Below are 57,671 nucleotides of genomic sequence, written 5' to 3' on the forward strand. Positions count from 1 at the left end.
GTGCGGTGCCGGCCGCCCCGCCCGGCATCATCGTCAGCCACACGAACGGCACCGTCCCGTGCACCATGCCCACCTCGGCCAGCGACGTCCGCCACGCCGCCGCGACACCCGCGGCCCGCCGGCGGTACGCCAGCGCCCAGGCCACCAGCGCGGCCACCGGCAGCGTGACCAGCGTCATGAGCACCACGCCGTTGAACGTGTCGAAGCAGCCGTGCCACTGCCCGGCCATGCACCTCGGGGCGGACATCATGAGCGGCCGCCGTACGGCGAACAGGGCGCCCGCCGTGCCGAGGAGCGCCAGGCCGAGGAGGGATGAGTTTCGGTTCACGGCTCCATGGAAGACGGCGGGCGGTTGCCGCGGCGTATGCGGTTTTCGACACGCCCGCGATACACGGAGTCTGCTAACGGGGGGACGGGGGCCTGCCGGCAGGGGTCAGCGGGGGAGCAGGGTCCGGGCGTGGTTCATGAGGCCCGTCAGGCCCACCTCGAAGGCGCGGTCCGCCCTGCCGTCCCCCACCGCCGCCAGGGCCTGTGCCAGGTGCGGGGTCGGCGTCCGGTCGGTCAGCTCCCACATCGCCTCCGGGGCCGCCAGGTCCAGCGCCGAGCCGAGCACCAGGTTCTCCAGGGCGATCAGCAGGGGCATCACGTCCGCCGGGGCGAAGCCCGCCGTCAGCAGCACCGTGACCGCGCGCTCGTACTGCTCCAGGACCCGGGGCGCCCGCACCGGCGAGGTCATCAGGAGCGGGATCGCCCGCGGATGGGCGGCGAACGCGGCCCGGTAGGAGCGGGCCCAGGACTCCACGGCGGTGTCCCAGGGGGCCAGGTCCAGGGTCGCGGGGTCGATCGCCGCCGCGACCCGTTCGCGCAGCAGCTCGACGATGCCGTCCCGGCCGTCCACATGGTGGTACAGCGAACCGGCCTGGGTGCCGAGCCGCTTCGCGATCTGCGGGACGCTGAAGTCGCCCTGCTCGTCCACGAGTTGCAGCGCGGTCGTGGTGATCCGCTCGCGGTCGAGGAGCGGGGTGCGCGGCCGTCCCATGCGTGTGTTCTCCCCCAGAGGTGTGAAACGGGTCTTCCCGGATGTCCAGGAGGAGGCTACATTGCCAAAACCGAAAGGCTTTAGATTTACGGGTCCGGGGCAGTCCCTGCCCTGGTAGCGCCGGTCATCCCGCACGCCCGGAACCCTCCCCGTCCGTCGCGCTCGAAGGGCTCCCCCTCCATGTCCGTCACCGCTCGCGAGGAGAGCACGCCACCCGCCGTGGCGACCCTCCGCTCCGGCTCGCTCGGCACCGCCGACATCGCCTTCTTCGTCATCTCCGCCGCCGCCCCGCTCACCGTGATGGCCGGCGTCGCCCCCCTCGCCGTGCTGCTCGGCGGCATCGGCGCCCCGGCCGGCTACCTCATCGCCGGCATCACCCTCGCCGTCTTCGCCGTCGGCTTCACCACCATGAGCCGGCACGTCAGGAGCGGCGGCGCCTTCTACGCCTACATCACCCGCGGCCTCGGCCGCCCCGTCGGCATCGGCGCCGCCCTGCTCGCCCTCGTCGGCTACAACGGCATGGAGATCGGCGTCTACGGCCTGCTCGGCAGCGCGGGCCGGGACACCGCCAAGGCCCTCTTCGACGTCGACGTCCCCTGGCTGCCGATCGCCCTCGCCGGTCTCCTCCTCATCGGCTACGGCGGCTACCGCTCCATCGAGTTCGGCGCCAAACTGCTCGGCGTGCTGCTGGTCGCCGAGACCGGCATCCTCGTGCTGCTCGCCGGCGGAGTGCTGGTGAAGGGCGGCGCGCACGGCCTGTCCGCCGCTTCCTTCGCCCCGCAGCACGTGTTCGTCTCCGGTACGGCGGTCGTCCTGGCCTTCGCCTTCGCCGCCTTCACCGGCTTCGAGTCCACCGTCATCTACCGCCGCGAGGCCCGCGACCCGAACCGCACGGTCCCGCGCGCCACCTACGTGGCCGTCGCGTTCCTCGGCCTCTTCTACGCCTTCATGGTGTGGATCATCATCCAGGCCTTCGGGAACCAGGACGTCATCGCGGCCGCCGCCAAGGACCCCGGCGGGCTCTTCTTCACCGCCATCACCACCTACGTGGGCGGCTGGGCGGCCGACCTGATGCACGTCTTCATCGTGACCAGCATCATCGCCTCCCTCCTCGCCTTCCACAACGCGATCAACCGCTACGCGCTCGCCCTCGCCGAAGAAGGCGTCCTGCCCAGGTCGCTGGGCAGGATCCACCCGCGGCACCGCTCCCCGTACCTGGCCGGTGCCGCCCAGACCGTCCTCGGCTTCCTGGTCGTGCTCGCCTTCTGGGCGGCCGGCGCCGACCCCTACAACCAGCTGCTGCTGTGGGTCAACACCCCCGGAATGATCGGCCTGTTCGCGCTCCAGCTGCTCGCCGCGATCGCGGTGCCCTGCTACTTCCGCAAGGTGCGGCACGAGGAGGGCACCCTGCGCACGGTGGTCGCCCCGACCGCCGCCGCGGTCCTCCTCGCCACCGCCATAGGGCTCGTCATCACCCACATCGACCTGTTCACCGGCGCGTCGGACACGGTCAACACCCTGCTGATCGTCATCGCCCCGGCCGTCTTCGTCGCGGGCCTGGGCCTCGCGTGGTGGCTGCGCCGCGAACGACCGGCGGTGTACGCGGACTTCGCGTCCGAGCCGACCGAATAGCCGAGCAGCCGGATAGCCGGATAGTCGAATAGCCCCACCGAACAAGGGAGTTCACGCACCATGACCGCCACCGTCGCCCCCGACCTGATCCTGACCGGCGCGGAGGTCCGCACGCTCGACCCCGCCCGGCCGTACGCCACCGCCGTCGCCGTGCGCGACGGGGTGATCGCCGCCGTGGGCGAGGAGCAGGACGTACGCGACTGGCGGGGGCCGGGCACCGAGGTCGTGGCACTGGACGGCGCGCACCTGGTGCCGGGCCTGGTGGACGCCCACAGCCACCCGGTGTGGGGCCTGGACATGGCGACCGGGACCGACCTGTCGGGCGTCCGCGACCTGGCGGCCCTGCGGGCGGTCCTGGCCGGCGCCGAACGGACCGACGGCTGGGTGATCGGGTTCGGCCTCGACCACAACGCGTTCGAGGGCAGGCCGGTCGACCGCGCACTGGTGGAGGACGTCCTCGGCGGCGCGCCCGCCTTCCTCCGCCTCTACGACGGCCACTCCGCCCTGGCCGGTGGCGCGGCGCTGGCCGCGGCGGGGGTCACCGGCCCCCGGCCCTTCGCCCAGCGGTCGGAGGTCGTCTGCGATTCCTCGGGCCGTCCCACCGGGCACCTCGTCGAGCACGCGGCGATGCAGCTGGTCGAGCGGGTGATGCCCCGCCCGTCGTACGCGGCCCGCCGGGCCCGCCTCGTCGAGCTGCTCGCCGCGATGGCGGCCACCGGGCTGACCGGGGCGCACGTCATGGACGCCGGGGACGCCGAGCTGGTCGGGGCGGTGGCCGAGGAGACCGTACTGCCGCTGCGGCTGCGCTTCGCGCCCTGGTGCATGCCGGGGGTCGACGGGGCCGGTCTTGCGGAACTGGTCGCGGCCCAGGGGCGGGGCGGCCGGCACTGGACGGTCGACGGGGTGAAGTTCTTCATGGACGGAACGGTGGAAGGGGGCACCGCCTGGCTGGAGCACGCGGACTGCCACGGGCAGGGGACGGCGGCGTTCTGGCCCGACCCGGACGCCTACGCCGCCGCCGTACGGCACCTGCACGCGGCCGGGGTGCGCACGGCCACGCACGCGATCGGGGACGCGGCGGTGCGGCACGTCCTGGACGTGGTGGCGGGGCTGGGGCCCGGTGCGGCCGGCCGGCACCGCGTCGAGCACATCGAGACGGCGCCGGACGAGCTGCTCCCGCGGTTCGCGGAGCTGGGGGTGGCCGCGTCGATGCAGCCGCCGCACACGGGGTACACCCGGGCCGACGGCACGGACGAGTGGTCGCGCCGACTGGGCGCCGACCGCGCCGGACACGCCTGGCGCCTGCGCGACCTCCGCGACGCGGGCGCGACGGTCGCCCTCGGCTCGGACTGGCCGATCGCCCACTACGACGTACGCTGCGTCCTCGCAACGGCCCGCGCCCCGCGCGGCGCCGCGTCGGGCCCGGGCCTCACCGGCCTGGAGGCCCTGGAAGGCTGCACGAGCCACGCGGCGCGGGCGGCGGGCGAGGCGTCCGTAGCAGGCCGCATCACGGTGGGCCACCGCGCCGACCTGACGGCCTTCGGCCTTGACCCGGTGACGGCCCCGACGGACGAACTCGCCGAGGCACCCGTACGACTGACGGTGACCGGCGGACACGTGGTACACCGGGGAAAGTGAGCCACCGGCGCGCTGAGGCGGATCCGGCACCGCCGACTCCCACCATCGTGGCCGACCACCGCGGCGGGGGAAGGGGGCCGGCGGATGGTCTGGACCGACAGAAGATCTCGGCCGACAGATGTTGTGAGCCGCGGTCGTTCTCGAACCGGCGGTTCGGACCAGCAGTCCGCGGGCCGAGACGGGTCCGGCACCGCCGAATTCCGCCGTCGTGGCTGAGCGCCGTGTCGGCGGGAAAAGGAGGGCGATCATCTGCCGCCCCCCTTAACTTTTCCGCCGCGACGGCGCTCAGCCACCGCGGCGGTGGCCGGCGGTGCCGAACCGGCCGTCGTTCCGGACCGAAGCCCGCCCCAGCCACTCGCGGGCCCACGCCCCGGCCGCTCGCGGACCTCCGCTCCAGCCGGCCGCAGGCCTTCGCCTCAGCTGGCCCGCAGGGCTCTGCCTCAGCCGCTCGCGGACCCCCGCATCAGCCAGCCCGCAGGCCCCCGCCTCAGGGCTCCGCCTCAGCCAGCCCGCCCGGCCTCGGCCGCCCGCAGGGCTTCGCCTCGGCCAGCCCGCAAGCCCCGGTCTCAGCCGCCCGCAGGGCTTCGTAGCAGGCTTACCCCCGTCGGCTGCCGGGGAAGGGCGTACGGGAGGGTGCCGTACCACAGGCGGGCCACTGTGAAGCCGAAGGTGAGGCAGAGGGCGCCGCCGACCGCGTCGAGCCAGAAGTGGTTGGCGGTGGCGACGATGACGAGGAGGGTGGCGGTCGGGTAGAGGAGGCCGAGGAGGCGTACCCAGGGGATCGACGCGAGGGCGAAGATCGTCAGGCCGCACCACAGGGACCAGCCGATGTGCATGGACGGCATCGCGGCGTACTGGTTGGACATGTGCTTGAGATCGCCGGAGGCCATCGAACCCCAGGTGTGGTGGACCATCACCGTGTCGACGAAACGGCCGCCGTTCATCAGGCGGGGCGGGGCGAGCGGGAACAGGTAGTAGCCGAGGAGGGCCACCCCGGTGGTGGCGAAGAGGGCCAGGCGGGCCGCCGCGTAGCGGCCGGGATGGCTGCGGTAGAGCCACACCAGGACGCCCAGCGTCACCACGAAGTGCAGCGTCGCGTAGTAGTAGTTCATGCCGACGATCAGCCAATTCACCGAGTTCACGGCGTGGTTGACCGACTCCTCGACGGCGATCCCCAGCCCGCGCTCGGCCTGCCAGATCCAGTCGGCGTTGCGCAGCGCCTGCGCCCTCTGCTCCGGGACCGCGTTGCGGATCAGCGAGTAGGTCCAGTAACTCACCGCGATCAGCAGGATCTCGAACCAGAGCCGGGGCCGCCGCGGCGTGCGCAGCCGCCGCAGGAATCCCTGTTCTCCCTCACCCGTGACGGTCCGCGGAAGGGTCTGTTGTGCGCGACCTTCCGGCTCTGTCACGGTCGAGTCACTCATAGGCACAGAGTCTGCCAGAAAAGGCGTCTTCGACAGATCATCCCAAGGTTGGGTTCACGGCGCATGTTCTACGGCACGGCGACTACTACCCAGGTACCGCACCGCCGGCACCCGGGTACTCGGGCGCCGTCAGGGGCGGTTGGCGCGGTCGCCCGGTGCCGACGCCGTAGAACCGCGTACCACCAGTTCGGGCATGAAAACGAACTCGCTGTGCGGAGCCGGGGTACCGCCGATCTCCTCCAGCAGGGTGCGCACCGCGGCCTGGCCCATCGCCGGGACCGGCTTGCGGATGGTGGTGAGCGGCGGGTCGGTGAACGCGATGAGCGGGGAGTCGTCGAAGCCGACCACGGAGACGTCCCGGGGGACGTCGAGGCCGCGCTGCCGTACGGCCCGTATCGCGCCGAGCGCCATCATGTCGCTGGCGCAGACGATCGCCGTGCAACCGCGGTCGATGAGCGCGGTGGTGGCCGCCTGGCCGCCCTCCAGGGTGTAGAGGGAGTGCTGGACGAGCTCGGACTCGATCACGTCCGCAGGCAGGCCCAACTGGTCCTGCATCGCCCGCACGAACCCCTCGATCTTGCGCTGCACGGGGACGAACCGCTTCGGGCCGAGGGCGAGCCCGATCCGGGTGTGGCCCAGGGAGGCGAGGTGGGTGACGGCCAGCGTCATCGCGGCCCGGTCGTCGGGGGAGATGAACGGCGCCTGCACCTTGGGGGAGAAGCCGTCCACCAGGACGTACGGCACGCCCTGCGCGCGCAGCCGCTCGTAGCGCTGCATGTCGGCCGTCGTGTCCGCGTGCAGGCCGGAGACGTAGATGATGCCGGCGACCCCGCGGTCCACCAGCATCTCGGTCAGCTCGTCCTCCGTGGACCCGCCCGGGGTCTGGGTGGCGAGCACCGGGGTGTAGCCCTGCCGGGTCAGCGCCTGCCCGATGACCTGCGCGAGCGCCGGGAATATCGGGTTCTCCAGCTCCGGCGTGATCAGGCCCACCAGGCCCTCGCTGCGCTGCCGCAGCCGTACCGGACGCTCGTAGCCGAGGACGTCCAGGGCGGCGAGCACGGACTGACGGGTGGTGGCGGCGACGCCCGGCTTCCCGTTCAGGACCCGGCTCACCGTCGCCTCGCTCACCCCCGCCTGCGCTGCGATGTCGGCAAGCCGTGTGGTCACGGCACTGGACTGTACCGGCCGTATGTCCCCTTGCACACCGATCGGGCGCCTGATGCGGCCTGGGGGGCGGCCCGCTGTGGGCTGCTGCGTCATCGCACTCCCTACTGAAACATGACGGCAAGAGCTTGCAGAGTCTTGCACAAGCGGCCCCCGTAGCGCTCCACCGCCGTAAACAAGCGTCTCACGGCGGTCGCCGACAGGTCACGCCCGGATAACTTCGGAGATCTCTTGCACTTTTTTGCTGCAAGGTCTTTCGCAAGGATTGCATCGCTGTTACGTTCCCTGACGCCCGGCCGCCGCAGCAACGGCGCAGTCGGCACGACAGCGGGACGGCGGACGGGACCGCCCCCGCATCACTCGGGCTTAACCCTCAAGGAGAACTCATGCGGCGTGGCATAGCGGCCTCCGCGCTGGTGGCGTCCCTCGCCCTCACGGCGACGGCGTGCGGCGGGAGCGACAGCGACAGCAAGTCGGACGGGCCGGTCACCATCACCTGGTGGGACACCTCCAACGCCACCAACGAGTCGCCGACGTACAAGGCCCTGGTCAAGGAGTTCGAGGCCGCGAACAAGGGCATCAAGGTCAACTACGTCGACGTCCAGTTCGACCAGGCGCAGAACAAGTTCGACACGGCCGCCCAGTCCGGCAAGGGCGCCCCCGACGTGCTGCGCTCCGAGGTCGGCTGGACCCCCGCCTTCGCCAAGGCCGGCTACTTCGTGCCGCTGGACGGCACCGCCGCCCTCGCCGACAAGGACAAGTTCCAGTCCAGCCTGATCACCCAGGCCCAGTACGAGGGCAAGACCTACGGCGTCCCGCTGGTCACCGACACCCTCGCCCTCGTGTACAACAAGGCGCTGTTCAAGAAGGCCGGCATCACCGCGGCGCCCACCAGCTGGGACGAGGTCAAGGCCGACGCCGCCAAGATCCAGGACAAGGCCAGGACCACCGGCTACTGGGGCCCCGAGGCCGCGTACTACACCCAGCCCTTCCTCTACGGCGAGGGCACCGACATGGTCGACGCCGCCGCCAAGAAGATCACCATCACCTCGGCCGCGGCGAAGAAGGGCTACCAGACCTGGCTGGACCTCTACTCCGGCAAGGGCCTGCACAAGGCGGACGTCACCGCCGACGCCTACGCCCACCGCCAGGACGCCTTCGTCAACGGCAAGGTCGCCATGACCATCGAGGGCCCCTGGGAGATCACCAACTTCTACAAGGGCTCCGCGTTCAGCGACAAGTCCAACCTCGGCATCGCCACCGTCCCGGCCGGCTCCACCGGCAAGGCGGGCGCCCCGACCGGCGGCCACAACCTGTCCGTCTACGCCGGCTCGGACAAGGCCCACCAGGAAGCCGCCGAGAAGTTCGTCGCCTTCATGACCTCCGCGAAGTCCCAGACGGAGATCGCGCTGAAGAACTCCACCCTGCCGACCCGCTCCGACGCCTACACCACCGAGGTCAAGGCCGACCCGGGCATCGCCGGCTACCAGGCCGTCCTCTCCTCCGCCCAGCCGCGCCCGGCGCTCGCCGAGTACTCCTCCCTGTGGGGTCCGGTCGGCACCGAGCTGACCAAGATCGCCGGCGGCAAGGAGTCCCTGGACAAGGGCCTGAGCACCGCCGAACTCGGGATCGAGAAGCTCGTCCCCGACTTCAGCAAGTAGGCGCCGGCCGGCCGCCGGAGCGCGCCCCGTTCAGGGGGGAGCGCTCCGGCGGCCACCGGCCTGTGCCCAGCCCGATCCCGGAAGAACCAGAAGGTGTCGAACCATGACAGTCGCCATCGACCGCGCGACCGGCAAACGCCACGGTGACCGCGCGCCCCGCCCAGGGCTGGGCCAGCGGCTGAAGAACAGCTACCAGAAGTACTGGTACGCCTACGCGATGATCGCCCCCGTGGCCGTCGTCCTCGGGGCCCTCGTCGTCTACCCGTTGGTGTACGGCTTCTACCTCACGTTGACGGACGCCAACAGCCTCAACACCGCCCGCACCATCGGCGTCAACCACATCGACGCCACCTACAAGTTCATCGGCCTGGACAACTACAAGGACATCCTGTTCGGCCCGACGTCCTACGACCGCTTCTGGTCCCACTTCGTCTGGACGATCGTCTGGACCGCGCTCTGCGTGACCCTGCACTACACGATCGGCCTCGGCCTCGCCCTGCTGCTCAACGAGAAGTTCCGCGGCCGCACCTTCTACCGCATGGTCCTGGTCCTGCCCTGGGCGGTGCCGACCTTCGTCACCGTCTTCGGCTGGCGGTTCATGCTCGCCGACGGCGGCATCATCAACAGCGCCCTGCACTTCCTCCATCTGCCGCAACCGGCATGGCTGGAGGACACGTTCTGGCAGCGGGCCGCCGCGATCCTCGTCAACACCTGGTGCGGTGTGCCGTTCATGATGCTCTCGCTGCTCGGCGGCCTCCAGGCCATCGACGGCACGCTCTACGAGGCCGCCGAGATGGACGGCGCGAGCGCCTGGCAGCGCTTCCGGTACGTCACCCTGCCGGGGCTCAGGTCCGTCAGCTCCACCGTCGTCCTGCTCGGCATCATCTGGACGTTCAACCAGTTCGCCGTCATCTTCCTGCTCTTCGGCGACACCGCCCCCGACGCGCAGATCCTGGTCACCTGGGCCTACTACCTCGGCTTCGGACAGCAGCCGCGTGACTTCGCCCAGTCCGCCGCCTACGGCATGCTGCTGCTGGCCATCCTGATCGTCTTCACCTCCTTCTACCGCCGCTGGCTCAACCGCAACGACCAGCAGCTCGCGATCTGAGGCAGGAGTTCCCATGAGTACGACCACTGTCCAGACCTCCGCCCAGGTCGCCGAGGAGGCCCCCGTGACCGGCAGCCCGCGCCGCACCCGCGGCCGGAACGAGCGCGGCCCGCTCGCCACCACCGTCACCCACGGCATCCTGGGCGTCGCGAGCATCGTCGCGTTCTTCCCGGTCGGCTGGCTGATCTTCCTGTCCCTCGGCCCGGACAAGGACGACTACCTCCACCCCGGCGGCATCTGGCACAAGATGACGCTGAGCAACTACTCCTTCGTCCTCCAGCACACCGGGTTCTGGGACTGGTTCAAGACGACGATGATCGTCGTCGGCGGTACGACGATCATCGGGCTGATCCTCGCCTCCACCACCGGCTACGCGGTCTCCCGCATGCGCTTCCCTGGCTACCGGAAGTTCATGTGGCTGCTGCTGGTCACCCAGATGTTCCCGATCGCCGTGCTGATCGTGCCGATGTACCAGATCATGTCGCGGCTCGGCCTCATCGACAGCTACCTCGGCCTGATCCTCGTCTACTGCACCACCGTCGTGCCGTACACGGCCTGGCTGCTCAAGGGCTACTTCGACACGATCCCCTTCGAGATCGACGAGGCCGGCCGGGTCGACGGACTCTCCCCGTTCGGCACCTTCGGCCGGCTGATCCTGCCGCTCGCGAAGCCGGGCCTCGCGGTCGCCGCGTTCTACAACTTCCTCACCGCCTTCGGCGAGGTCGCGTTCGCGTCGACGTTCATGCTCAGCGACGACAAGTACACGTTCGCGGTGGGGCTGCAGAGCTTCATCAGCGAGCACGACGCGCAGCGGAACCTGATGACCGCGACGGCGGTGCTGATCGCGATACCGGTGGCCGTGTTCTTCTACCTGGTGCAGAAGAACCTGGTGACCGGGCTCACCGCCGGCGGCACGAAGGGCTGACGCCGGTTGCCGGAAAAGCCGCTTCGGCCGTCGTGTGTCTGCGGCGCCGTTGTGGCTGGTCGCGCAGTTCCCCGCGCCCCTTTCGGGGCGCTGCAGCTCCCGTGCGCCCGAACGCGCGGGTTGGCGGCCGTGGTCTCCATCCGACCCCGCTGTGACCACGGCCGCCTCTACACCCCACCCTCTGACCCGATGACCCAGTTACGACGCATCAAGGACGCCATGAGCCAGCAGCATTCCGCCGCCGACCCGGCCCCGATCACCGCCACCCTCGCCCGTCGCCGCGACTGGTGGCGCGACGCGGTGATCTACCAGGTCTATCCGCGCAGCTTCGCCGACAGCAACGGCGACGGGATGGGGGATCTGGAGGGCGTGCGCGCCAGACTTCCGTACCTGCGTGACCTCGGGGTCGACGCCGTGTGGCTCAGCCCGTTCTACGCCTCGCCGCAGGCGGACGCCGGCTACGACGTCGCCGACTACCGGGCCGTGGACCCCATGTTCGGCAACCTGCTGGACGCGGACGCGCTCATCCGGGACGCGCACGCGCTGGGTCTGCGGATCATCGTCGACCTGGTGCCCAACCACTCCTCGGACCAGCACGAGTGGTTCAAGCGGGCGCTGGCGGAGGGGCCGGGATCGCCGTCGCGCGACCGGTACCACTTCCGCCCGGGCAAGGGCGAGAACGGCGAACTGCCGCCCAACGACTGGGAGTCCATCTTCGGCGGGCCCGCCTGGACCCGGGTGGCCGACGGCGAGTGGTACCTCCACCTCTTCGCCCCGGAGCAGCCCGACTTCAACTGGGACCACCCCGCCGTCGGCGACGAGTTCCGCTCCATCCTGCGGTTCTGGCTGGACATGGGCGTGGACGGCTTCCGTATCGACGTCGCCCACGGCCTGGTGAAGGCGGAGGGTCTGCCGGACCTCGGCGGCGCCGAGCAACTCAAGCTGCTGGGCAACGATGTCATGCCGTTCTTCGACCAGGACGGCGTCCACGACGTCTACCGGCAGTGGCGGCACGTCCTCGACGAGTACGCCGGTGAGCGCATCTTCGTCGCCGAGGCGTGGACCCCGACCGTCGAACGCACCGCCAACTACGTCCGCCCGGACGAGCTCCACCAGGCCTTCAACTTCCAGTACCTGAGCACGGAGTGGGACGCGAAGGAGCTCCGTACGGTCATCGACCGCACCCTGGAGGCGATGCGCTCGGTCGGCGCCCCCGCCACCTGGGTCCTCTCCAACCACGACGTCACCCGGCACGCCACCCGCTTCGCCAACCCGCCGGGGCTGGGGACGCAGATCCGCACGGCCGGCGACCGCGAACTGGGGCTGCGCCGGGCACGGGCGGCCACCCTCCTCATGCTCGCGCTGCCCGGCTCGGCCTACATCTACCAGGGCGAGGAGCTGGGCCTCCCGGACGTCGTGGACCTGCCCGACGAGGTCCGCCAGGACCCCGCGTACTTCCGCGGCGCGGGCCAGGACGGCTTCCGGGACGGCTGCCGGGTGCCGATCCCGTGGACGCGGGAGGGCTCGTCCTACGGCTTCGGCGACGGGGGCAGCTGGCTGCCGCAGCCCGCCAGTTGGGGCGAGCTGAGCGTGGAGGCGCAGACGGGGGTGGCCGGTTCGACGCTGGAGCTGTACCGCGCCGCGCTGGCCGCCCGCCGCGCCCGGCCCGACCTCGGTGCGGGCGACGGTGTGGAGTGGCTGCGCGCGCCCGAGGGCGTCCTCGCCTTCCGGCGCGGGGAGTTCGTGTGCGTCGCCAACACCGGTGGGGAGTCGGTGACGACACCCGCCTACGGCCGGGTGCTGCTGGCCAGCGGTGAACTGACCGAGGCGGACGGCGAGGCGAAGCTGCCGGCCGACACCACCGTGTGGTGGACGACCGCCTGACGGGTCGTCACTCGGTAACTTCTTGCAGCAACTTCACAGGGCCCGCTACCCAACTGGGTGGCGGGCCTTTAGCATCTGCGCAACCGCAAGGTTTCAGCAAGGTTTCTGCAAGAGCCTTCAATGGTGAAGGAACCCCACATGGCACGTAAGACCCTCTCCGCCGCACTGGCGCTGGCCGCCTGTAGCGTTGTCATGACCCCGTCCGTCGCGTCGGCCTCCCCGCCCGGCACGAAGGACGTCACCGCCGTCCTCTTCGAGTGGAACTACGGCTCGGTCGCCAAGGAGTGCACCAACACCCTGGGCCCCGCGGGCTACGGATACGTCCAGGTCTCCCCGCCTGCCGAGCACATACAGGGCTCGCAGTGGTGGACGTCGTACCAGCCGGTGTCGTACAAGATCGCCGGACGGCTCGGCGACCGCACCTCCTTCCAGAACATGGTCAGCACCTGCCACGCGGCCGGGGTGAAGGTCGTCGTCGACACCGTCATCAACCACATGTCGGCGGGCAGCGGTACCGGCACCGGCGGCTCGTCGTACACGAAGTACGACTACCCGGGCCTGTACTCCTCCTACGACTTCGACGACTGCACCTCCCTCGTCTCCAACTACGCCGACCGCTGGAACGTCCAGCACTGCGAACTCGTCGGCCTCGCCGACCTGGACACCGGCGAGGAGTACGTCCGCAAGACCATCGCCGGCTACCTGAACGACCTGCTCGGCCTCGGCGTCGACGGCTTCCGCATCGACGCGGCCAAGCACATCCCGGCCGAGGACCTCGCCAACATCAAGACCCGGCTGACCAACCCGTCCGTCTACTGGAAGCAGGAGGTCATCTACGGCGCAGGCGAGGCCGTCCAGCCCACCGAGTACACCGGCAACGGAGACGTCCAGGAGTTCCGCTACGCCTACGACCTCAAGCGTGTCTTCAACGACGAGAACCTCGCCTACCTCAAGAACTACGGCGAGGGCTGGGGCTACATGAGCAGCTCGGTGGCCGGGGTCTTCGTCGACAACCACGACACCGAGCGCAACGGCAGCACGCTCAACTACAAGGACGGCGCCAACTACACCCTGGCCAACGTCTTCATGCTCGCCTACCCGTACGGTGCCCCCGACATCAACTCCGGCTACGAGTGGTCGGACGCCGACGCGGGCCCGCCCAACAGCGGTGTCGTCAACGCCTGCTGGCAGGACGGCTGGAAGTGCCAGCACGCCTGGCCGGAGATCATCCGCATGGTCGCCTTCCGCAACGCCGTGCGCGGCGAGTCGGTGACGAACTGGTGGGACGACGGCGCCGACGCGATCGCCTTCGGGCGGGGCGCGAAGGGATACGTCGCCATCAACCACGAGAGCGGCACGCTGACCCGGACCTACCAGACCTCGCTGCCGGCGGGCACGTACTGCAACGTGCAGAACAACACGAGCGTGACCGTGAACGGCTCCGGCCAGTTCACCGCCACCCTCGCCGGCAACACGGCCTTGGCCGTCTACGCCGGGAAGTCGACCTGCTGATCCATCCGCTGCGTCCCGATGACGGCCAGCAGGCGCAGCGCCTCCTCCGACGGTGAGCCCGGAGCGGCGGTGTAGATCACGACCTGCTGGTCCCGGTCCGTGATGTCGAGGGCGTCGCAGTTCACGGTGACCGGGCCCACCACCGGGTGCTGGAAGGTCTTGCACAGGGTGGGCTCGGCGGACACGTCGTGCGACTCCCACAGCCGGCGGAACTCCCCGCTCCCGGCGAGGAGCTCGGCCACCAGCCCGGTCACCTCCGGCGAGTCGGGGTAGCGGGCGGCGGTGGCCCGCAGCCGCCGCGCCGAGAGCCGGGCGAAGGCGTCGACGTCCGACACCCCGTACAGCCTGCTGCCTTCCGGGCGCGGCGCAAGAAAGGCACGGCGCACCAGGTTGCGGTCGCGCGGGGGCAGCGCGGAGAAGTCCTCCATGAGGGCGGCGGCCAGATCGTTCCAGGCCAGTACCTCGAAGGTCGCGGACGTCACGAAGGCCGCCGCCTGCGGCAGCCGGCGCAGCAGGTCCAGAAGGCTCTGCCGCACCTCACGCGAGGGCCCGGGCCGCGGTCCCGGCGGCGCCCCGGCGAGGTGATGGAGATGCCCGCGCTCGGCGTCCGACAGCCGCAGCGCCCGCGCCAGACCGCCCAGCACCTCCCGTGACGGACGGGGCCCCCGGGCCTGTTCGAGACGCGTGTAGTACTCGGTCGAGATGAACGCCAGCTGCGCCACCTCCTCGCGCCGCAGCCCGGGCGTACGGCGCCGCGGGCCGCGCGGGAGCCCCACCTCGGCGGGGGAGATCCGCTCACGCCGGCTGCGCAGGAACGCCGCGAGTTCTTGCCTGTCCATGCCCATCAGTGTGCGCCGGGCGCCGGACCCCATCCAGGTACCGCCGATGCCTGGATGAGCCGCCGGACCGGGACCAGGCTCGAAGCCATGACGAACACAGTGACGACCGGCCAGGGCCTTCTCACCGACAAGGTCGCCTTCATCAGCGGCGCCGGGCGCGGCATCGGCGCCGCCGCCGCCCGGCTCTTCGCCCGCGAGGGCGCCCGGGTCCTGCTGGCGGCCCGCACGGAGGAACAGCTCAAGACGGTCACCGAGGAGATCCTCGCGGCGGGCGGCACCGCCGACTACACGGTCTGCGACCTGGCCGACGCGGCGAGCGTCCGCGCCGCCGTCGACCGCACCGTGGAGGTCTACGGCCGCCTCGACATCGCCTTCAACAACGGCGCGATCGCCCAGCACCCCGGTCCCATGGACGAACTCCCCGAGCCGGACTTCGACCACGTCACCAGCGTGAACCTCAAGGGTGTCTGGCTGGCCATGACCGCGGAGATCAAGGCCATCCGCGCCACCGCCTCCGGCGGCGCCATCGTCAACAACTCCTCCGTCGGCAGCCTGCGGGCCAACCCCGTCCTGCCCGTCTACGGCGCCCTGAAGCGGGCCGTCAACAGCCTCACCCAGTCCGCCGCCGTCACCTACGGCCCCGAGGGCATCCGAGTCAACGCCGTCGCCCCCGGCGGCACGCTCACCGAGATGGTCCGCGACTGGGACGCGGCCACCCCCGGGGTCATCGACCGCATGAAGTCCATGACCCCGCTCGGCCGCACGGCCGCCCCCGAAGAGATCGCCGAAGCCGCCGCCTGGCTCCTCAGCGACCGGGCGTCCTTCGTGTCGGGCGCGATTCTGCAGGTGGACGGGGGAGCGGGCGCGTGAGAGGCCGCCACCGGGGTCCCGGTGGCGGCCCGCCCGGCCGTGAGGTCACGGCGTGACGTCGATGTGCCTGGCCAGCGCCGTGACGGAGAGGTCACCGTGGTCGACCCACTGACGGAAGGCCAGCGTCTTGTGCTGGGTCGAGGCGGGCGGGGTGATCTCCAGGTAGGAGGCGTGCACCGCGCCCGAGGTGCCGGTGTTGGCATGGGTCCAGGCGACGACGGCCTCGGCGCTCTGGCCGTCCTTGAGGACCAGGGTCTTCTTGCCCGGGTCCTTGGCGTACCAGGTGTTGCCCCAGTGCGTGTGGGTCGTGATCGCCTTGTGCGCGGAGTTCTCCAGCCCCAGGCCGGGGTAGCCGCGCAGCGCGCAGGTCTTCCCGCTCAGGTTGCGCAGCGTGATGACGACGCCCTGGTGGTTCATGCCGCCGGCCAGCTGCGTGCCGAAGGTGGCCTTGAGCGCGGCGGCGGAGCAGGTGGGCGTGGTCTTGGCGGCGCTCGGGCTCGCGGCCTCGGCGGTTCCGGCCCAGGCGAGGCCCAGGGCGGCGACGGCCGCAGCGGCGAGCACCGTACGGCCGAGCCTGCGGCCGGTGCTTTGCCGGGTGGTGGTGGACAGGTCGGTGGTCTTCCGGTGTGCGTTCACGGTGACAGTGCTCCACTCGCGCTCTGAGGCGCGGGCCGCGACGTGCGGCCCGCGCCGTCTTCGTGTGCCGTACACAAGGTCAGATGCGCGGAACTCCGGAATTGTTCGCGAGAGACGACAGGAAATTTCGGTACCTGTCCGCGACCGTCCGACTACTTCCAGGTGTCACTCGTCGTGTAGCCGGACGAGGTGCCCGTCGTGTAGGAGCGGTTCGTGCCCGACTCCCAGGTCACGTTCCCGGAGCCGTCCTTCTTGATGTACTTGTACGTGAAGGCCGTGCTCTTCGGGACGATCACCAGCTTGCTCCACGTCGGGTACGACTCCGACGACAGCGGGATCGCGTCGCTCGTGTTCCAGGAGCCGAGGGAGGCGACGGAGCCGACGACGTAGACGTTGGTGCCCCAGGTGGTCGTGGCGTACTCGTTGAAGGTGACGTCGGTGGCGTCGGCGTTCGCCACGTTCCAGGAGTTGTTCAGGGAGACCGCCGACGTGGTGGTCGTGGCCGACCTGTTGGCGTTGGATTCCCAGGTCGCATTGCCCGAACTGTCCTTCTTGATGTATTTGAACGTGAAGGACGTGTTGATCGGTACGTTCACCGCGCCCGACCAGATCGGGTACCCGGAGGACGAGAGCTGGATCGCCTTGGAGGTGTCCCAGCCGCCCAGGGCGTCGATGGAGCCGACGACGTAGACGTTGGTGCCGGTCGTGGTGGACGCGTACTCGTTGAAGGTCGCGGTCACCGTGGAGGTGGAGCCACCGCCGCCGCCGGTGTCGTCGCAGCCGACCGTGCAGGTGTAGGAGGAGTCGTAGAAGGCGACCGCGCCCTTCGCGGGGATGGTGATCGACGCGCTGCCGCCGGAGACCGTCACCTTCGTCGTGCCGCCGTCGACGACGTCGGAGTACGTCCCGTCCGCCATGCCGGTGGTGAAGGTGTAAGTGGCTGACGAGGAGCCGTTGTTGAGGGCGAAGAAGCCCGCGCCGCTGCGGCCGAAGCCGATGACGTTGGACGACATGGTCTGCCAGTTGGAGACGGCCGCGCTGCCGGCCGCGTTGTGCCAGGCCACCATGCCGACGACCCCGGTGTCACGGTCGAGGCAGTACCAGGAGCCGCTGGCGCAGTCCGTGTCCGTGACGAAGCCGGACGAGTTCGGCGGGGCCTGGTCGCTCTGCGTCCATTCCCAGCTGGCGTAGACCGTCGGCGTCGACCACTTGTAGGCCAGCTCGAAGAGGTTCGCCAGCTTGTAGGTGTCGCCGTCCTTGTACGACATGTGCAGGCCGTTGCGCTCGGTGTCGTGGTTGGTCACGAAGGACACCGAGTTGGCGGCCGGCAGGATGCCGCTGCTCTCGATCGACGACAGGTCGCTGACGTTGGCCTGGAAGGCCGACTTCAGCTTGCTCGCGTAGGTGAAGTCCAGGACGTCGCCGGAGCCGTAGTAGTCGCTGGGCTGCGGGGTCGAGCCCGGGTACACCTCGTCGAAGACGTACGGCGCGGCCCCGGACGTCGTGGTGTTCAGCTTGGCGACGATGGCCGCCATGTCGGTGGCCGGGATGTGCTTGGCCGAGTCGACGCGGAAGCCGTCGACGCCGAGCGCGATCTGCTTGTTGAGGAAGGCGGCGAGGCCCGAACGGACGTTGTCCGCGCCGGTCTTGAGGTCGGGCAGGCCCAGCAGTTCGCAGTTCTGGACCTGGGTGAGGTTCGAGTAGTCCTGGATGGTCAGGTCGGAGGTGGGGCAGTCGGCGGAGGTGTGGTAGTCGCTCGGGTCCCAGTCCGGGGTGTCGTACTTGTTGGTGAGGGTGGTGCCGTTGTAACCGGTGCCGGTCTGGGCGGCCGTGTGGTTGATCACCGCGTCGGTGTAGACCTTCACGCCCGCGGTGTGGCAGGCGGTGACCATCGCGGCGAACTGTGTCGCCGTCCCGAAGCGGCTGTTCAGGGTGTACGAGTAGGGCTGGTAGACGTCCCACCAGTAGTAGCTGGACTGCTTGAGGGACTCGGAGGGCGGGGCGACCTGCACCGCGCCGTACCCGGCCGGGCCGAGCACGTTGGTGCACTCGGACGCGATCGAGTTCCAGTTCCATTCCCAGAGGTTGGCGATCACGTCGCCCTTGGCGGTGGTGTCCGCCTGTGCGGCGGTGGCCGGCAGGGCGACGACGCCCGCGAGCGCCAGGGCGCCCGCGGCGATCGTGACGGCCGTGCGTCTGAAGACACCCGGGGGTCGGTGTCCGGTCATGTGCGGCTCCCAAACAAGAGGGACAGGCTTCAACAACCCTGGAGCGTGGGCCAGTTGAGACAACCCGTCAATACGCCTCGTGAAAGTTCTTGCTGTGAGTTTCAAGCCTCTTGCTGTAAACCTTTCGTTGGCGATACGGTCGCGCCGGGTCGGACCCAAGAGAGCCGCTATCGCTAGGAGTTCACACCGGTGATACATGTCAGACGGGTCGCGGCCGTCGCCGTCGCCGCCCTCGCCGCCGCGCTCGTGCAGCCGGTCGCCGCACACGCCGCCGCCCCGCCCGCGCCCCCTTCCGACGCGCGGCTCGCCGCCGAGCCCGCCCGGCACGACGACACCCGCGAGCAGTTCTACTTCGTCATGCCGGACCGTTTCGCCAACGGCGACACGGGCAACGACAAGGGCGGCCTGACCGGCTCCCGGCTCTCCACCGGCTACGACCCCACCGACAAGGGCTTCTACCAGGGCGGCGACCTCAAGGGCCTGACCAACCGGCTCGACTACATCAAGGGGCTCGGCACCACGGCCATCTGGATGGCCCCGATCTTCAAGAACAAGCCCGTGCAGGGGACCGGGAGCAACGCCTCGGCCGGCTACCACGGGTACTGGATCACCGACTTCACCCAGGTCGACCCGCACTTCGGGACCAACAAGGACCTGGCGACCCTCATCTCCAAGGCGCACGCCAAGGGCATGAAGGTCTTCTTCGACGTCATCACCAACCACACCGCCGACGTCGTGGACTACGAGGAGAAGTCGTACGACTACCTGTCCAAGGGCGCCTTCCCCTACCTGACCAAGGACGGGCAGCCCTTCGACGACGCCGACTACGCGGACGGCAGGAAGAAGTTCCCGGCCGTCTCCACCGCCTCCTTCCCGCGCACGCCGACCGTCACCAGCAAGTCGAAGGTGCCGTCGTGGCTCAACGACCCGACGATGTACCACAACCGGGGTGACTCGACGTTCGCCGGCGAGTCCGCGACCTACGGCGACTTCTCCGGCCTGGACGACCTGTGGACCGAACGGCCCGAGGTCGTCAGCGGCATGGAGAAGATCTACGAGCGGTGGGTGAAGGACTACGCCATCGACGGCTTCCGGATCGACACCGTGAAGAACGTCAACATGGAGTTCTGGACCCAGTGGGCGACCGCGCTCGACACGTACGCGGCGCGGCACGGTCGTAAGAACTTCTTCATGTTCGGTGAGACGTACTCCGCCGACACGTCCGTCACCTCCCCGTACGTCACCCAGGGACGGCTGGACGCGACCCTCGACTTCCCGTTCCAGGACGCGGCCCGCTCCTACGCCTCCCAGGGCGGCAGCGCGCAGAAGCTGGCGAGCGTCTTCGGCGACGACTACAAGTACACGACCGACAAGGCGAACGCCTACGAGCAGGTCACCTTCCTCGGCAACCACGACATGGGCCGGATCGGGTACTTCCTGGAGCAGGACAACCCCGAGGCCACGGACGCCGAGCTGCTCGCCAAGGACCGGCTCGCCAACGAGGTGATGTTCCTCAGCCGCGGCAACCCGGTCGTCTACTACGGCGACGAGCAGGGCTTCACCGGCTCGGGCGGCGACAAGGACGCCCGGCAGACGATGTTCGCGTCGAAGGTCGCCGACTACCTGGACGACGACGAGATCGGCACGGACCGGACCGCCGCCAGCGACTCGTACGATCCGAGTGCGCCGCTCTACAAGCAGATCAGTGCTCTCGGCAAGCTCCGCAAGGACAACCCGGCCCTTGCCGACGGCGTCCAGACCGAGCGCTACGCGGCCGACGGCGCCGGGATCTACGCGTTCACCCGGACGGACGCGAAGACCGGCCAGGAGTACGTCGTCGCCTTCAACAACGCCGGCACGGCGAAGACGGCGACCTTCGCCACCGGGTCGGCCGGCATGCGCTACCGCGCGGTCTACGGCACCGACGGCACCGTGACCTCCGGCACGGACAACGGCGTCACCGTCACCGTCCCCGCCGAGTCCGCCGTCGTCTACAAGGCGGCCGGCCCGCTCGACAAGCCCGCCACCACCCCGACGATCACCCTCCGGGCCCCGGCCGCCGGCGCCACCGGAACCGTCGACCTCACCGCGGACGTCACCGGCGGGCAGCTCGACCGCGTCGTCTTCGCCGCCCAGGTCGGCAACGGGAAGTGGACCACCCTCGGCTCCGCCGACCACGCCCCCTACAAGGTCACCCAGACCCTCGCCGCGGACGTCCCGGCCGGCACCGCCCTGCGCTACAAGGCGGTCGTCGTCGACACCGCCGGGCACACTTCCGGCGCCCTGGCCGCGAGCACCTCCGGCACCCCGCCCGCCGCCGAGACGCCCACCGCCTCCTCCCGCGACTACGCGGTCGTCCACTACAAGCGCACCGACGGCGACTACGCCGACTGGGGCCTGTACGCCTGGGGCGACCTGGCCGACGGAGAGGCGACCACCTGGCCCGCCGGCCACCCCTTCACCGGCCGCGACGCGTACGGCGCCTTCGCCTACGTCAAGCTGAAGCCCGGCGCCACGAACGTCGGCTTCCTCGTCGTCGACAAGAACGGCGACAAGGACGTCTCCGCCGACCGCTCCATCGACGTCACCAAGACGGGCGAGGTCTGGATCGAGCAGGGGAAGGCGGACGTCCTGACCGAGAAGCCGACCGCCGACTACCCCGCCCAGGACACCACCAAGGCGGTCATCCACTACCACCGCGCCGACGGCGACTACGACGGCTGGGGCCTGCACGTCTGGACGGGTGCCGCGAACCCCACCGACTGGTCGAGCCCCCTGCGGCCGGTGAAGACCGACGCCTACGGCGCGGTCTTCGAGGTACCGCTCACCGAGGGTGCCACCAGCCTCAGCTACATCATCCACAAGGGCGACGAGAAGGACCTCTCCGCCGACCAGTCGCTCGACCTCAAGTCGAACGGTTACGAGGTGTGGCTGTTGAACGGCCAGGAGAAGTACCTGCTCCCGCAGCCCGCCGGCAGCGCCGCCGCACTCGACCTGACCACCTCCAAGGCGGTCTGGATCGACCGGGACACGGTCGCCTGGGACGGCGCCGACGGCGCGGTCTCCACGCAGCTGGTCTCCTCCCACGACGGTTCGATCGCCGTCGAGGACGGGACGCTGACGAGCGACGACGAGCGGTGGCTGCGGCTGACGAAGACCACTCTCACCGACGCGCAGAAGGCCGAGTTCCCGTATCTGAAGGACTACACGGCCTGGTCGGTCGACCCGCGCGACCGCGGCCGGGTGCGCGAGGCGCTCGACGGACAGCTCGTCGCCTCCCAACGGGCCGCTGGGGGCACCTCCCAGGCTTTCGGCTCTGGGGGAGGCGCGGTGCTGGCCGCGACCGGGGTGCAGCTCGCCGGGGTGCTGGACGACGTGTACGCCAAGGCGACGACGGCGGACCTCGGCCCGGTCTTCCACCACGGCAGGCCGACCCTCTCCGTGTGGGCGCCGACCGCGCAGTCCGTCGCCCTCGAACTCGACGGCGCGGTCGAGCCGATGTACCGCGCCCCCGCCACCGGCGTCTGGTCCGTCACCGGTCCCGCGTCCTGGAAGAACAAGCCCTACCGGTACGTCGTGAAGGTCTGGGCGCCCAGCGTCCGGAAGGTCGTCACCAACAAGGTCACCGACCCCTACTCGGTCGCCCTCACCGCGAACTCGGAGCGCAGCCTGGTCGTCGACCTGAACGACAAGTCCCTGGCGCCGGGCGGCTGGTCGACGTACACCAAGCCCAAGGCCGTCCCGATGAAGGACGCCCAGATCCAGGAGCTGCACGTCCGGGACTTCTCGGTGGCCGACTCCACGGTCCCGGCCGCCGACCGGGGCACGTACCTCGCCTTCACCGACAGGAACAGCGACGGCTCCAGGCACCTCAAGGCCCTCGCGAAGTCCGGGACTTCGTACGTCCACCTCCTGCCGGCCTTCGACTTCGCGACCGTGCCCGAGAAGAAGGCCGACCAGGCGAGCCCCGGCTGCGACCTCGCCTCCTACCCGGCCGACTCCGAGCAGCAGCAGGCGTGCGTCTCCGCGGTGGCCGCGAAGGACGCCTACAACTGGGGTTACGACCCCTACCACTTCACGGTCCCCGAGGGCTCGTACGCCACCGACCCGGACGGCACCGCGCGCACGGTCCAGTTCCGCAAGATGGTCAAGTCGCTCAACGACGACGGGCTGCGGGTCGTCATGGACGTCGTCTACAACCACACGGCGGCGAGCGGGGAGGCGGACACCAGCGTCCTCGACCGGATCGTGCCCGGCTACTACCAGCGGCTGCTCGCCGACGGCAGCGTCGCCAACAGCACCTGCTGCGCCAACACCGCGCCCGAGAACGCCATGATGGGCAAGCTGGTGGTGGACTCGATCGTCACCTGGGCGAAGGAGTACAAGGTCGACGGGTTCCGCTTCGACCTGATGGGCCACCACCCGAAGGCCAACATCCTCGCGGTCCGCAAGGCCCTCGACGCGCTGACCCTGAAGAAGGACGGCGTCGACGGCAGGAAGATCATCCTGTACGGGGAGGGCTGGAACTTCGGCGAGGTCGCCAACGACGCCCGGTTCGTGCAGGCCACGCAGCAGAACATGGCCGGCACCGGCATCGCCACCTTCTCCGACCGGGCCCGGGACGCGGTGCGCGGCGGCAGCCCCTTCGACGACGACCCCGGCATCCAGGGCTTCGCCTCCGGCCTCTACACCGACCCCAACTCCTCGACGGCCAACGGCACCACGGCCGAGCAGAAGGCCCGGCTCCTGCACTACCAGGACCTGATCAAGGTCGGTCTCACCGGCAACCTCGCGAAGTACCGGTTCACCGACAGCGACGGCAAGGAGGTCACCGGCGCCGAGGTCGACTACAACGGCTCGCCCGCCGGATACGCCGACGCGCCCGGCGACGCCCTCGCCTATGTCGACGCGCACGACAACGAGTCGCTGTTCGACGCGCTGACGTACAAACTGCCGGCCGGTACCTCCGCGTCCGACCGGGCCCGGATGCAGGTCCTGGCGATGGCCACGGCCGCCCTCTCGCAGGGACCCTCGCTCTCCCAGGCCGGCACCGACCTGCTGCGCTCCAAGTCCCTGGACCGCAACTCCTTCGACAGCGGCGACTGGTTCAACGCCATCCACTGGAACTGCGCCGACGGCAACGGCTTCGGCCGCGGGCTGCCGACGGCCGCCGACAACCAGTCCAAGTGGTCCTACGCCAAGCCGCTGCTGACCTCGGTGAAGGTCGGCTGCCCGCAGATCGACGGGACCTCGGCCGCCTACCGGGACCTGCTGAAGATCCGTACGACCGACAAGGCGTTCTCGCTCGGCACGGCCGCGCGGGTGCAGGCGAGGCTCTCCTTCCCGCTGTCCGGGAAGGACGAGACGCCCGGCGTGATCACCATGGAACTCGGTGACCGCAGTGATCTCATCGTAGTGTTCAACGCGAGCCCCGACGCGCAGGAGCAGCGGGTGGGCGCCCTGGCCGGAACCGGCTACCGGCTGCACCCCGTGCAGGCGTCGGGCGCGGACTCCGTCGTCAAGACGGCATCGTACGAGCGGGAAACGGGTACGTTCGAGGTTCCGGGACGCACGGTGGCGGTGTTCTCCCGGACGAGGTGACCGTGGCCTTACGTCGGTGGGGCAGGCCCGGGACCGGGCACTGCCCCACCGGTGTTGTCCAGGGGCTGGGAGAATGGACGTCAACGGCAAGCTGACAGACACGACCGTGCTGGTCGTGGACGACGAGCCCGCGAGCCGGTACGCGATGGGCACCGTGCTGCGGCGGGCCGGTCACCAGGTCGTCGCCGTCGCCGACGGCCGGCAGGCGCTCGCCGAGCTCGACGTACGGCTGCGCAAGGGCGCCCTGCCCGACGTGGCCCTCATCGACGTGAACCTCCCTGACATGAGCGGCTTCGAGCTCTGCCGCCGGCTGAAGGAGCGGCCGCACATGGCCGGCCTGCCCGTCGTGCACTTCTCGGCCCTGCGCACCGCCCCGGTGGACCGCTGCCCGGGCCTGGACACGGGCGCCGAGGCGTATCTGACGGTGCCGGCGGATCCGGAGGAGATCGAGGCGGCGGTCCGCTCCGCGGTGCGCGCCGCCCGGCTGCGCGCCGACGACCAGGCGCTGGTACGGCGGCTGAAACTGCTGTCGGAGACCATCGTCACCATCCAGGCGGCACGCTCGCTGCACGAACTGGCCGACGCCGCCGCGGACGGCGCCGCCCGCCTCCTCGGCTGCCCCGCCGCCGTCTTCGTCCTCGACCAGGACGACGAGCTGTACCGCGGCCTGTACCGGGAGCGCACCTCCCTCGCGCTGCCGGACGAGGGCGCCCACCGGGACGTGGCCGGTCTGCTGCGGCGGCTCACCCGCGGGCAGTCCGGGGTCCGCATCACCACCGTGCCGACCCCGCTGTGGCCCACCGGGTTCTTCCGGCCCGGGGTGCAGCACGACGCCCGGCTGACGCTGGTCCTCACCCAGGACGGCAAGGTGCCGGTCTGCGTGGCCACCCCGACCCGCGGGCAGCGCAGGGTCGACCCGGAGAACGAGGCGCTGCTGGCCCAGCTGGCCCAGGCCACCGCGCTCGCCGCCGAGCCGCTCCTCATGTACCAGGTGGAACGGCATGTCGCGCTCACCCTCCAGCACAGCTTCCTGCCCCGCCCGCACCAGCTGCCCGAGCTGCCGGGCGTCGACATAGCGGTCCGGTACGAGCCCGCCTCCCAGGAGACCGAGATCGGCGGCGACTTCTACGCCGCGCTGCGGGTCGGCGACGGGGTGCTCACCGCGGTCGGGGACGTCGTGGGGCACTCGCTGGACGCGGCCACCGTCATGGTCGAACTGCGGCACGCGCTGCGCGCCTACTGCCTCACCGAGAGCGACCCGGCCGCCCTCGCCGAACGGCTCGACAAGCTGCTCCAGCACTACCACGCCGAGGTCACGGCCACCGTCTGCCTGGCCCTGATCGACCCGGGGACCGGACGCACCCGCGTTGCCAACGCCGGGCACATCCCGCCGCTGATACTGGGCGAGGACGGCAGCGCCGAGTACGTCAAGGCGTCCGGTCCGCTGCTCGGCGTGGGGCTGCCCCACCCGCCGCCCACCGAGCTGGTCCTCGAACCCACCGACCGGCTCCTCATGGTCACCGACGGCCTGATCGAGACCCGCGGCACCGACCTCACGGTCTCCATGGAACAGCTCCGGGCCGCGGCCGGCGGCGCCCTGCCCGGCCTGGAGGCCCTGTGCGACACCCTCCTGGCCTGCTTCGGCCGGGACCGCGAGGACGACATCGCACTCCTTGCGCTGAGCCTGGCCGACCGGACCGCTCGCTGACCTCGGGTCCGCCTCCGGGGAACGCCGACCGGCCCCAGCTGGCGCTATGGCGAATTCGAGCGGAACCGAGCGGAATCGCGCGAAGTCGAGCGGAATCGAAAGGCGGGCGAGAAGTGGTACGGGGTATTCCGTGCCGATAGCGTTCGCCATGGCCATGACTGTCACTATTCGTGGTCAATTCCCGGCTTGATCGAAACCGCGGACCGGCCTATAAAGAATGTGGAGCGGAATCTTCCGTCGCCGGGTGCGTGAGATCCGCTGGGAAGGCTGGGGTCGGCGTGCCGACATGGGTCTCCTGAATCCGTCCCCGTCACCGGGATTTGATTCGGAGTTAATTGGTGCACACTGTTTATTAATCCCGGGCACGGTTCGCGGTGTCATCGAACGCGTGAATTATTTTCCGGCGGGGTGGCGTTTATACGCCCATATCTGCGCCGGACTGCGCCCTCTATCGCCGGTGCAACACCGTGCGCTCATCGAAGCAAGTAGCGGCCGGCTGGCGCGGGTTGTACGTTTTTCCTCACCGAAGGCCTATTCCAACCAGCGGTTCTCGCCGTTGAGAGGGACACGCATGACGAGCCACGCAACCGAATTCGAACTCGAAAGTCTGCTCCGCCGGGCGTTACAGGCCACAGACACCGGCGCGCGTTGGGCGACCGACGCGGACGACATGTGGTGCCGCCTCACCCACCAGTCCGGTATGCAACGTCGGCAGGGCTGGAAATTGCACGTCTCCGCGACGGCCGCATCCGCGCCGAAAGTGCTCGAGAAAGCGTTGGAAGTGCTGCTGCGCGACGAGTCGGCATTCAAGTTCGTGCGGTCGCTCGAACAGGTGAGCGCGCTCAATTCCCGTGCCACGCCACGGGGAAGCTCGGGCAAGTTCATCACCGTCTACCCGGCCTCCGACACCACCGCCGCCCGACTGGCGCTGGAACTGCACGGGGCCACGGCGGGACTGGCCGGCCCCCGGATCCTGTCCGACCAGCCTTATGCCCCGAACAGCCTGGTGCACTACCGCTACGGAGCCTTCGTCGGCCGGCGGCGGCTTTCGGACCAGGGGCTGCTCGTCTGGTTCATCGAGGACCCCGACGGAAATCCCGTGGAGGACAAGCGCACCGGGCAGTATTCCCCGCCCTCCTGGGCGGTCAGCCCCTTTCCCGCCGCGGTACCGCTGCCACCGAGGCAGGAGAAGAAGGCGGCGGGCCGCCCGGTGCTGCTCGGCGGCCGGTTCTCCGTGCGGGAAGCGATCCGGCACACCAACAAGGGCGGCGTCTACCGGGGCACCGACGTCACCACGGGCGCACCCGTGGTGATCAAGGAGACCCGGCCGCACGTCGAGGGCGACGCGTCCGGCGCCGACGTCCGCGACTGGCTGCGGGCCGAGGCCAGGACGCTGGAGAAGCTCAAGGGCACCGGGCTGGCACCGGAACCGCTCGCGATGTTCGAGACGGGCGGGCACCTGTTCCTCGCCCAGGAGGAAGTGCCGGGCATCCCCCTGCGCAACTGGGTCGCCGAGCGCTTCCGGGACGTCGGGAGCGAACGCTACCGCGCGGACGCGCTCGCCCAGGCCGGACGCCTGGTGGAGCTGGTCGCGGCGGCCCACGCCCGCGGCTGCGTCCTGCGGGACTTCACACCCGGCAACGTCATGGTCCGCCCCGACGGCGAACTGCGTCTCATCGACCTGGAGCTCGCCGTCCTGGAGGACGACGTCCCGCTGCCGACCCGGGTGGGGACCCCCGGCTTCAGCGCCCCCGAGCGCCTGGCGGACGCACCGGTCTCCGTGACGGCCGACTACTACAGCCTCGGCGCCACCGTGTGCTTCGTGCTCGCCGGGAAGATACCGAACCTGCTGCCCGAGGAACCGGACACCAGGCCCGCCGAACAGCGGTTCGCGGAGTGGCTGGCCGCCTGCGACGAAACGTTGTGTCTTCCGGACGGCCTGCCGGAGGCGATCCTCGGGCTGACGAAGGACGATCCCGCCGAGCGCTGGGACCCCCTCAGGGCGCGAACGGCCCTCCGCGCCGCGGACCCGGCGCGACCGAGGCCGTCCGCCGCCGGGGCGGGACAGCCCGCCGCCGGGCCGGGGCCCTCCGCCGCAGGGCCGCCGGAGACAACCGATCCGGACGGGGCGGTGCGGGACGCGATCACCGGCATGGTGGAGCACCTCGTCGACTCCATGACCCCGCGCGACGACCGGCGGCTGTGGCCCGTGTCCACCCTGGCCGGCGAGACCGACCCCTGCACCGTGCAGCAGGGCGCCGCAGGCGTACTCGCGGTCCTGACCCGGTACTTCGAACTCACCGGCGACCCGCGCCTGCCGGGTCTGCTCCGCACCGCGGGCACCTGGATCGCCGCCCGCACCGACACCCGCGCCATCCGTCCGGGCCTGCACTTCGGAGGCCGCGGCATCGCCTGGGCGCTGTACGACGCCGGACGCGCCGTCGACGACCGCACGCTCACGGACCACGCGCTGGCCCTGGCGCTCGCCCCGCCGGAACCGACACCCAGTCACGACATCACCCACGGCCGCGCGGGCAGCGGACTCGCCGCCGCCCACCTGTGGCGCCGTACCGGCGACCCACGCCTGGCCGAACTGGTCGTCGACGCGGCCGACCGGCTGGCCGCCGCCGCCCGGCCCGAGGCGCCCGGCGTGAGCTGGCCCGTCCCCGCGGAAGCCGTCTCCGAGGAAGCCGGCAAACGCTATCTGGGCTACGCACACGGAGCGGCGGGCATCGGCGGCTTCCTCCTCACCGCCGCGGCCGTCTCCGAACGGCCGGAACACCTGGAGCTGGCCGTCGCCGCCGGAGAGTACCTGGTGGCCAACGCCGTGCAGGTCGGCGGAGCGGCCCAGTGGCCGGCCCAGGCCGGCGACCCGCCCACGGCCCCGTACTGGTGCCACGGCTCGGCGGGCATCGGCTCCTTCCTGGTCCGGCTCTGGCAACGGACCGGGGACAAGCGATTCGGCGATCTCGCCCGCGGCGCCACGCACGCCGTCGTGGAGCGTGCCTCCCGCGCCGCCCTCACCCAGTGCCACGGACTGGCGGGCAACGGCGACTTCCTCCTCGACATGGCCGAAGCCACCGGGGACCCCGCCTACCGGGCGGCGGCCGACGGCCTTGCCCGCCTGATCGTCTCCGAACGCGCCCACCGCGACCGGCACGTCGTCTTCCCCAACGAGTACGGGGACGTCTCGACGAGCTGGAGCGACGGGTCCGCGGGAATCCTCGCGTTCCTCCTGCGGACCCGCCACACCGACCCCCGGCACTGGATCGTCCAGCAGCCGGGCTGAGCGACAGGAAATCCCCTGTCGTAACCGCTCACAGAAGGAGAATGTCATGGAGAACCAGGCCCTCGAGCTGCTGGCCGAACTGCACGCCCTTCCGGAGACCGACCCGGTCGACTTCGACGGAGCGTCGTACTCCGGGACCTGCGCGTGCGTCGGCCTCCTGACGCTGCTCAACACGGTCTGCGTCGGCATCAGCTGCGCGTAGCCGAAGAACTCCGGCCGGTGGCCGCCCTCGGGCGGCCACCGGCCGGAGCCGAGCCCGCTGCGGCCGGCAGGCCCGCGGAAGACACCCCCGTGGACGAGGACTCGACCATGCAGCCACCCGCCGGTGACACCGCTCGTACCCGGACGACCGTGCCGACCGCCGCTGTCCCGCACCCGGATGCCACGGAGCCCGCCGCACGGCCCCGGTACGCCATCAGCACCCGCGGCCTGGTCAAGAGCTACCCGGGGCCGGACGGAACCACCACCCACGCCGTACGCGGCCTCGACCTGGACGTGCTCGAAGGCGAGACCTACGCGTTCCTCGGCCCCAACGGCGCGGGGAAGTCCACCACCCTCGCCCTGCTGTGCGCGCTGGCCCGCCCCAGCGCCGGCCGGGCCACGGTGGCCGGTGTCGACGTGCTCGACCGGCCGGACCAGGTGCGCGCGACGGTCGGGATGCTCTTCCAGCACAGCGCCCTGGACCCGGACCTGACGGCCGAACAGAACCTGCACATCCACGCCCGCCTCTACGGACTGCGCCGCCGCCACGTCCGCCCGCGCGTCACCGAGCTGCTCGAAACGGTCGGGCTGACCGACCGGCGGCGGTCCCCGGTACGCACCCTGTCCGGCGGCATGCGCCGCCGTCTGGAACTCGCCCGCGGCCTGCTGCACGCCCCCCGGGTGCTGTTCCTCGACGAGCCGACCACCGGACTCGACCCGCACGCCCGTGCCCAGGTCTGGGAGCACCTGCGCGCACTGCCCGGCCGGCACGGCTGCACGCTCCTCGTCACCACCCACTACCTGGAGGAGGCGGAGCACTGCGACCGCCTCGGCATCATCGACCACGGCCGGCTCGTCGCCCAGGGCACGCCCCTCGCCCTGAAGGCCGCGATCGGCGACGACCGGGTGGTACTGCGCACGGGCGACGACGCGGCGGCCCGACAGGTCGTGGGCCGTACCGCGCCGCCCGGCCTCGCCGTCACCCTGGACGCCGAAGGGGTGTCCCTGCGGGTGCCCGACGGCAGCGCCTGGATTCCCCGCCTGTGCGTGGCCCTCGCGGACCACGGCATCCCGGTGCACGCCGCGTCCGCGACCCCGCCGACCCTCGACGACGTCTTCTTCCACCACACCGGTCGCAGCATCCACGGCCCCGCGCCGCAGCCGGCCCCGGCCGCCCCCACGGCAGCGGCGGAGGAGGCCCCGTGACCGCACCAGCCCGCCAGGCCCCGGACGCCTCCGCCGCCTCCGCCACCCCTGACGCCCCGGACGGCACCGGCCGTGCGCCCGGGACCCGCCTGCGCCACGAACTGCGCGCGGTCCACGCCCTGGTCCACCGCGATCTGCTGCGCCTGTCCGTCCAGCGCGTCCACACCGCCCTGATGCTGCTCCAGCCGGTGCTCTACCTCTTCGTGCTGGGCGGTGGCCTGGCCGCCCTGATCCCGAACTCCTCACTGGGCGTCGGCTACCAGGCCTACCTCTTCCCGGGCATGCTGATCATGACGGTCCAGGCGCCGGCCATCATCGTCGGAATCCGCCTGATCACCGACCGGCAGAGCGGCTACCTCCGCGAACTCCTGATGGCCCCCGTCCGCAGGTCCACCCTCCTGCTCGGCACCTGCGCCGGCGGCACCCTCGTCTCCACGGTGCAGGGCGCCGTCCTGCTCGGCCTGGGCGGTGCCGTCGGCCTGCCCTACGACCCGCTCCTGCTGGTACTGCTCCTCGCCGCCCTGCTCCTCGCCTCCTTCACCGTCACGGCCCTGTCCCTGCTGCTGGCCGTCACCCTCGACCGGCCCGAGATCTTCCAGATGCTGCTCGGCCTGGTGATGATGCCGCTGCTCTTCCTCTCCGGCGGCTTCTTCCCGCTGGCGAACCTGCCGGGCTGGGCCCACACCCTGTCCGTCGTCAACCCGCTCGCCTACGGAGTGGACCTGCTCCGCCGCTGCATCGCGCTGCGGGTACCGCACCAGGCGGCCGGCGTCGGCGTCGAGTGGTTCGGCCGACGGCCTCCCCTGCTCCTGGAGGGCTCGCTCCTGCTGGCCGGCGGAGTCGCGGCCCTGCTCTGGGCGGCCCACCGCTTCGGCCGCCCCGAATGACACCCGGGCCCGCACCGGTCCGCCGGGACGAGCCCTAGGCTGGGCCCCGGTTGCCGTAGAACAGGAGTGCTCATGCCGCAGATCACCGTCGACTACACCGCCACGGCGGACCCCGCCTTCGACAAGGCGGGCTTCGCCCGGGCCCTGCACACCGCCGTGGTCGAGATCGCCGCCGCCAAGCCCGAGGCCTGCAAGACGCTGTTCCGCGCCGCCGACGAGACCGCCTTCGGCTACGACACCGACGGGGCGCACGTCATCGTCCACGTGACCTTCGGCCTGCTGGCCGGCCGCACCGACGAGACGAAGGCGAAGCTGACCGAGACGACCCTGGAGCTGCTGCGGGAGCACCTGAAGCCGGAGGGGGCCGTGCTGCACGCGTCGGCGGAGGTACGGGACCTGGATCCTTCGTACCGGAAGTACAAGGGCTAGGCCCGCTCCTGTCTGGTGTCCGGCTGCCGCGCCGTCGTGGTCGCTCGCGCAGTTCCCCGCGCCCCTCTGGGGCGCGGATCCTCGGGGCGCTCCGGCAGCGCCCCGTAAGGGGCGCGGGGAACTGCGCGACCAGCCACGACGGCGGCGCACCCGGACGACGGCCCGGCGCCCCGCACGGGGACGGCGCTAGCCCGCCAGGGCGATCAGGCGGGCGGCCAGGTCGGCGAAGGGGCCGTCGGTCGGCTCGTCCTGCACCATCCGCTTCACCAGCGCCGTCATCTCCTCGTCGTACGCGGCGCTCACGGCCGTCAGCGCGGCGAAGTCGTGGACGAGCTGGATCTCCAGCTCGGCGCGCGGGATGCGCCGCCCGTCCAGCCAGATCAGCGCCGTCGACTCGGCGAGCGAGATCCAGGAGCGGACGACCAGTTCCAGGCGGGGCGGCGCCTCGGTGACGTCGAGGTGGGAGAGGATCTGCTCGTAGGCGACCTGCCGTACGGAGTCGATGAGCGCGTTGGTCGCCGAGGAGCCGACCGCCGGGCCGCCGCGCATCAACGCGGCGAAGCCGGGCCCGTGTTCGTCGACGAAGTCGAAGAAGCGGCGCATCACGCGCAGCAGCCTGGCCCCGAGCGGGCCCTCGCGCGGCTCCTCGAAGCGGCCCGCGAGATCCTCCGAGGCCCGCTTCAACGCGGCCTCGTACAGGCTGAGTTTGCCGGGGAAGTAGTGGTAGACCAACGGCCGCGAGATGCCCGCGGCCGAGGCTATCTCGTCGATGGAGACCTCGTCGGGCGAGCGACGGCTGAACAGTTCGAGGGCGACGCCGATCAACTGCTGCCGCCGCTCCTCGACTCCCATCCTGCGGCGTACCCCGGTTGTCATGCGAACACCTTACCGATCGGATCCGGCCTCCCACGGACCCGACCCTTCACGGGTGTTCACAGATCCAGCACAAGTCTCCCACTTCGGGCCCGCGACACACAGATGAGCATCGAGTCGGCACGCTCCGTGTCCGTGAGGAGCTCGTCCCGGTGCTCCACCTCCCCTTCGAGCACCCGCTGTTGACAGGTCCCGCAGAACCCCTGCGCGCAGGAATAGGGGGTGTCGGGCAGCTCCGCACGTACCGCGGCCAGCACGGACTCGTCGGCCGGGACCGTCAACGTCCGCCCGCTGCGCCGGAGTTCGAGTTCGAAGGCGTGGTTGCCGCCGGTGTCGGTACGCGGCGCGAAACGTTCGAGGCGGACCGCCGGAAACCGCTCCTCCACCGCCGCCATCAACCCCTCAGGACCGCAGCAGTACACCGCCGCGCCCGCCGGGACGGCCAGCGCGTCGAGGTCCGGGCGCCCGTCCTCGTCCTCCGCGACGACCGTCACCCGCTCGTCCCCGGCCAGCTCCGCCAGGAACGGCATGGACCCGCGTGTCCGCCCGCAGTACAGCAGCCGCCACGCCACCCCGTCCGGCAGGGCCCGCACCATCGACAGGATCGGCGTGATCCCGATGCCCCCGGCCACGAACACGTAGGAGTCGGCGTCGACGAGCGGGAAGCGGTTGCGCGGCCCGCGCACCTCCAGTTCCATGCCCTCCACGACCTGCTCGTGGACCTCCCGCGAACCGCCCCGCCCGTCCGCGACCAGCCGGGCGGCGACCGTGTACGACGAGGTGTCGGCCGGGTCCCCGCAGAGCGAGTACTGCCGGACCAGGCCGGACGGCAGTACCACGTCGAGATGGGCGCCCGGCTGCCAGGGCGGCAACTGCCCACCCTCCAGGCGCAGTTGGACGACCCCGTCGGCGATCGTCCGGTGCGAGGCGACGAGCAGCCGCAGCGCCCGGGAGCGCGGCTGCCCCGAGGTCGGCGGATCCAGGGCCGGCATAGGCCACAGCGGGGAGGCCTCGATACGGCGGCGCAGCGCCCGCCTGACCAGCAGCGCGGCACCCACGACGGCGACGGCGGTCCGCAGCCTCGGCGTCATCACCTGCCCTCCTGCTCGGCGGCGAGCGCGGCGGGGGAGGAGGCCAGGTAGGCGACGGCCTGCTCGGTGGAGCCCTCCTGGGAGGGGTGGTAGGTGCGGCTGAGGTAGCGCGGGATCGACTTCAGCATGTCCCCGGTGGCGGGCAGCGTGCCGCGCCGGCCGGCCAGGTAGAAGTCCCGGAACCGGGCCCGGCCCGCGTCCAGCGTCGGGTCGTTCGCCATGAAGAAGCGGGCGCCGCGCTGCCACAGGAACACGATCGCCGTGAACGCCGTCGCCCAGGTCCGCACCCGGCGCCGGTAGCCGCCGTCGAGGTGCAGGAACAGGTCGAAGGCGACCGACCGGTGCTCGACCTCCTCGGCGCCGTGCCAGCGCAGCAGGTCCAGCATCATCGGGTCGGCGCCGCGCCGGTCCAGTTCCCCGGCGTTGAGCACCCAGTCGCCGAGGAAGGCGGTGTAGTGCTCGATGGCCGCGATCAGCGCGACCCGTTCGAGCAGCCACCAGCGCCTGGCCCGCCCGGGCGGCAGGGTCCGGTCGCCGAGCAGCTTCTCGAAGAACCAGTCGACCTGCGCGGTGTACGGCGTCGGGTCGAGACCCTGTTCCCGCAGATGGGGCAGTACCTCGTCGTGGGCCTGGGAGTGCATCGCCTCCTGCCCGATGAACCCGACGACGTCCGCGCGCAGCCGCTCGTCCCGGATCAGTGGCAGCACCTGCTTGTAGACGTGCACGAACCACCGCTCGCCGGCGGGCAGCAGCAGATGCAGCACGTTGATGGTGTGCGTCGCGAAGGGATCGCCGGGCACCCAGTGCAGAGGGGTGTCCTCCCAGGCGAAGGACACGTTGCGGGCCTTGAGCGCGATGTGCTCGGAGTGCACCGGCTGCGGCTGCTTGTTGGACATGGCGTCAATGTACTGACGGGTAGGTGGCCTGAGAAGACCTCCGGCACACCTTGTTTACGCGAACGTCAGCAAGGCGCCGCGGAGAGCCTCCGGTGGTACCCGCTCACCGCAGCCCGCTGATCGCGCTCCCGTCCTCCAGCGTCCCGGCCAGGTCGGCCTGCGCTCCCTGCTTCGCCCTGGCCACCAGCCGGGTCCCCTGCGCCGACGCCGTGACCCCGCCGGTCGCCCGGATCGACGCGGTGTCACGGCTGCCCGCGGCCAGCAGGTACCACTGGCCGCCCCCGGACTTCCACAACACCCCGGCCAGCACGTGCGGATCGCGCGGACCGCAGGCCGTCACGTCGCCACCCTTGGCCGTGACCGCCCCGTACCGGCTGCCCGGCGTCCGGAACTGGGCCAGCGACACCGTCCCGTCACCGCGCCAGGTCTCGGTGCGCGTGCACACCCACGACCCGGTGCCGCTGGCGTCCGGCAGCTGCTGCTCGGCGAACGCCCACGCGTTGACACTGCGCACCCCGGCCGACCGCTCCGCGGCCAGCGAGCAGGCGAACGGCGCCCAGTCGCGCAGCGCCGCCGGCCCCGAGGCCTCGCCGGTCTCGCCGGGCCGCCCGGCGGTCAGCCGGGCCGGCACCAGTTCGCCCAGGTCGGTCGAGAGGTGCACGCCCTGCGCGTCGGTCAGCTGCAGCACGTTCCAGGACGTGCACGTCCCCTGCTGCACCGCGGGGCTGGCCAGCGGCCCGGTCACCCCGTCGGCCAGTCCGAGGTCCAGCGCCCCGGAGTCCGGCTTCGTCAGGTCCCGCTCGGCCGCCCTGGTCACCCAGGGGGCGGTCAGATAGCGCACGTTGCCGTCGGAGCGGCCCAGGACCAGGGCGCTCGCCTCCACGCCGGTCGCGCCGTCGGCACGGGCGAAGTCCAGAGCCGCGCCCTGGGTACCGTCCTTCGGCTCGGCGTAGCGGACGATGCGCAGACCGTCGTAGAAGATCGCCACCCGGGCGCTGTCCACCACGCCCGCGTACAGCAGCTGGGGCGGTCCGGCCGGGCCGCCGGTCTGGGTGCCGGGGGTCGCCGAGACGCGGACGGTGTCGCCGGGGCGGGCCCAGACGGCGAGCGCGCGGCGCAGCAGCGCGGCGTCGCCGGTGAGGGCGCCGCGGGCCGGCCAGACGGAGAAGTCGGTGCGGGCGGCGGTCTTCCAGACGGCGGCCGGGACCTTCGTCAGCTGGGCCGGGTCCAGGGCGGCCTGGGCGGCCGGGTTCTGCGCGTACACCGGGGCGGCCGCGCCGTCGGCGCCCCAGCCGCCGCCCGGCAGCGCGACCAGCGCCCCGCACACGGCGAGGGCGGCGGCCGCGGCCAGCGCGGCCTTGGTGTGCCGGCGGCGGCGCACCAGGTCGGTGGGCCGGGCCTGCAGGGAACAGGGGTCGAACTCGGGGGAGTCGAGCAGCGGGTACTCCGCCGGGACGCCGTTCGCCTCGGCGAGCGCGCCCTCGGGATGCTCGACGCCGGCCGCCTTCAGCAGCGCCCGCACGTCGCCGTCGCGGAGCTGTTCGAGGCCGCGCAGCGCGTAGGCGGCGCGGGCCGGTCCTGAGAGGGCGGCGAGCCGCTGGTCCAGGGCGAGTTCGTCGGCGCCGCCGGAGCGCGGGAAGAGCCGCAGGCCCCACACCTGGGGGAGCAGCGGCGGCAGCTGGGCACGCTTCGGCCACGCGGTGAGCCGCAGCGGCCGGTCCGCCTCCAGCGCCGTCCGCACCACTTCGAGGCGGACCAGCGCGTACCCGGGGTCGGTCTGCCGGCCGTCGGACTGGGCCGGGACCACCGGGACCTGCTTCCGCCCCCGGGGCAGCGCCCGCTGGACCAGGGCGTGCGCGGTCAGGACGCGGCGGCCGCGCGCGAGCCCCGGCGGCAGCACCAGGTAGGCGAGCCGGACCAGCCGGGGGTAGTGCTCGACGAGCGCGGCCTCGGCCTGCTCGACGTCGACGGCCGGATGCGGGGCTCCGGCGGAGGCGGCTGCGTGACGCTGGGCTACATCCTGTGACTGCACGTCCTGAAGAACGAGCGACCCGTTGGTTGGTCACCGCCACACGGGTGACACTGCGGTGTCCGCACGATGTGAGCCGATGTGAGTGGTTCGCGGCCCGCAGCCGTATCGAAGGGGACGGGCCCCCTGAAGGCACCCGGGGCCGGGCAATGCGACCGGAGGAACAGATGAGGTTGACCCGACCGATGCTCGCCGTGGCCGGCGCCGTGGCCGTACTGGCGCTGGCGGGCTGTGGATCCGGAGACAGCGACGCGGCGGCCAAGATCCCGGTCACCGCGACCGGCAGCCTGGAGAGCCTCGCCGCCAAGGTGAAGTGCACCCCGGACATGCAGATCGACTCCGACGAGGTCCGCCAGGCGATCTGCAAGGTCCCCGCCGGCAAGTTCGTCTTCGCCACCTTCGCCACCGACCGCGGCCAGCGCGAGTGGATCAACGACGCGAAGGACTACGGCGGTTTCTACCTCGTCGGCCGCAAGTGGGTCGCCGTCGGCACCGACAAGCTGGTCAAGTCGCTGCAGACCACGCTGGGCGGCGAGGAGGAGATCGGCGTCGACCACAGCAAGCACACCAGCTGAGGTTGTTGCCCGAACGGCACATACGAGAGCGGGCGGTGGGAGAATCCCACCGCCCGCTCTCGTGCTACCGGCTAGCTAGCGCTCACTGGCACTTCTTGCCGGTGTTGACGCAGTTGGCGATCTTCGCCGCCAGGTTGTTCTTGGTGACGCTGATGAAGTCGTCGTGGTCGGTCGCCGCCTTGTGCAGCTGCTCCGGGAAACCGTCCACCGCGTAGGCGTTCTTGACCTGGCCGTTCACGATGCTCGGCTGGGCCAGGTTGTACACCAGACGCATGGTCAGCTGCGGGATCGCCTTGAAGCCGTTGCCGCAGACACCGCTCGCGGGGTCCGCGAAGGCCACGTGCGTACGGTGGTTGGCGCTGTCGATGTTCACGCCGTCCCAGCAGCTCTGGAAGGCGAACGTACGCACCACCTGGCTGCCCTTCGGGCAGATCGGGTACTGCTCGGTCAGCTGGACCTTGTTCTCGAAGCCGGTGCAGCTCCAGTGCGCGTTGGCGTTGGCCAGACCGTTCGTGGTGGTCTTGGCGTCACCGGTGATGATGCGCAGGAACTGGGGCATCGCGACGACCTTGCTGGCCGGGCTGCCGACGTACTTGATCTGCGCCTGGACCGGCGTGATGATCTTGCCGACGTTGCCTTCCTTGCCACCGCCGTCCGCGTTCGCGTCGAACTCCTGCGAGCCGTCCTGCTCACGCACGACCGGCCAGTAGTACGACGAGAGGTCACTCTGGTTCTGGCAGCTGGAGGGGGCGGCCAGCAGCGAGTCGTTCGTGGAGAACGCGTTGACCTTCTGGTTGCCGACGTAGTCGTGCTCGTGGTGCGCGCCGTTGGTCACGCCGGGCGCCACGATGACGTTGTCGGTGTTGTGGTTCTTGTTCTGGTTCGTGCCACAGCGAGTGGTGAAGGAACCGGTCGAGGCCTGGGCGCCGTTCTGCGGCTTGCCCTGGACGTTCGCCGCGACCTTCGTGATGTCCACGAAGTCGGCCGCGGACGGGCCGTTGCCGGCCTGGCCGCCGGCGCCGACGTCGACCGGGGTGCTGGCGCTGGCGCTCGGAGCCGCGCTGGCCTGGCCGCCGTTGTTCTGGCCGCCGTTGTTGTTCTGACCGCCGTTGTTGTTGTTCTGACCACCGTTGTTGTTCTGGCCGCCGTTGTTGTTGCCCTGGCCGGCGGTGGTCTGGTTGGCGGCCTGCGTGGTGCAGGCGGCGAGCTGCGACAGCGCGCTGTTGAACTGGCCGCCGACCCGCGTGATGTCGATCCTGATCCGGTCGATCGTGGCCGCCCGCTTCTCCTTCAGGGGGCCGACGATCGCGTTCTGGACGAAGTTGGCGTCGTTCGCCTGCGCCTGGCGCGTGGAGGCGAGCCGGGAGTACGCCTCGGTGATCTGCTTGTCGAGGTTCGCCAGTTCCGTCGCCACCCCCTGCTTGGCCTTGTCGGGCACGCTCGTCAGCTTCTGGCCGACGTCCGGGCAGGAGATGGTCGCCACCGTCGCGGAGGCGGCCTTGGTGTAGTTCTGCGCAGAGTTGTTCGACTCGTGAGCCGAAGCGTTCATCTGCGCATAGAGCAGCCCGCCCCCGCCGAGTGCGACAGCCGCCGATGCGGCTATGACCTTGACGGTCAGCGGCGAGCGGCGTTTGCGTATGTTGCGTCCCATGGAACTCCTCAGACCTTCCTTGCGGGGCGGCATCGAGGCGCCCGACAGGAGTGAAGCGGCGTCCTTTCATACGCACCCCGTCTCAGGCGTGTTCAGGCGTCTCACAAATTCATCAGAGATTTGTTACGCACTTGGGGCACAACAGCCGTTTGAGCAGGGCAATTTCTGGAAAATCAGCGGTCGCGGTCCAGATACGCGAGCACCGCGAGGACGCGCCGATTGTCGTCGTCCGACACCTCGAGTCCCAGTTTGGTGAAGATGTTGGAGGTGTGCTTCGCGATGGCCCGTTCCGTGACGACGAGCTGGGCCGCGATCGCCGCGTTCGACCTGCCCTGCGCCATCAGCTCCAGGACCTCCAGCTCGCGCGGTGTCAAGCCCCCGAGCGGCCGGTCGTCGGCCCGCCGGGACAGCAGCTGCTGGATCACCTGCGGGTCCATGGCCGTACCGCCCGCCGCGACCCGCCGTACGGCGTCCACGAACTGCTCCGCGTCGAACACCCGGTCCTTCAGCAGATACCCCACCGCACCGCTGCCGTCGGCCAGCAGCTCGCGCGCGTACAGCTGCTCGACGTGCTGGGAGAGCACCAGCACCGGCAGCCCCGGCCGGTCCCGCCGCGCCCGGAGCGCGCACTGCAGCCCCTCGTCGGTGTGGGTCGGCGGCAGCCGGACGTCGACCACGGCCACGTCCGGCCGCAGCTCGGCCAGCGCACGGTCGAGTTCGGGGCCGGACTCGACGGCGGCCGCGATCTCGAAGCCGTAGGCCTCCAGCAGCCGCACCAGCCCGTCGCGGAGCAGGAACAGGTCCTCGGCTAGGACAACGCGCACGGAATCTCCATGGTGACCATGGTGGGACCGCCCGCGGGACTGCTGACGGCCAGGACGCCGTCGAATGTACCCAGCCGCCGCTCCACCCCCGTGAGCCCCGACCCGGCCCCGACCACCGCGCCGCCCCGGCCGTGGTCGGTGACCGAGATCCGCAGCATGCCGCCGGCCTCCGGCACATGGTGCAGATCCACCCAGATCCGGTCCGCCCCGGAGTGCTTGACCGCGTTGGTCAGCACCTCGCTCACCGCGAAGTACGCGGCCGACTCCACCGGCGCGTCCGCCCGCCCCGGCAGCTCCACCGTCACCTCGGTCGGCACCGGCAGCCGCAGCGCCAGCGCCCGTACGGCGTCCCCGAGCCCGCGCTCGGCCAGCACCGGCGGATGGATGCCACGGACCAGGTCCCGCAGCTCGCCCAGCGCCTCCACGGACGCCCGCCGGGTCTGCGCGAGCAACTGCCTGGCTTTCTCCGGATCCTTGTCCAGCAGCATCTCGATGGTCCCGAGGTCCATGCCCATGGCGACCAGCCGGGCCTGCGCCCCGTCGTGCAGGTCCCGCTCGATCCGGCGCAGCTCGGCCGCCGACGTGTCCACCGCGTCCTTCCGGGTCTCCGTCAACACCCGCACCCGCTCGACGAGTTCGCCCTGGCCGGGGTCGAGGAGGGCACGGCTGAGCCGGAAGTGGGCGGCCAGCAGGGCGGGTGCGTAACGGGAGGCGAAGACGAGGATGACGGCGCCGAGCGCGGCGGCCCCGAGCGCGGTCGCCTGGTCGGTGACCGGCACGAAGCCGTACCAGTAGGTCTCACCGTTCGCGAGCACCCGCCACAGCCCGGCGGCCACCGCGAACCCCTCGAACGGATAGAACACGAGCACCGCCGGCAGCAGCGCGGTCACGAACCCGGCCGTCAGGTCCACGGACAGCCACAGCAGGTCCAGCCCGACCTGCGGGTCGCGCAGCATCGCGAACGTCCTGGTCCAGGGGGTGGCGTCGGCCGGGATCTCCCGGTACGCCGACCGGATCCGCACCCCGCACCACTCGTACGCGAACCGCCGCCGCACGTCCGCCACGTCCCGCACCCCGCCCAGGATCCACGGCGTGGTGACGATCCCGGCCCCGACCGGGATCAGTGCGACCGACACCGCGACCAGCGTGAAGCAGAGCACCGACACCGGCAGGATCACCACCGCCAGCACCAGCCCCCGCACGGCGGCGAGCAGCACCTCCCGAGCCCTGGCACGGAAGCCCCGGCTGTCTGAGTTCGTCGTCATGCCGTCAGTCTGTCCGACCGGACGAGCGGGGGTCACTGGCCCGAAGCCCCATGTCAGGGGGTGGTGCTGGATACACCCCACCACCTGCCGACGGCCGGCCGCGCAGTTCCCCGCGCCCCTGAAGGGGCGCCCCTTCAGGGGCGCGGGGAACTGCGCGGTCAACCCCCACCGGCCCGCAGATCAATCACGACCGCCCAACGGAACTCCCAGCACCCGCGCCTCGACGTCGGGATCGACCCCGATACCCGCCCGCACCGGCACCGCACCGTCGAGACCCCGCAGCCACTCCCACGTGTCGGCCACCGTCACCCCCACCGGCCGACACCGCAGCCCCGTCGCCACCGCCCGCGACACGTCCGCCCCGTGCACGCCGTCGTGCAGCTCGCTGTCCGGCGGCACCCACACCGGCAGCTGCGTCCACGGCTCGATCCCGGCCGCCAGGACCGCATCCGCTCCGGTCCACCGCAGCTCGGCGTCCGAGCCGGTGCTCCGCCGGCACGCTTCGAGCAGTTCGCCCATCGTCGTGTGCCCCGGCGGACTCACCAGGTTGTACGGCCCGGACAGCCCCTGTTCCACCGCCCCGAGGATCCACTCGGCGAGGTCACGGGCGTCCACGAACTGCAGGGGCAGACCGCGCGGCCCCGGCGCCAGCACCGGCCCGCCCCGCGCGATCCGGGTCAGCCACCAGGGCAGCCGGCCGACGTTCTCGTACGGCCCGAGGATCAGCCCGGCCCGCACCAGCACCGAGCCGTCCGCGCCGAAGGACTCCACGGCGGCCAGCTCACCGCCCCGCTTGTCCTGCGCGTACTCGGTCGTCTCCGCGCCGGCCGCGGCCCCCGTCACCAGGACCGCCTCCTCGGTGTACCCGGCCGGGAGCGGCCAGTCGTACACCGAGCGGCTCGACACGTACGTATACCGTCCGGCACGGCCCCGCAGCAGCCGTGCCGTCGCCTGCACCGCCCGGGGCGCGGACGACCAGGTGTCGACGACCGCGTCCCACTCGGTGCCGTCCGCCAGCGCGGTGAGGCCGTCGGGTGCGGTGCGGTCGCCGTGCAGCGACCGCACCCCGGCCGGGGGCCGACGGCTGCCCCGGTGGAAGACCGTCACCTCCCAGCCGCGCCCGAGCGCCGCCTCGACGACCGCCCGCCCCACGAACTCCGTACCGCCCAGCACCAGAAGCCTCATGCCGTTGATCGTGCCCCCGGGGGACGCCGGACCCAACGCGGTTCAGCCGAGGGCGGAGTTGTCCGTCGGCGGTGCCTCAACGACCCGTCGGCGGGGTGTACTTGTACCCCACCCGGCGGACCGTCTGGATCGCCCGGCGGTGCTCCGCGCCGAGCTTGCGGCGCAGCCGGGCGACATGGACGTCGACCGTGCGGCCGTCGCCGACGTGGCCGTAGCCCCAGACCGTGGTGACCAGCTGGTCGCGGGTGTGCACCCGGCCCGGGTGCGCCACCAGATGGGCGAGCAGCTCGAACTCCAGGTAGGTGAGGTCGAGTTCACGCCCGTCGACCTGCGCGGTGCGCTCCACGGTGTCGACGGTGACGAGCGGCCGGACGCCGGGCGCGGTGGGTACGGCGGCGGACGCGGTGGCGGGTTCCACCGCCGGCGTCTGCGGGTCCGGCACCGCGACCGGCAGGAAGGGCGGCTGCTGGTCCGCCGGGACCAGCACCAGGTAGCCGATCATCGGCGGCTGCCCCGGCAGGGTGGGCAGGGTGTGCTGCGGGGCGGGCAGCCAGGTGGCGCCCGGCGGCAGCAGCTCCGTCATGTCCACGACCTCGTCCCGGTCGACGGCACGCAGCCGGTGCCGGGCGGGCGAGGATCCGTTGAGGGCGGAGGCGGGGGAGAGAGGACGAGTGGTCGCCATGAGACGTCAGCTCTTTCGCGCGAGGAGTCAGTCGGTCGAAGGCGACGGCCGCGATTCGTGGTCGGGCGCGCCGCGGGGACGTACTGCTTTCCGCGCTGGCCGAAGGCCGGGGTGTACGGCTTTAGAGGGCCCGCGCGTTCGTCGCGCGGCAACACACCCGGTCGAAGTCGTGGTGCTGACGGGAAGGCCAGAACGGCTCGAGGTCCTGGCGACCCGTCGCGCTGCACTTCTGGAAGCTGGCCATGGGCCCATTGAAGCAGACACGGGCGGGAAACAGGACCCTCCTCTCACTGCTTGGACGCTTCCTTGGCATGACGTTGACGGAGCCGGCCGCGCCGTCATGCCGAAGGGGGCGCCCACCGTCACGGTGGGCGCCCCCTTCGGGTGAGGAGTGCGGGGATCAGACCTGGCCGGCCTTGTCCAGGGCGGTGCAGCAGGTGTCGACGATCAGCCGGGTCACGACGTACGGGTCGACGTTGGCGTTCGGGCGGCGGTCCTCGATGTAGCCCTTGCCGTCCTTCTCGACCTGCCACGGGATACGGACCGAGGCGCCGCGGTTGGAGACGCCGTAGGAGTACTCGTTCCACGGGGCGGTCTCGTGCAGACCGGTGAGGCGGTCGTCGATGCCGGCGCCGTAGTTCTTGACGTGGTCGAGCGGCTTGGAGCCCTCGCCGAGCGACTCGCAGGCGGTGATGATCGCGTCGTAGCCCTCGCGCATCGCCTTGGTGGAGAAGTTGGTGTGCGCGCCGGCGCCGTTCCAGTCGCCCTTGACCGGCTTGGGGTCGAGGGTGGCGGAGACGCCGAAGTCCTCGGCGGTGCGGTAGAGCAGCCAGCGGGCCACCCACAGGTGGTCGGAGACCTCCAGCGGGGAGACCGGGCCGACCTGGAACTCCCACTGGCCGGGCATGACCTCGGCGTTGATGCCGGAGATCGCGAGCCCCGCCTTCAGGCAGTTGTCCAGGTGGGCCTCGACGATCTCGCGGCCGAAGATCTCGTCGGCGCCGACGCCGCAGTAGTAGCCGCCCTGGGGGGCCGGGAAGCCGCCCTCGGGGAAGCCCAGCGGGCGGGAGCCGTCGAAGAAGGTGTACTCCTGCTCTATGCCGAAGATCGGCTCCTGCGCGGCGAACTTCTCGGCGACCTCGGCCAGCGCGGCGCGCGTGTTGGAGGAGTGCGGGGTGAAGTCGATGTCCTGGACCTCGCACAGGACGAGGACGTCGTCACCGCCGCGGATCGGGTCGGGGCAGGTGAAGACCGGCTTCAGCACACGGTCCGAGGAGTGCCCCTCGGCCTGGTTCGTGGAGGACCCGTCGAAGCCCCAGATCGGCAGCGCGTCGAGACCGGCGGGGGCGCCCGCGATGATCTTCGTCTTCGAACGCAGCTTGGCCGTCGGCTCGGTGCCGTCGATCCAGATGTACTCAGCCTTGAAGGTCACGGGCCACATCCTTCGGGGTGGGTCGGGCGCACTTGCGGGTGCAGTGGCGCTACGGCACTGGGGCGCCTCGGTGTTGCCCGGAAGCCTGTCAACAGGCGATTTCCCGATCATTGCTCGAATGTGAACCCGGTGTTACCTGGTGGTTCTGTGGTGCGACTCACGTTGTGAGAGCCGGATGGGCGGGGTACTGAGCCCAATTCGGGCACCGTGCCCGTCCCTTCGCGGCGGTTGCCGGCCTTCCCTCCGTCAAGGCCGGCAACCGAGCCACGAACCGTCACCTCGACCCGTCGCTCCGACCTGTCGCCTCGGGTCAGCCGACCTTCTCGATCAGCGCGCGGCGGATCAGGAACTTGCCCGGTTCCCGAACCTGTTCGAAGGCCGCGTTGTTGAGCAGCACGCAGCTGCCGGAGACCGACGTGACCTTCACCGTGGTGGACTTGTTGTTGTCCAGGTTGGTGACCTTCAGCGTGGTTCCCGCCGGGAACTGGTTGCTGGAGGCGGCCGGCGTACCGGCCTCGCCGGACAGCGTGACCGTCGACCCCTTGCAGACCTGCTGCCCGGAGGCGGCGGCGCCGCCGGTGTTGCCCGTGTTACCGGTGTTGCCGGTGGCCGCGCTCTGCGACGGCGCAGCCGTGGCGGTCTGGCCGGTCTGCCCGGTCTGGCCCGTCTGCGTCCCGTTCGCCGCCTGGGAGCCCTGAGCCGACTCCCCAACGACGCAACCGGACGCCTTCTGCTGGACCTTGATCTGTTCGATGACCGCCTGGCGGTTGGCGATCCGGGCCGACGACTGCGCGTCCGGTTTCGCCTGCTGGTCCGCGATGAACTTCTGGTTGTTGCCGAGGGCCGTGGCCAGCCCCGAGCAGACGGTCGAGTCCGCCGCCGACGACAGGGTCTTCGCGCTCTGCGAGCTCTGTGCGGCGTTCGAGGTGGACGCCAGGACGAAGGCCCCGCCGCCGGCCACGGCCGCGGCACCGACCAGCAGTGCGATCGTCTTCTTGGTGCCGAGAGTTCTCCTACGCGACATGCGCGCCTCCTGAGAAGGGGTGGGGGAACGTACGCCGATAGGTACGAGATACCGAACGTCGTTACTCAGCGGTTACAGGAGTCGCCGAAGTAACCTGCGTCACATTGGAGTTGAGGGCTGTTCAGCTCTTGCTCCTGGCCAGCGCTTCCTGTACGGCCTCGTCGGTACGGGCGATCAGCGCCGTGCCGTCGTCGGCGGTGATGATCGGCCGCTGGATGAGTCTGGGGTGCTCGGCGAGGGCGGTGATCCACCGGTCGCGCGCGCCCGCGTCCCGCGCCCACGCCTTCAGCCCGAGTTCCCCGGCGACCGCCTCCTGGGTGCGGGTGATCTCCCACGGTTCGAGCCCGAGCCGGTCGAGTACGGCCCTGATCTCGTCCTCCGTCGGTACGTCCTCCAGGTAGCGGCGGACGGTGTAGTCGGCCCCCTCGGCATCGAGCAGGCCGATCGCGCCGCGGCACTTCGAGCAGGCGGGGTTGATCCAGATCTCCATGCGGGAACGGTACGCGAGCCGCCGTCCTGAGCCACCCTGTTCGAATTTCAGGGGGTGTCGCCCGGACTCCGCACGCACCTTGCGTCCCATCTGAAAAACCCGTCCCCACCTGGGTGTTCGGTGCCTTCGCGGACTGTCTCGTTGTCAGTGCCGGCCGGTACACTGGACGCAGTGTTCGAGAGGGGCGCCGAGAGGTCCGGAGGCGCTCCGACCGCGACAGGAGGATGCCTGTGCCCGCTGCCGCACTGAAGCCGAAGCCGAAGTCCCCGCCGACCCAGTCCACCGCGAAGCGTGCGGTGCTGCTCGACTCGCCGTACGCGCCGGCGGAGAAGCGTCCGCTGCCGGCCGGGCGGCCACGCGAGTGGTACGTCTCCCACAACCGCCGCCTGAAGGCCATGCGCCTCGCCATCGCCCTGCTCGACTCCGGCGTCTACCTGCCCAACCAGGCACGCAACGAGACGATACGGAGCACGGCGGAGAGCGTCGGGATCCACCCGCCGTCGGACACGACGTGCCACATGGTGCGGGCCCTGATGCGATATTCGCGGTGATCCGGTGGCGCCGGGTGCCGTCCGTCTGCGACGGCGCCCGGCGCTGGGGTGCCCTTGTGGCCCGGCTGCGGGCCGGTGGGGGTTGCTCGCGCAGTTCCCCGCGCCCCTTGCGGGGCTCCTCAGCCGCGGGCAGGCGTGCCGCTGGGGCGGCACGGGTGGGCGCGGCGGCACCCGGCAAGCGCCGGTGAGCGTCCCCACCCCCCGGCCTCCCCCCCCGCGTCACCCACCCAGCTCCCGCTCCACCGGCGTCCGGAACCGCGGAGTCACCCTCGCGCTTCCCACCCACCCCCGCAGCCGCTCCGCCTCCGCCGCGACCGCCTGCTCGGCCTCCTTCCGGACGCCCGGATCGGGGATCCGCCAGACGACCTCGCCGTCCCGGCGCTGCGCCCAGCCGCCCACCACCACCCCGTTCCACCACACCGTCGGCCCCACGTTGCCACTTCGGTCGAAGAGCAGCGGTCGCAGCTCGGGCGGCAGATACCAGTCCCGTCGCTGCCATGCCATGGCCGTCGGGTCGAGGGCGGGAAGCAGGGCCGCCCAGGGGCCGGACGGGCCGGTGACGGCAGGCAGATCGCCTGCGGTCACGTATCCGGTGTCACCCTCGTCCAGGGTCACCGGCTCCGCCCCGATCGCGGTCAGCGCCCGGCGGACCTCGGTCACCCGCCACCCCGTCCACCACTTGAGGTCCGCCTCCGTGGCCGGGCCGCACGCGTGCAGCCAGCGGTCGAGCAGGACCGACTGGGCCTCGGCCGGGTCCAGCTCCGGATGGTCCGGTGCCTGAGCCCAGCGGAACTGGCTCGACGTCCAGGAGCCCAGCGGGCGGCCCCGCACCACCTTGCCCTCCACGCCCAGCACCCTCAGCAGGCGCGTCGAGACGGTGTGGACGCCCTCGTAGCTCTTGCCGGCGGCGTACGGGAACTGCTCGCGCAGGCGTGGTTCGGCGGCCGCCAGCTCCGTCGCCGTCGCCTGGCCGAGCCGGGCCAGCTCGGCCAGCGTCGAGGACTCGACCTCCGCCAGCCAGGCCGCGTCCGGAGCGCCGGCCCGTGCCATGTCCTTCACCAGCGCGGCGCGTTCGCGGGCGGCCACCGTCAGGCCCGTCGAGGCGTGGACGACCGCCGTGAGATCCGCGGGGAAGACGAACACCGTGTGCCGCATGCCGTGCATCCGCACCAGGGTGCGGTCCCCGTACAGCGCCCGCTCCGTCTCCGGCACCGTCTTCGCCGGCTCGGCCAGCCGCGCCCCCACCGCCAGGTACACCGTCGCCGGGTCCGAGCCGTGCAGCGCCACCAGTGCGTCGGCGACCTCCTCCGGCGCCGTCGCCCGTGCCGGGCCCGCCAGCCGGTGGCGCACCGCCAGCCGGGCCCGCCGCTCCGCCACCCCGATGTGCCGCCGCCCGCCGCTCATGCCGACCTCCCCGTGGACTCCTGACCGCATCCTGCCCGACGCCACTGACAATCACCTGTTCGCCGGACTCGGCATGCGGGCGCCCCCGCTCCTCCCTTTCACTGAACAGCAGGTCAAGGAGGGAGCAGTCGACCGAGGGGAGCGCCGTATGACCACACCCGCCGAACGTGCCGACCGCGGCAAGGCCGCCCGCAAGCGGGCTCCCCGCTCGGCCCACGGCCGCTGGCTGCCCTCCGTCGACCGCCCCGACCCCGTCGCCGTCCTGGAGCGGCAGGGCCGCGACCGGCTGCCCGAGCTGCTGCCGATCAGGTACGGGCGGATGGCCGCCTCGCCCTCCGCCTTCCTGCGCGGCGCGGCCGCCGTGATGGCCGCCGACCTCGCCGCCCGGCCGCACACCGGGCTCACCGTGCAGCTCTGCGGCGACGCGCACCTGCTGAACTTCGGGCTGTACGCCTCCCCCGAGCGGTCCCTGCTCTTCGACCTGAACGACTTCGACGAGACGTTCCCCGGGCCCTTCGAGTGGGACGTCAAACGGCTCGCCGCCTCCGTCGCCGTCGCCGCCCGCGAGAACGGGCACAGCGACCCGGAGGCCCGCGGCTCCGCCCGGGCCGCCGTGGCCGCGTACCGGACCGCCATGCGGCGGCTGGCCGGGCTCGGCGAACTCGCCGTCTGGTACGAGCGGGTCGACACCGACAACCTGACGGCCCTGGTCCGCTCCGCGCGCCGCCGGCGCCGGATCGAGGACACCCTCACCCGGGCCCGGCGCCGCACCAGCCTGCACGCGCTCGGCCGGCTCACCGAGACGGCCGGCGGACAGCGCCGCATCATCAAGGACCCGCCGCTCCTCGAACCGGCCGGCGCCTCCGACATGGCCTCCCTGCGCAAGATCTTCAGCGACTACCGTTCCACCCTCGCCGGGGAGCGCAGGCTCCTCCTCGACCGCTACCGCTTCGTCGACGCGGCCCGCAAGGTCGTCGGCGTCGGCAGCGTCGGCACCCGCTGCTTCCTCGTGCTGCTGGCCGGCCGCGACGCCGACGACCCGCTGTTCCTCCAGATCAAGGAGGCCCGGACGTCCGTACTGGAGCAGCACCTGCCGAGCGGCCCGTACGCCCATCACGGCCACCGGGTGGTCGCCGGGCAGCGGCTGCTCCAGGCCGCGGGGGACATCTTCCTGGGGTGGCTGACCGGGCCCCAGGGGCGGGCCTTCTACTGGCGGCAGCTGCGCGACACGAAGGGCTCCGCCGAGGTCGCCGCCATGGACCCGAAGGGCCTGCGCGGTTACGCCACCCTGTGCGGTACGGCCCTGGCCCGCGCCCACGCCCGTTCCGGTGACCGCATCGCCATCGCTGCCTACCTGGGCGGCACCGACACCTTCGACCACGCGGTCACCGACTTCGCCCTCGCCTACGCCGACCAGACCGCCACCGACCACGCCGCCCTCGGCGCGGCCGTCACCGCGGGCGTCCTGACGGCGGCGCCGGGGGTCTGAACCGGCCGTTCCGGGTCAGCCGTGCTCAGCTGTGTGCCGCGCCAGCAGCAGTGTGACGAACTCCCGCCAGTCGTCCGGGTGGTCGCGGAACCACAGGCCCAGCCGGTGCTGTGCGTCCGGGAGGTCGAAGCGGGTGTACCGGGACCGGCTGCGCAGGGCGTCCTGGACGGCCTCCGTCACCTGCGGGGGGATCACCGCGTCCGTGCCCGGCACCGCCAGCACCGAACGGCCGGTATAGGAGCGCAGCGCCTCCAGGGCGGGTGCGGCGCGCCAGGAGTCCGGGGTGCGGATGAGTTCGGTGAAGCGGCGGGTGCCGTCGCCGAAGGGAACGTCCCAGGACTCCCGGGTGTAGACCGCGGGGGAGCAGAGGCCGATCGCCGAGGCCCGGTCGCCGTAGTGCCGTACGAGATCCGCGACCGTCTGGCCGCTCATGCTGAACCCCACCAGGATCAACGGGCGTTCCGGCTCCACCTGGGCGTCGATCACCGCCGTCGCCTGCCGGAAACGGCGGCGCAGGCTCAACTCCGCGAGCACGCCGGTGCTTTCTCCGTGGCCGGAGAAGTCGAAGGCCAGGGCGGGGCAGCCGTGGGCGGTGAACTCCGCGAGCAGGGGGCGCAGTCGCCGTTCGTTGCCGGTTCCCGCGCCGTGCAGCAGGACGGCGGCCGGTCCGTCCGTGCCGTGCGTGCGGTCCGTGCCGTGCGCGGCCTGGGTACGGACCCCGCTGAGGCGTTCGCCGTCGTACTCGTGGGTGAAGCCGGTGAGTTGGTCCATGCCGCACATTCACCCACGGCCGCCCCACAGGTGCACGCACGAAAACGGGATGCACGCCGAGTGACCGGGTCCCTACGCTGGAGAGGCGTTGCGGAGTGGTCGACCACCGCTTTCCGAAGGGCAGGCCGCGCCCCGGGAGTCGGGACTACACTGCCGCGCACCGACGGACGGCCGCCCGTCCCCCGCGCGCCGTCGGACCCGTCGACCGCTCACACACCCACGCCACGGAGGCCCGTCATGGGCACCATCGTCCTATCCGGAACCGTCGTCCTGGTGATCCTCGGATTCGGCAACCACAACTGGTGGCTCGCCGCCGTCGCCCTGCTCTTCCTGTACGTGCAGTACGGGCGGGGCTCGTCGTCGGCCCCCTCGTCGGGCGGTTCCTCGTCCGGCGGGGGAGGGGGCACGGCCGGCGACTACAAGACGTACCGCGACCGCCGTGACCAGCAGGCCAAGTGGGAGCGCCGGTACCGCCGCGAGCGTCCTCTGGAGTCCAGGCGCCAGCAGAACGAGAAGGGCAAGTGACCCACCGGTGCCTCCGGCCGGTCAGAGGCCGGGGGCACCCCAGACCGGGAACCAGCGGCTGAGGTCCTGCTCGATCCGCAGGTCGGCCGCGAGTGCCGCCTTCACCTGCAACTCCAGCGCGCTGTCCCGTCGCTGACCGGAACCGGGCAGCGGCGCGAAGGGGTAGAACGTGCCCCGCTTGTAGAGATAGACGAGCGCGAGCCTGCGCCCGCGCTCGTCCTCGAAGGCGGCCAGGGAACAGAGCAGCTGCGGGCCGAAGCCGTTGACCTCCATCGAGCTGTTCACCGCGTGCAGGTCGTTGACCAGCTGCGGAAGCTGGTCGGGGGAGCGCTGCGAGATGAGCCAGGAGTACCCGTAGTCGTCCTGGTGCAGCTCCACCGGAACCCCGCCGCGGTCCGAGTCCGCGTCGAGGAGGGCCTGGACCTCCCGGTGGGTCTGCTCGAAGGCCGCGCCCTCCACGGTGGCGAAGCACACCGCGCCCCCGCCGGTGGGCCTGAACCCGGCCGCCGCCTCCAGCGTCAACGCCGCCGAAGGCAGCGCGAACAACTGGTCGAGATCGGGCGCGACCGGCTTCGTACGGCCCAGCAGGATGTCCAGGAACCCCATGCTCACCCGGCCTTTCCGGGCGTCGCCGCCTCACCCAGCTCCGCCGAGATCCGCCCCAGCTGCTCGAGCCGCTGCTCCAGGGGCGGGTGGGTGGAGAAGAAGCGCTCGATGCCGGGCTCCTTGCCGGTCGCCGGGGTGAAGTAGAACGCGTTGAAGGCCTGGGCCGTGCGCAGGTCCTTGGTCGGGATCCGGGCGATGTCACCGGAGACCTTGGTGAGCGCCGACGCCAGCGCGGAGGGCCTGCCGGTGAGCTGGGCGGCGGCCCGGTCGGCGGCCAGCTCCCGGTACCGGGACAGGGCCCTGATCAGCAGGAAGCTGATCGCGTACACGGCCGCGGAGACCCCGATGATCGCGGCGAACACGGCGGCGGTGTTCTGGTCCCGCCGGCCGCCCCCGAAGAGCTGCGAATAGAACGCGAACCGCACGATCAGCCCGGCGATGACCCCCAGGAACGACGCGACCGTGATCACGGCGACGTCCTTGTGCGCCACGTGCGACAGCTCGTGCGCGAGCACGCCCTCCAGCTCGGCGGGCTCCAGCCGCCGCAGCAGCCCGGTGGTCACGCAGACCACCGCATGATCCGGATTCCGCCCGGTCGCGAAGGCATTCGGCATGTCCATATCGGACACGGCGACGACCGGCTTCGGCATGTCCGCGATAGCGCACAGCCGGTCCACCACGGCGTGCAGCTCCGGATACTCCTCCCGCTCCACGACCCGCCCGCGCATGGCGAACATCGCGATCCGGTCGGAGAACCAGAACTGCGCCACGAACATCGCGCCCACCAGCACGACGACCAGCAGCCACGACTTCAGCAACACGATCAACGCGGCAACGAAGCCGACGTACAACAACCCGAGCAGGAACAGCGTGACCGTCATCCGCACGGTCAGTCGGCGGTCGCTCCGGAAGCGGCTCTGCATCTTGCCTCACCCCGCAGTCAGGCACTCGTCCCGCTGTCCAGTGTGCACCTTCGGGGACCCATGGAGAGGTTCCGAACGTCCCTAGTAGCGGCAAAAGGTCGCTGTGGAGGGTGCGGCGCCGTCGTGGTCGCTCGCGCAGTTCCCCGCGCCCCTTACGGGGCGCCGGACCGCGTCTGTATGTACCCCAGCAGCACGATCACCGCTGCCACGCATCCCAGTACCACCGCCGTCGACACCCACGACGATCGCCGCGGTGTCACGGGCCCCGGGTCCGCCCGGAACGGCGCCGGGTCCGGGGGATTCTCCTTCCACCGGGCGGCCAGCATCCGCGCCCGTGCGGACGGCTCCTTGTGTTCCGCCTCGGCGGCCCACCTGTGGTCGAACTCCCGTTCCTCGTCGTCCTGTTGGGACACGCCGATTCTCCCCCCGTATCGAACATGCGTACCGACGCACGATACGACGGCGCCCCCGTCCTGAGAAACAGGATCGGGGGCGCCGAATGGCCGGAGCCGCGTCTGTCACACGTCGAAGTACAGCTCGAACTCGTGCGGGTGCGGGCGCAGCTGCAGCGGGGCGATCTCGTTGGTGCGCTTGAAGTCGATCCACGTCTCGATCAGGTCGGGCGTGAAGACGTCACCGGCGAGCAGGAACTCGTGGTCGCGCTCCAGGCGGTCCAGGACGGCCGGGAGGGAGGTCGGGACCTGGGCGACGTTCGCGTGCTCCTCGGGAGCCAGCTCGTAGAGGTCCTTGTCGATCGGCTCGGCCGGCTCGATCTTGTTCTTGATGCCGTCCAGGCCCGCGAGCAGCAGGGCCGAGAAGGCCAGGTACGGGTTGCCGGAGGAGTCGGGCGCGCGGAACTCGACACGCTTGGCCTTCGGGTTCGAACCCGTGATCGGGATACGCATCGCGGCCGAGCGGTTGCGCTGCGAGTACACCAGGTTGATCGGGGCCTCGAAGCCCGGGACCAGGCGGTGGTACGAGTTCACCGTCGGGTTGGTGAAGGCGAGCAGCGACGGGGCGTGCTTGAGGATGCCGCCGATGTAGTAGCGGGCGGTGTCCGACAGGCCCGCGTAGCCGGCCTCGTCGTAGAAGAGGGGGGAGCCGCCGGCCCACAGGGACTGGTGGACGTGCATGCCCGAGCCGTTGTCACCGAAGATCGGCTTCGGCATGAAGGTCGCGGTCTTGCCGTTGCGCCAGGCCACGTTCTTCACGATGTACTTGAAGAGCTGGAGGTCGTCGGCGGCGGCGAGCAGCGTGTTGAACTTGTAGTTGATCTCCGCCTGGCCCGCGGTGCCCACCTCGTGGTGCTGGCGCTCGACCTGGAGGCCGGACTTGGCCAGCTCCAGGGAGATCTCGGCACGCAGGTCGGCGAAGTGGTCGACCGGCGGGACCGGGAAGTAGCCGCCCTTGTAGCGGACCTTGTAACCGCGGTTGTCCTCCAGCGCGCCCGTGTTCCAGGCACCCGCCTCGGAGTCGATGTGGTAGAAGCTCTCGTTCGCCGAGGTGGCGAAGCGGACGCTGTCGAAGACGTAGAACTCGGCCTCGGGGCCGAAGTACGCGGTGTCGGCGATACCGGTCGACGCGAGGTAGGCCTCGGCCTTCTTCGCCACGTTGCGCGGGTCACGGGAGTACTGCTCGCCCGTGATCGGGTCGTGGATGAAGAAGTTGATGTTGAGCGTCTTGTCCCGGCGGAACGAGTCCACCCGGGCGGTCGACAGGTCCGCGCGCAGCGCCATGTCGGACTCGTGGATCGCCTGGAAACCGCGGATCGACGAACCGTCGAACGCGAGCTCCTCGTCCGGGTCGAACGCCTCGACGGGCAGCGTGAAGTGCTGCATGACGCCCGGCAGGTCGCAGAAACGGACGTCGATGAACTTGACGTCCTCGTCCGCGATGAACTTCTTGGCCTCGTCGGCGTTCTGGAACATCCAGCTCCTCCTACTCCCGGCCGTTCCCGTGCCGGGGTGGTAGTTCGTTCGTGCGGCCAGTGCGGTGGCACACGTTGTCGTCGACCCTAGGGACGGGTGATTTCTCGGGCGTGACCCATTTGTTTCGCTGAAGTTAACCGAGCGCGGTTCCACCGTAGCCCGTGGCACCCCGCCGACCCAGGGTCCCGGCCGGGCCCAGTACCGTGGACGGGTGGACAACAGGCAAGCAATCGGATCGTGGCTCTCCGGACCCCGCGCGGCCATGGAGGACGCGGGTGCCGAGTTCGGGTACCGGGGCGAGCAGCTGGGCCTGCCCGAGGAGGGGCCGGGCTCCATCGCCCGCCCCGGGCGGCGGCTCGGCGCGCTGGTCGTGGACTGGGCGCTGTGCGAGTTGATCGCATACGGCCTGATCACCAAGGGCTACAACCCGGCGACGACCGGCAACTGGGCTCTGCTCGTCTTCTTCGCCCTGGGCGTCCTCACGGTGGGCACGATCGGCTTCACGCCGGGCAAGCGGCTGTTCCGGCTGCGGGTGGTCGGCGTCGGGACGGGCCGCGTGCAGCCGCTGCGCGCGCTGGCCCGCACGGTGCTCCTGTGCCTCGCGATCCCGGCGCTGATCTGGGACCGGGACGGCAGGGGGCTGCACGACCGGCTGGCGAGGACGGTAGAGGTCCGTATGTAGGTGCGGGCCGGTGGGGGCTGATCGCGCAGTTCCCCGCGCCCCCAAAAAACATAGCCGCGGGCAGGCGTGCCGCAGGGCGGCACGGGTGGGCGCTGGGGGTCCCCCCGGCCGAAGGCTGGGGGAGGCACCCTGCAAGCGCCGGTGAGCGTCCCCACCCCCGGCCCGCCCCACCCCGCTCACCTCCTGCGCAGTACCCGCGCCAGTACGTCCCGCAGCTCTCCCTCCGGGTCGGGCACGGCCCCTTCCGAGCGCCACGCCACGTACCCGTCCGGCCGCACCAGCACCGCGCCCTCCGCCGTCGTACCGTGCGCCGCGGCCCAGTCGCCGTCCTCCGCGTCGTACACAAGATCGCCCGCCGCGCCGATGCGGTACGTGTCCAGCCGCAGCCGCTCCGTGTCCGCGATCCGCCGGGCGGCGGCGTGCCAGGCCGCGCCGCCCGCCGACTCCGCGTCGCTCAGCAGCACCAGTGAGCGTTCGTAGAGGTCGAGCGTGGACACCCGCTCCCCCTCCCGGCGCAGCCACAGGTGCGGGGCCCGGCTGCCCGGCTGGCCGGTGAGGTTCATCCCGTTGGGTACGAGCGGCTGGTCCGGGTCGGTGCCGAGGACCGCGCCCTTGGGGTAGCGGTAGCCGAGCACGATGTTGAGGATGCCGCCGCGCCGGTCGGCGCCGACGCCGGGGGCCGGCGCGAAGCCCGGGTGGCTGTGCTCCACGGAGCGGGCGGAGGCGCGGGCGCTGGTGGCGATGGCGACCGGGCGGCGCTCGGCGTCGTACGACTCCAGCAGGCCCGGGCCGGCCCAGCCGTCCAGGACCGCCGCCAGCTTCCAGGCGAGGTTGTGGGCGTCCTGGATGCCGGTGTTGGAGCCGAAGGCGCCGGTCGGGGACATCTCGTGCGCGGAGTCGCCGGCCAGGAAGACCCGCCGGTCGGCGTAGCGTTCCGCGACCCGTTCGGCGGCCCGCCAGGACGCGCGGCCGGTGATCTCGACGTCGAGGTCGGGGACGCCGACGGACCGGCGGATGTGCCGGGTGAGCCGTTCCTCCGTGAACTCGTCGAGGGTTTCGCCCCGTTCGGGGTGCCAGGGGGCGTGGAAGACCCAGCGCTCCTTGTTGTCGACGGGCAGGAGCGCGCCGTCGGCCTCCGGGTCGGTGAGGTAGCAGCAGATGAACCGGCGGTCCCCGACCGTGTTCTGGAGCAGCTTGGAGCGGAAGGTGATGCTGACGTTCGCGAACAGGTCGCCGGGGCCCGTCTGGCCGATGCCGAGCCGGCCGCGGACCGGGGAGCGCGGGCCGTCGGCCGCGACCAGGTAGTCCGCGCGGACGGTGTACATCCGGTCGGAGTCACGGTCGCGGACGTACGCCGTCACTCCTTCGGGGTCCTGTTCGAAGGACTCCAGCTCGTGGAAGTAGCGCAGGTCGCCGGTGAGCGACTCGGCCGCCCGGCGGAGCACCGGTTCGAGGTCGTTCTGGCTGCACAGGCACCAGCCCGTGGGGCTGAACCTCGCGAGCCCGCCGCCCGGGTCGATCTCCTTGAACAGCCAGTCGCCGGCGTCGCCGACCAGCGTCGGGGTCTGCAGGATGCCGTGGTTGTCGGCGAGGAGGGAGGCCGCGGCCTTGATGTCCGGCTCGATGCCCGCTCTCCGGAACAGTTCCATCGTCCGCACGTTGTTGCCCCGGCCGCGTGGGTGGATCGAGGTCCCGGAGTGTCTCTCGACGAGCATGTGGCGTACGCCCAGTCGGCCCAGGAAGAGGGACATGGACAGGCCCACGAGCGAGCCGCCCACCACGAGGACGGGGACCTGGTGATCGGTTTTCTGGTGCATCGGGCACTCCAGAGGCGGGTGTTGGTGCGTCAGGTGCGTTGCAACGTCCATGCCCGTCCGGGCCCCCTCGGGAGGGGTTCCGCGGGCTCAATCACCCACCTGGTTCACGCGAGTCGCGCGCTTCGGAGGACCGGCACAGGATCAAGAAGCGCTGACGCCGCGTCATCGGCGAAGGCGCAGGCCGCTGCCCAGCGAAGGAGATGTGCGAAGCATGACGACGATCTCGGAAAAGGTTTCGGCAAAGCCGACCCGAACGACCCGCCCGGTCTCGACACGGGTCTCCCAGTCCGTCTTCGACGGTTCCCGGCTCCGGGTCGTCCTGCTGGTGGACGTCTACGACGGCGCGCAGCAGCAGTTCCTGGAGGCCTACGAGCAGCTGTGCAACCAGGTCGCCCAGGTGCCCGGCCACGTCAGCGACCAGCTCTGCCAGTCGATCGAGAACCCCTCCCAGTGGCTGATCACCAGCGAGTGGGAGAGCGCCCCGCCGTTCCTCGCCTGGGTGAACAGCGAGGAGCACGTGGAGATGGTGAAGCCGCTGCACAACTGCGTCCGCGACACCCGCTCGCTCCGCTTCCACGTGGTGCGGGAGACCGGCGGCCCGTCGGCGGACGCCGTACGCGTCCTGCAGGCCCAGCCGCGGATGGGCGACGGCGTGATCCGCCACGCGCTCACCTTCACGGTCACGCCGGGCAGTGAGGCCAAGGTCGCGAAGATCCTCGCGGACTACGCCTCGCCCGAGGCGAAGGTCGACGACTCCACCCGGCTCTGCCGGACCTCCCTGTTCATGCACGGCAACCGGGTCGTGCGGGCCATCGAGGTGCGCGGCGACCTGATGGCCGCCCTGCGCCACGTCGCCCGGCAGCCCGAGGTGCGGGCCGTCGAGGAGGCCATCAACCCCTACCTGGAGCAGGAGCGCGACCTCGACGACCAGGAGTCCGCACGGGTGTTCTTCACCCGGGCGGCGCTGCCGGCCGTCCACCACGTCAGCGCCGAGGAGCTGGCCGAGGGCGAGCGGCACGCGCTGTACTACCCGGCCCGTCCCGGCTGCGGGATGCGGCTGGCCGAGCTGCTCGCGCA

The 57,671-nt window shown here is 71.2% G+C and carries 47 protein-coding genes (2 of these 47 only partly in view); 21 read left to right on the forward strand and 26 right to left on the reverse strand.

Annotated features, from left to right (window positions below; all coding sequences use genetic code 11):
- Together ACGF5O_RS01700 and ACGF5O_RS01705 are read right to left on the reverse strand one after the other, a co-directional pair.
- Nucleotides 1-328, reverse strand: partial view of a VanZ family protein gene (locus ACGF5O_RS01700; protein ID WP_393807931.1) — the start only. Its footprint begins 341 nt before the window's first position; the window shows 328 of its 669 coding nt (coding positions 1-328); its start codon is at nt 326-328; its stop codon lies off the left edge, out of view.
- Nucleotides 329-433: 105 nt separating this feature from the next.
- Nucleotides 434-1,039 (reverse strand): TetR/AcrR family transcriptional regulator, encoded by a 606-nt coding sequence (locus ACGF5O_RS01705; protein ID WP_393807932.1) that lies wholly within the window; start codon nt 1,037-1,039, stop codon nt 434-436.
- A gap of 180 nt (nt 1,040-1,219) precedes the next feature.
- On the opposite strand from ACGF5O_RS01705, the gene ACGF5O_RS01710 reads away from it, so the two are divergent.
- Nucleotides 1,220-2,671: an APC family permease gene (locus ACGF5O_RS01710; protein WP_393807933.1), complete on the forward strand. Its 1,452-nt coding sequence runs from the start codon at nt 1,220-1,222 to the stop codon at nt 2,669-2,671.
- Between the two features lie 60 nt (nt 2,672-2,731).
- Nucleotides 2,732-4,309 (forward strand): amidohydrolase, encoded by a 1,578-nt coding sequence (locus ACGF5O_RS01715; protein ID WP_393807934.1) that lies wholly within the window; start codon nt 2,732-2,734, stop codon nt 4,307-4,309.
- Between the two features lie 566 nt (nt 4,310-4,875).
- Here ACGF5O_RS01715 and ACGF5O_RS01720 read toward each other — a convergent pair.
- Together ACGF5O_RS01720 and ACGF5O_RS01725 are read right to left on the reverse strand one after the other, a co-directional pair.
- Complete coding sequence (locus ACGF5O_RS01720; protein ID WP_393807935.1) at nt 4,876-5,733, reverse strand: phosphatase PAP2 family protein; 858 nt, start codon at nt 5,731-5,733, stop codon at nt 4,876-4,878.
- Nucleotides 5,734-5,862: 129 nt separating this feature from the next.
- Nucleotides 5,863-6,900, reverse strand: coding sequence for a LacI family DNA-binding transcriptional regulator (locus tag ACGF5O_RS01725; protein WP_393807936.1), 1,038 nt, complete (start codon nt 6,898-6,900; stop codon nt 5,863-5,865).
- 383 nt (nt 6,901-7,283) lie between these two features.
- Here ACGF5O_RS01725 and ACGF5O_RS01730 point away from each other — a divergent pair, with 383 nt between their 5' ends.
- The 5 genes from ACGF5O_RS01730 (at nt 7,284) to ACGF5O_RS01750 (ending at nt 13,987) form a co-directional block, all read left to right on the forward strand.
- Nucleotides 7,284-8,558: an extracellular solute-binding protein gene (locus ACGF5O_RS01730; protein ID WP_393807937.1), complete on the forward strand. Its 1,275-nt coding sequence runs from the start codon at nt 7,284-7,286 to the stop codon at nt 8,556-8,558.
- Between the two features lie 103 nt (nt 8,559-8,661).
- Nucleotides 8,662-9,666, forward strand: coding sequence for a carbohydrate ABC transporter permease (locus ACGF5O_RS01735; RefSeq protein WP_393807938.1), 1,005 nt, complete (start codon nt 8,662-8,664; stop codon nt 9,664-9,666).
- A gap of 13 nt (nt 9,667-9,679) precedes the next feature.
- On the forward strand, nt 9,680-10,591 hold the full coding sequence (locus tag ACGF5O_RS01740; RefSeq protein ID WP_393807939.1) for a sugar ABC transporter permease: 912 nt from the start codon (nt 9,680-9,682) through the stop codon (nt 10,589-10,591).
- Between the two features lie 219 nt (nt 10,592-10,810).
- Nucleotides 10,811-12,475, forward strand: a complete 1,665-nt coding sequence (locus tag ACGF5O_RS01745; RefSeq protein WP_393808396.1) for a glycoside hydrolase family 13 protein — start codon at nt 10,811-10,813, stop codon at nt 12,473-12,475.
- 138 nt (nt 12,476-12,613) lie between these two features.
- Nucleotides 12,614-13,987 (forward strand): alpha-amylase family protein, encoded by a 1,374-nt coding sequence (locus tag ACGF5O_RS01750; RefSeq protein WP_393807940.1) that lies wholly within the window; start codon nt 12,614-12,616, stop codon nt 13,985-13,987.
- Here the strand turns inward: ACGF5O_RS01750 and ACGF5O_RS01755 are convergent.
- Complete coding sequence (locus tag ACGF5O_RS01755) at nt 13,963-14,826, reverse strand: helix-turn-helix transcriptional regulator (RefSeq protein ID WP_393807941.1); 864 nt, start codon at nt 14,824-14,826, stop codon at nt 13,963-13,965. The two genes, ACGF5O_RS01750 and ACGF5O_RS01755, sit on opposite strands and share 25 nt — an antisense overlap.
- 87 nt (nt 14,827-14,913) lie before the next feature.
- Between ACGF5O_RS01755 and ACGF5O_RS01760 the strand changes: the two genes are divergently transcribed.
- Nucleotides 14,914-15,696, forward strand: a complete 783-nt coding sequence (locus tag ACGF5O_RS01760; protein WP_393807942.1) for an SDR family NAD(P)-dependent oxidoreductase — start codon at nt 14,914-14,916, stop codon at nt 15,694-15,696.
- Nucleotides 15,697-15,741: 45 nt separating this feature from the next.
- Here the strand turns inward: ACGF5O_RS01760 and ACGF5O_RS01765 are convergent, their stop codons facing one another.
- Together ACGF5O_RS01765 and ACGF5O_RS01770 are read right to left on the reverse strand one after the other, a co-directional pair.
- Entirely contained in the window at nt 15,742-16,332 is a 591-nt protein-coding gene (locus ACGF5O_RS01765) for a DUF4232 domain-containing protein (RefSeq protein ID WP_393807943.1), read from the reverse strand.
- 152 nt (nt 16,333-16,484) lie between these two features.
- On the reverse strand, nt 16,485-18,560 hold the full coding sequence (locus ACGF5O_RS01770) for a carbohydrate-binding module family 20 domain-containing protein (RefSeq protein WP_393807944.1): 2,076 nt from the start codon (nt 18,558-18,560) through the stop codon (nt 16,485-16,487).
- A 189-nt stretch (nt 18,561-18,749) separates the two neighbouring features.
- On the opposite strand from ACGF5O_RS01770, the gene pulA reads away from it, so the two are divergent.
- The 7 genes from pulA to ACGF5O_RS01805 all read left to right on the forward strand — a co-directional run bounded on the left by pulA (nt 18,750) and on the right by ACGF5O_RS01805 (nt 31,881).
- Entirely contained in the window at nt 18,750-24,161 is a 5,412-nt protein-coding gene (gene pulA / locus ACGF5O_RS01775) for a pullulanase-type alpha-1,6-glucosidase (RefSeq protein ID WP_393807945.1), read from the forward strand.
- Nucleotides 24,162-24,234: 73 nt separating this feature from the next.
- Nucleotides 24,235-25,869, forward strand: a complete 1,635-nt coding sequence (locus ACGF5O_RS01780) for a SpoIIE family protein phosphatase (RefSeq protein ID WP_393807946.1) — start codon at nt 24,235-24,237, stop codon at nt 25,867-25,869.
- Nucleotides 25,870-26,440: 571 nt separating this feature from the next.
- Nucleotides 26,441-29,158 carry a class IV lanthionine synthetase LanL gene (gene lanL / locus ACGF5O_RS01785; RefSeq protein WP_393807947.1) on the forward strand — a complete coding sequence of 906 codons (2,718 nt, stop codon included), beginning with the start codon at nt 26,441-26,443 and terminating at the stop codon, nt 29,156-29,158.
- Between the two features lie 46 nt (nt 29,159-29,204).
- On the forward strand, nt 29,205-29,360 hold the full coding sequence (locus ACGF5O_RS01790) for a VenA family class IV lanthipeptide (protein WP_362600081.1): 156 nt from the start codon (nt 29,205-29,207) through the stop codon (nt 29,358-29,360).
- Between the two features lie 107 nt (nt 29,361-29,467).
- Nucleotides 29,468-30,565 (forward strand): ATP-binding cassette domain-containing protein, encoded by a 1,098-nt coding sequence (locus ACGF5O_RS01795; RefSeq protein WP_393807948.1) that lies wholly within the window; start codon nt 29,468-29,470, stop codon nt 30,563-30,565.
- The gene (locus ACGF5O_RS01800) at nt 30,562-31,452 is read left to right on the forward strand and encodes an ABC transporter permease (RefSeq protein ID WP_393807949.1); all 891 of its coding nucleotides are present in this window, start codon (nt 30,562-30,564) and stop codon (nt 31,450-31,452) included. Before ACGF5O_RS01795 ends, ACGF5O_RS01800 begins: the two co-directional genes overlap by 4 nt.
- A gap of 72 nt (nt 31,453-31,524) precedes the next feature.
- A complete protein-coding gene (locus ACGF5O_RS01805) occupies nt 31,525-31,881 on the forward strand; it encodes a 5-carboxymethyl-2-hydroxymuconate Delta-isomerase (RefSeq protein WP_393807950.1) in 357 nt (118 codons plus the stop codon).
- A gap of 186 nt (nt 31,882-32,067) precedes the next feature.
- On the opposite strand, the gene ACGF5O_RS01810 is transcribed toward ACGF5O_RS01805, so the two are convergent.
- The 4 genes from ACGF5O_RS01810 to ACGF5O_RS01825 form a co-directional block, all read right to left on the reverse strand.
- Nucleotides 32,068-32,757: a TetR/AcrR family transcriptional regulator gene (locus ACGF5O_RS01810; protein ID WP_393807951.1), complete on the reverse strand. Its 690-nt coding sequence runs from the start codon at nt 32,755-32,757 to the stop codon at nt 32,068-32,070.
- A gap of 56 nt (nt 32,758-32,813) precedes the next feature.
- Complete coding sequence (locus tag ACGF5O_RS01815; RefSeq protein WP_393807952.1) at nt 32,814-33,845, reverse strand: PDR/VanB family oxidoreductase; 1,032 nt, start codon at nt 33,843-33,845, stop codon at nt 32,814-32,816.
- A complete protein-coding gene (locus ACGF5O_RS01820; protein WP_393807953.1) occupies nt 33,845-34,741 on the reverse strand; it encodes a metal-dependent hydrolase in 897 nt (298 codons plus the stop codon). The genes ACGF5O_RS01815 and ACGF5O_RS01820 overlap by 1 nt, the downstream gene beginning before the upstream one ends.
- Nucleotides 34,742-34,844: 103 nt before the next feature.
- On the reverse strand, nt 34,845-36,773 hold the full coding sequence (locus ACGF5O_RS01825; RefSeq protein ID WP_393807954.1) for a hypothetical protein: 1,929 nt from the start codon (nt 36,771-36,773) through the stop codon (nt 34,845-34,847).
- Nucleotides 36,774-36,937: 164 nt separating this feature from the next.
- Between ACGF5O_RS01825 and ACGF5O_RS01830 the strand changes: the two genes are divergently transcribed.
- A complete protein-coding gene (locus ACGF5O_RS01830) occupies nt 36,938-37,345 on the forward strand; it encodes a hypothetical protein (RefSeq protein ID WP_393807955.1) in 408 nt (135 codons plus the stop codon).
- An 82-nt stretch (nt 37,346-37,427) separates the two neighbouring features.
- Here ACGF5O_RS01830 and ACGF5O_RS01835 read toward each other — a convergent pair whose 3' ends face one another.
- From ACGF5O_RS01835 to ACGF5O_RS01870, 8 genes are all read right to left on the reverse strand, one after another.
- Nucleotides 37,428-38,996 (reverse strand): DUF1996 domain-containing protein, encoded by a 1,569-nt coding sequence (locus ACGF5O_RS01835; RefSeq protein WP_393807956.1) that lies wholly within the window; start codon nt 38,994-38,996, stop codon nt 37,428-37,430.
- Nucleotides 38,997-39,169: 173 nt separating this feature from the next.
- Complete coding sequence (locus ACGF5O_RS01840) at nt 39,170-39,820, reverse strand: response regulator transcription factor (protein ID WP_362600098.1); 651 nt, start codon at nt 39,818-39,820, stop codon at nt 39,170-39,172.
- The gene (locus tag ACGF5O_RS01845) at nt 39,805-41,085 is read right to left on the reverse strand and encodes a sensor histidine kinase (RefSeq protein WP_393807957.1); all 1,281 of its coding nucleotides are present in this window, start codon (nt 41,083-41,085) and stop codon (nt 39,805-39,807) included. The genes ACGF5O_RS01840 and ACGF5O_RS01845 overlap by 16 nt, the downstream gene beginning before the upstream one ends.
- A gap of 180 nt (nt 41,086-41,265) precedes the next feature.
- A complete protein-coding gene (locus ACGF5O_RS01850) occupies nt 41,266-42,270 on the reverse strand; it encodes an NAD-dependent epimerase/dehydratase family protein (RefSeq protein ID WP_393807958.1) in 1,005 nt (334 codons plus the stop codon).
- 76 nt (nt 42,271-42,346) lie between these two features.
- Complete coding sequence (locus tag ACGF5O_RS01855) at nt 42,347-42,952, reverse strand: winged helix-turn-helix domain-containing protein (protein WP_393807959.1); 606 nt, start codon at nt 42,950-42,952, stop codon at nt 42,347-42,349.
- A gap of 400 nt (nt 42,953-43,352) precedes the next feature.
- On the reverse strand, nt 43,353-44,384 hold the full coding sequence (gene glnII, locus ACGF5O_RS01860) for a glutamine synthetase (RefSeq protein WP_393807960.1): 1,032 nt from the start codon (nt 44,382-44,384) through the stop codon (nt 43,353-43,355).
- A 310-nt stretch (nt 44,385-44,694) separates the two neighbouring features.
- A complete protein-coding gene (locus tag ACGF5O_RS01865; RefSeq protein ID WP_393807961.1) occupies nt 44,695-45,408 on the reverse strand; it encodes a hypothetical protein in 714 nt (237 codons plus the stop codon).
- 121 nt (nt 45,409-45,529) lie between these two features.
- Nucleotides 45,530-45,898 (reverse strand): ArsC/Spx/MgsR family protein, encoded by a 369-nt coding sequence (locus tag ACGF5O_RS01870; RefSeq protein WP_393807962.1) that lies wholly within the window; start codon nt 45,896-45,898, stop codon nt 45,530-45,532.
- Nucleotides 45,899-46,128: 230 nt separating this feature from the next.
- Here ACGF5O_RS01870 and ACGF5O_RS01875 point away from each other — a divergent pair, with 230 nt between their 5' ends.
- Nucleotides 46,129-46,449 carry a hypothetical protein gene (locus ACGF5O_RS01875; protein WP_393807963.1) on the forward strand — a complete coding sequence of 107 codons (321 nt, stop codon included), beginning with the start codon at nt 46,129-46,131 and terminating at the stop codon, nt 46,447-46,449.
- A 219-nt stretch (nt 46,450-46,668) separates the two neighbouring features.
- Here the strand turns inward: ACGF5O_RS01875 and ACGF5O_RS01880 are convergent, their stop codons facing one another.
- Nucleotides 46,669-47,853 carry a winged helix DNA-binding domain-containing protein gene (locus ACGF5O_RS01880; protein ID WP_393807964.1) on the reverse strand — a complete coding sequence of 395 codons (1,185 nt, stop codon included), beginning with the start codon at nt 47,851-47,853 and terminating at the stop codon, nt 46,669-46,671.
- Nucleotides 47,854-48,001: 148 nt separating this feature from the next.
- On the opposite strand from ACGF5O_RS01880, the gene ACGF5O_RS01885 reads away from it, so the two are divergent.
- On the forward strand, nt 48,002-49,342 hold the full coding sequence (locus tag ACGF5O_RS01885; RefSeq protein ID WP_393807965.1) for a DUF2252 domain-containing protein: 1,341 nt from the start codon (nt 48,002-48,004) through the stop codon (nt 49,340-49,342).
- Nucleotides 49,343-49,357: 15 nt separating this feature from the next.
- On the opposite strand, the gene ACGF5O_RS01890 is transcribed toward ACGF5O_RS01885, so the two are convergent.
- Nucleotides 49,358-50,113 carry an alpha/beta hydrolase gene (locus ACGF5O_RS01890; protein WP_393807966.1) on the reverse strand — a complete coding sequence of 252 codons (756 nt, stop codon included), beginning with the start codon at nt 50,111-50,113 and terminating at the stop codon, nt 49,358-49,360.
- A 237-nt stretch (nt 50,114-50,350) separates the two neighbouring features.
- On the opposite strand from ACGF5O_RS01890, the gene ACGF5O_RS01895 reads away from it, so the two are divergent.
- Nucleotides 50,351-50,638, forward strand: coding sequence for a hypothetical protein (locus ACGF5O_RS01895; RefSeq protein WP_393807967.1), 288 nt, complete (start codon nt 50,351-50,353; stop codon nt 50,636-50,638).
- 21 nt (nt 50,639-50,659) lie between these two features.
- Here ACGF5O_RS01895 and ACGF5O_RS01900 read toward each other — a convergent pair whose 3' ends face one another.
- The 4 genes from ACGF5O_RS01900 to glnA form a co-directional block, all read right to left on the reverse strand.
- Nucleotides 50,660-51,244: a hypothetical protein gene (locus ACGF5O_RS01900; RefSeq protein WP_393808397.1), complete on the reverse strand. Its 585-nt coding sequence runs from the start codon at nt 51,242-51,244 to the stop codon at nt 50,660-50,662.
- 2 nt (nt 51,245-51,246) lie between these two features.
- The gene (gene htpX / locus ACGF5O_RS01905; RefSeq protein ID WP_393807968.1) at nt 51,247-52,167 is read right to left on the reverse strand and encodes a zinc metalloprotease HtpX; all 921 of its coding nucleotides are present in this window, start codon (nt 52,165-52,167) and stop codon (nt 51,247-51,249) included.
- Nucleotides 52,168-52,319: 152 nt separating this feature from the next.
- Complete coding sequence (locus tag ACGF5O_RS01910; protein WP_393807969.1) at nt 52,320-52,580, reverse strand: hypothetical protein; 261 nt, start codon at nt 52,578-52,580, stop codon at nt 52,320-52,322.
- A gap of 105 nt (nt 52,581-52,685) precedes the next feature.
- The gene (gene glnA, locus ACGF5O_RS01915; protein ID WP_355726002.1) at nt 52,686-54,095 is read right to left on the reverse strand and encodes a type I glutamate--ammonia ligase; all 1,410 of its coding nucleotides are present in this window, start codon (nt 54,093-54,095) and stop codon (nt 52,686-52,688) included.
- Between the two features lie 211 nt (nt 54,096-54,306).
- Between glnA and ACGF5O_RS01920 the strand changes: the two genes are divergently transcribed.
- Nucleotides 54,307-54,777, forward strand: a complete 471-nt coding sequence (locus ACGF5O_RS01920; RefSeq protein WP_393807970.1) for an RDD family protein — start codon at nt 54,307-54,309, stop codon at nt 54,775-54,777.
- 176 nt (nt 54,778-54,953) lie between these two features.
- Here ACGF5O_RS01920 and ACGF5O_RS01925 read toward each other — a convergent pair whose 3' ends face one another.
- Complete coding sequence (locus ACGF5O_RS01925) at nt 54,954-56,594, reverse strand: FAD-dependent oxidoreductase (RefSeq protein ID WP_393807971.1); 1,641 nt, start codon at nt 56,592-56,594, stop codon at nt 54,954-54,956.
- Between the two features lie 211 nt (nt 56,595-56,805).
- Between ACGF5O_RS01925 and ACGF5O_RS01930 the strand changes: the two genes are divergently transcribed.
- Nucleotides 56,806-57,671, forward strand: partial view of a SchA/CurD-like domain-containing protein gene (locus ACGF5O_RS01930; protein ID WP_393807972.1) — the 5' portion only. It continues 205 nt past the right edge of the window; the window shows 866 of its 1,071 coding nt (coding positions 1-866); the start codon lies at nt 56,806-56,808; the stop codon falls past the right edge of the window.

The organism is Streptomyces sp. NPDC048291, assembly GCF_043201715.1.
GTDB lineage: Bacteria > Actinomycetota > Actinomycetes > Streptomycetales > Streptomycetaceae > Streptomyces.

Bases quoted from the DNA above. Each gene is read 5' to 3' on its own strand.
- ACGF5O_RS01780 (WP_393807946.1), top strand. From the start codon at position 24,235: ATGGACGTCAACGGCAAGCTGACAGACACGACCGTGCTGGTCGTGGAC.
- ACGF5O_RS01805 (WP_393807950.1), top strand. From the start codon at position 31,525: ATGCCGCAGATCACCGTCGACTACACCGCCACGGCGGACCCCGCCTTC.
- ACGF5O_RS01890 (WP_393807966.1), bottom strand. From the start codon at position 50,113: ATGGACCAACTCACCGGCTTCACCCACGAGTACGACGGCGAACGCCTC.
- ACGF5O_RS01845 (WP_393807957.1), bottom strand. From the start codon at position 41,085: ATGACGACGAACTCAGACAGCCGGGGCTTCCGTGCCAGGGCTCGGGAG.
- ACGF5O_RS01735 (WP_393807938.1), top strand. From the start codon at position 8,662: ATGACAGTCGCCATCGACCGCGCGACCGGCAAACGCCACGGTGACCGC.
- ACGF5O_RS01815 (WP_393807952.1), bottom strand. From the start codon at position 33,845: ATGACGCCGAGGCTGCGGACCGCCGTCGCCGTCGTGGGTGCCGCGCTG.
- ACGF5O_RS01795 (WP_393807948.1), top strand. From the start codon at position 29,468: ATGCAGCCACCCGCCGGTGACACCGCTCGTACCCGGACGACCGTGCCG.
- ACGF5O_RS01820 (WP_393807953.1), bottom strand. From the start codon at position 34,741: ATGTCCAACAAGCAGCCGCAGCCGGTGCACTCCGAGCACATCGCGCTC.
- ACGF5O_RS01715 (WP_393807934.1), top strand. From the start codon at position 2,732: ATGACCGCCACCGTCGCCCCCGACCTGATCCTGACCGGCGCGGAGGTC.
- ACGF5O_RS01740 (WP_393807939.1), top strand. From the start codon at position 9,680: ATGAGTACGACCACTGTCCAGACCTCCGCCCAGGTCGCCGAGGAGGCC.
- ACGF5O_RS01870 (WP_393807962.1), bottom strand. From the start codon at position 45,898: ATGGAGATCTGGATCAACCCCGCCTGCTCGAAGTGCCGCGGCGCGATC.
- ACGF5O_RS01750 (WP_393807940.1), top strand. From the start codon at position 12,614: ATGGCACGTAAGACCCTCTCCGCCGCACTGGCGCTGGCCGCCTGTAGC.
- ACGF5O_RS01855 (WP_393807959.1), bottom strand. From the start codon at position 42,952: ATGGCGACCACTCGTCCTCTCTCCCCCGCCTCCGCCCTCAACGGATCC.
- ACGF5O_RS01705 (WP_393807932.1), bottom strand. From the start codon at position 1,039: ATGGGACGGCCGCGCACCCCGCTCCTCGACCGCGAGCGGATCACCACG.
- lanL (WP_393807947.1), top strand. From the start codon at position 26,441: ATGACGAGCCACGCAACCGAATTCGAACTCGAAAGTCTGCTCCGCCGG.
- ACGF5O_RS01755 (WP_393807941.1), bottom strand. From the start codon at position 14,826: ATGGACAGGCAAGAACTCGCGGCGTTCCTGCGCAGCCGGCGTGAGCGG.
- ACGF5O_RS01810 (WP_393807951.1), bottom strand. From the start codon at position 32,757: ATGACAACCGGGGTACGCCGCAGGATGGGAGTCGAGGAGCGGCGGCAG.
- glnA (WP_355726002.1), bottom strand. From the start codon at position 54,095: ATGTTCCAGAACGCCGACGAGGCCAAGAAGTTCATCGCGGACGAGGAC.
- htpX (WP_393807968.1), bottom strand. From the start codon at position 52,167: ATGCAGAGCCGCTTCCGGAGCGACCGCCGACTGACCGTGCGGATGACG.
- ACGF5O_RS01830 (WP_393807955.1), top strand. From the start codon at position 36,938: ATGAGGTTGACCCGACCGATGCTCGCCGTGGCCGGCGCCGTGGCCGTA.
- ACGF5O_RS01770 (WP_393807944.1), bottom strand. From the start codon at position 18,560: ATGACCGGACACCGACCCCCGGGTGTCTTCAGACGCACGGCCGTCACG.
- ACGF5O_RS01925 (WP_393807971.1), bottom strand. From the start codon at position 56,594: ATGCACCAGAAAACCGATCACCAGGTCCCCGTCCTCGTGGTGGGCGGC.
- ACGF5O_RS01835 (WP_393807956.1), bottom strand. From the start codon at position 38,996: ATGGGACGCAACATACGCAAACGCCGCTCGCCGCTGACCGTCAAGGTC.
- ACGF5O_RS01885 (WP_393807965.1), top strand. From the start codon at position 48,002: ATGACCACACCCGCCGAACGTGCCGACCGCGGCAAGGCCGCCCGCAAG.
- ACGF5O_RS01710 (WP_393807933.1), top strand. From the start codon at position 1,220: ATGTCCGTCACCGCTCGCGAGGAGAGCACGCCACCCGCCGTGGCGACC.
- ACGF5O_RS01895 (WP_393807967.1), top strand. From the start codon at position 50,351: ATGGGCACCATCGTCCTATCCGGAACCGTCGTCCTGGTGATCCTCGGA.
- ACGF5O_RS01865 (WP_393807961.1), bottom strand. From the start codon at position 45,408: ATGTCGCGTAGGAGAACTCTCGGCACCAAGAAGACGATCGCACTGCTG.
- ACGF5O_RS01720 (WP_393807935.1), bottom strand. From the start codon at position 5,733: ATGAGTGACTCGACCGTGACAGAGCCGGAAGGTCGCGCACAACAGACC.
- ACGF5O_RS01900 (WP_393808397.1), bottom strand. From the start codon at position 51,244: ATGGGGTTCCTGGACATCCTGCTGGGCCGTACGAAGCCGGTCGCGCCC.
- ACGF5O_RS01850 (WP_393807958.1), bottom strand. From the start codon at position 42,270: ATGAGGCTTCTGGTGCTGGGCGGTACGGAGTTCGTGGGGCGGGCGGTC.
- ACGF5O_RS01760 (WP_393807942.1), top strand. From the start codon at position 14,914: ATGACGAACACAGTGACGACCGGCCAGGGCCTTCTCACCGACAAGGTC.
- ACGF5O_RS01745 (WP_393808396.1), top strand. From the start codon at position 10,811: ATGAGCCAGCAGCATTCCGCCGCCGACCCGGCCCCGATCACCGCCACC.
- ACGF5O_RS01880 (WP_393807964.1), bottom strand. From the start codon at position 47,853: ATGAGCGGCGGGCGGCGGCACATCGGGGTGGCGGAGCGGCGGGCCCGG.
- ACGF5O_RS01790 (WP_362600081.1), top strand. From the start codon at position 29,205: ATGGAGAACCAGGCCCTCGAGCTGCTGGCCGAACTGCACGCCCTTCCG.
- ACGF5O_RS01730 (WP_393807937.1), top strand. From the start codon at position 7,284: ATGCGGCGTGGCATAGCGGCCTCCGCGCTGGTGGCGTCCCTCGCCCTC.